Origin of the sequence: Streptomyces sp. ATexAB-D23, from assembly GCF_000373645.1 — a bacterium.
GTDB lineage: Bacteria > Actinomycetota > Actinomycetes > Streptomycetales > Streptomycetaceae > Streptomyces > Streptomyces castrisilvae.
In genome coordinates this window covers 115,344-173,014 of the sequence record NZ_KB892004.1, presented here as the reverse complement: position 1 = coordinate 173,014, position 57,671 = coordinate 115,344, and the positions used below count along the sequence as shown (strand labels likewise).

44 protein-coding genes (2 of these 44 cut by a window edge) are annotated in these 57,671 nt (G+C 73.4%); 21 read left to right on the top strand and 23 right to left on the bottom strand.

Annotation, left to right across the window (positions count from 1 at the left end; all coding sequences use genetic code 11):
* On the bottom strand, positions 1 to 268 hold the 5' end (the start) of the coding sequence (locus B082_RS0106585) for a rhamnogalacturonan lyase (protein ID WP_026249494.1). Its footprint begins 1,622 nt before the window's first position; only the first 268 of its 1,890 coding nucleotides appear in the window; it begins with the start codon at positions 266 to 268; its stop codon lies off the left edge, out of view.
* A 194-nt stretch (positions 269 to 462) separates the two neighbouring features.
* On the opposite strand from B082_RS0106585, the gene B082_RS0106580 reads away from it, so the two are divergent.
* Entirely contained in the window at positions 463 to 2,529 is a 2,067-nt protein-coding gene (locus B082_RS0106580) for a SpoIIE family protein phosphatase (protein WP_018551017.1), read from the top strand.
* Between the two features lie 105 nt (positions 2,530 to 2,634).
* Here B082_RS0106580 and B082_RS0106575 read toward each other — a convergent pair whose 3' ends face one another.
* Together B082_RS0106575 and B082_RS0106570 are read right to left on the bottom strand one after the other, a co-directional pair.
* On the bottom strand, positions 2,635 to 3,273 hold the full coding sequence (locus B082_RS0106575; RefSeq protein WP_018551016.1) for a DUF6629 family protein: 639 nt from the start codon (positions 3,271 to 3,273) through the stop codon (positions 2,635 to 2,637).
* Between the two features lie 85 nt (positions 3,274 to 3,358).
* Complete coding sequence (locus tag B082_RS0106570) at positions 3,359 to 3,658, bottom strand: DUF1876 domain-containing protein (protein WP_018551015.1); 300 nt, start codon at positions 3,656 to 3,658, stop codon at positions 3,359 to 3,361.
* Between the two features lie 246 nt (positions 3,659 to 3,904).
* Here B082_RS0106570 and B082_RS0106565 point away from each other — a divergent pair, with 246 nt between their 5' ends.
* On the top strand, positions 3,905 to 4,738 hold the full coding sequence (locus B082_RS0106565) for a PP2C family protein-serine/threonine phosphatase (RefSeq protein ID WP_018551014.1): 834 nt from the start codon (positions 3,905 to 3,907) through the stop codon (positions 4,736 to 4,738).
* Positions 4,739 to 4,798: 60 nt separating this feature from the next.
* Positions 4,799 to 5,794: an MASE1 domain-containing protein gene (locus B082_RS0106560; protein WP_018551013.1), complete on the top strand. Its 996-nt coding sequence runs from the start codon at positions 4,799 to 4,801 to the stop codon at positions 5,792 to 5,794.
* 9 nt (positions 5,795 to 5,803) lie between these two features.
* Here B082_RS0106560 and B082_RS0106555 read toward each other — a convergent pair whose 3' ends face one another.
* Positions 5,804 to 7,063: an FAD-binding protein gene (locus B082_RS0106555; RefSeq protein ID WP_018551012.1), complete on the bottom strand. Its 1,260-nt coding sequence runs from the start codon at positions 7,061 to 7,063 to the stop codon at positions 5,804 to 5,806.
* A gap of 425 nt (positions 7,064 to 7,488) precedes the next feature.
* Here B082_RS0106555 and B082_RS0106550 point away from each other — a divergent pair, with 425 nt between their 5' ends.
* Complete coding sequence (locus B082_RS0106550) at positions 7,489 to 8,988, top strand: exopolysaccharide biosynthesis polyprenyl glycosylphosphotransferase (RefSeq protein WP_018551011.1); 1,500 nt, start codon at positions 7,489 to 7,491, stop codon at positions 8,986 to 8,988.
* An 81-nt stretch (positions 8,989 to 9,069) separates the two neighbouring features.
* Here the strand turns inward: B082_RS0106550 and B082_RS0106545 are convergent, their stop codons facing one another.
* Positions 9,070 to 10,047 carry a GDP-L-fucose synthase family protein gene (locus tag B082_RS0106545; protein ID WP_018551010.1) on the bottom strand — a complete coding sequence of 326 codons (978 nt, stop codon included), beginning with the start codon at positions 10,045 to 10,047 and terminating at the stop codon, positions 9,070 to 9,072.
* Positions 10,048 to 10,159: 112 nt separating this feature from the next.
* Between B082_RS0106545 and gmd the strand changes: the two genes are divergently transcribed.
* The 4 genes from gmd (at position 10,160) to B082_RS0106525 (ending at position 15,150) form a co-directional block, all read left to right on the top strand.
* Positions 10,160 to 11,173, top strand: coding sequence for a GDP-mannose 4,6-dehydratase (gene gmd, locus B082_RS0106540; protein ID WP_018551009.1), 1,014 nt, complete (start codon positions 10,160 to 10,162; stop codon positions 11,171 to 11,173).
* A gap of 199 nt (positions 11,174 to 11,372) precedes the next feature.
* The gene (locus B082_RS0106535; RefSeq protein WP_037709562.1) at positions 11,373 to 13,625 is read left to right on the top strand and encodes a LamG-like jellyroll fold domain-containing protein; all 2,253 of its coding nucleotides are present in this window, start codon (positions 11,373 to 11,375) and stop codon (positions 13,623 to 13,625) included.
* The gene (locus B082_RS0106530; protein WP_018551007.1) at positions 13,625 to 14,326 is read left to right on the top strand and encodes a hypothetical protein; all 702 of its coding nucleotides are present in this window, start codon (positions 13,625 to 13,627) and stop codon (positions 14,324 to 14,326) included. Before B082_RS0106535 ends, B082_RS0106530 begins: the two co-directional genes overlap by 1 nt.
* Positions 14,323 to 15,150, top strand: coding sequence for a glycosyltransferase family 2 protein (locus tag B082_RS0106525; RefSeq protein WP_018551006.1), 828 nt, complete (start codon positions 14,323 to 14,325; stop codon positions 15,148 to 15,150). The genes B082_RS0106530 and B082_RS0106525 overlap by 4 nt, the downstream gene beginning before the upstream one ends.
* Here the strand turns inward: B082_RS0106525 and B082_RS0106520 are convergent.
* A complete protein-coding gene (locus tag B082_RS0106520; RefSeq protein ID WP_018551005.1) occupies positions 15,122 to 16,315 on the bottom strand; it encodes a glycosyltransferase in 1,194 nt (397 codons plus the stop codon). The genes B082_RS0106525 and B082_RS0106520 overlap by 29 nt on opposite strands.
* Positions 16,316 to 16,431: 116 nt before the next feature.
* Here B082_RS0106520 and B082_RS0106515 point away from each other — a divergent pair, with 116 nt between their 5' ends.
* Positions 16,432 to 17,943, top strand: a complete 1,512-nt coding sequence (locus B082_RS0106515) for a hypothetical protein (RefSeq protein WP_018551004.1) — start codon at positions 16,432 to 16,434, stop codon at positions 17,941 to 17,943.
* Here the strand turns inward: B082_RS0106515 and B082_RS0106510 are convergent.
* The 3 genes from B082_RS0106510 to B082_RS0106500 are packed head-to-tail and all read right to left on the bottom strand — an operon-like array spanning position 17,909 to position 22,139.
* A complete protein-coding gene (locus tag B082_RS0106510; RefSeq protein ID WP_018551003.1) occupies positions 17,909 to 19,156 on the bottom strand; it encodes a hypothetical protein in 1,248 nt (415 codons plus the stop codon). The genes B082_RS0106515 and B082_RS0106510 overlap by 35 nt on opposite strands.
* A complete protein-coding gene (locus B082_RS0106505; RefSeq protein ID WP_018551002.1) occupies positions 19,153 to 20,880 on the bottom strand; it encodes a hypothetical protein in 1,728 nt (575 codons plus the stop codon). The genes B082_RS0106510 and B082_RS0106505 overlap by 4 nt, the downstream gene beginning before the upstream one ends.
* Positions 20,877 to 22,139: a glycosyltransferase gene (locus B082_RS0106500; protein WP_026249492.1), complete on the bottom strand. Its 1,263-nt coding sequence runs from the start codon at positions 22,137 to 22,139 to the stop codon at positions 20,877 to 20,879. Before B082_RS0106500 ends, B082_RS0106505 begins: the two co-directional genes overlap by 4 nt.
* Positions 22,140 to 22,351: 212 nt before the next feature.
* On the opposite strand from B082_RS0106500, the gene B082_RS0106495 reads away from it, so the two are divergent.
* Entirely contained in the window at positions 22,352 to 22,798 is a 447-nt protein-coding gene (locus tag B082_RS0106495; RefSeq protein ID WP_018551000.1) for an adenylyltransferase/cytidyltransferase family protein, read from the top strand.
* On the opposite strand, the gene B082_RS0106490 is transcribed toward B082_RS0106495, so the two are convergent.
* Both B082_RS0106490 and B082_RS0106485 read right to left on the bottom strand, forming a co-directional pair.
* Entirely contained in the window at positions 22,767 to 23,498 is a 732-nt protein-coding gene (locus tag B082_RS0106490) for a CDP-alcohol phosphatidyltransferase family protein (protein ID WP_026249491.1), read from the bottom strand. The two genes, B082_RS0106495 and B082_RS0106490, sit on opposite strands and share 32 nt — an antisense overlap.
* Positions 23,499 to 23,651: 153 nt before the next feature.
* A complete protein-coding gene (locus tag B082_RS0106485; RefSeq protein ID WP_018550998.1) occupies positions 23,652 to 24,356 on the bottom strand; it encodes a ribonuclease H family protein in 705 nt (234 codons plus the stop codon).
* A 148-nt stretch (positions 24,357 to 24,504) separates the two neighbouring features.
* Between B082_RS0106485 and B082_RS39425 the strand changes: the two genes are divergently transcribed.
* A complete protein-coding gene (locus B082_RS39425) occupies positions 24,505 to 24,666 on the top strand; it encodes a DUF6381 family protein (protein WP_018550997.1) in 162 nt (53 codons plus the stop codon).
* A gap of 150 nt (positions 24,667 to 24,816) precedes the next feature.
* Positions 24,817 to 25,551, top strand: coding sequence for an SDR family NAD(P)-dependent oxidoreductase (locus B082_RS0106475; RefSeq protein WP_018550996.1), 735 nt, complete (start codon positions 24,817 to 24,819; stop codon positions 25,549 to 25,551).
* Positions 25,552 to 25,576: 25 nt separating this feature from the next.
* Here B082_RS0106475 and B082_RS0106470 read toward each other — a convergent pair whose 3' ends face one another.
* Positions 25,577 to 26,446, bottom strand: a complete 870-nt coding sequence (locus B082_RS0106470; RefSeq protein WP_018550995.1) for a UbiA family prenyltransferase — start codon at positions 26,444 to 26,446, stop codon at positions 25,577 to 25,579.
* Between the two features lie 119 nt (positions 26,447 to 26,565).
* Here B082_RS0106470 and B082_RS0106465 point away from each other — a divergent pair, with 119 nt between their 5' ends.
* From B082_RS0106465 to ligD, 6 genes are all read left to right on the top strand, one after another.
* Positions 26,566 to 27,621, top strand: coding sequence for a type III polyketide synthase (locus tag B082_RS0106465; RefSeq protein WP_018550994.1), 1,056 nt, complete (start codon positions 26,566 to 26,568; stop codon positions 27,619 to 27,621).
* A gap of 12 nt (positions 27,622 to 27,633) precedes the next feature.
* The gene (locus B082_RS0106460; protein ID WP_018550993.1) at positions 27,634 to 28,161 is read left to right on the top strand and encodes an isoprenylcysteine carboxyl methyltransferase family protein; all 528 of its coding nucleotides are present in this window, start codon (positions 27,634 to 27,636) and stop codon (positions 28,159 to 28,161) included.
* Positions 28,158 to 29,171: an NAD(P)/FAD-dependent oxidoreductase gene (locus B082_RS0106455; protein ID WP_018550992.1), complete on the top strand. Its 1,014-nt coding sequence runs from the start codon at positions 28,158 to 28,160 to the stop codon at positions 29,169 to 29,171. The genes B082_RS0106460 and B082_RS0106455 overlap by 4 nt, the downstream gene beginning before the upstream one ends.
* Positions 29,172 to 29,217: 46 nt before the next feature.
* A complete protein-coding gene (locus B082_RS0106450; RefSeq protein ID WP_018550991.1) occupies positions 29,218 to 29,850 on the top strand; it encodes a class I SAM-dependent methyltransferase in 633 nt (210 codons plus the stop codon).
* Positions 29,851 to 30,006: 156 nt separating this feature from the next.
* A complete protein-coding gene (locus tag B082_RS0106445) occupies positions 30,007 to 30,264 on the top strand; it encodes a hypothetical protein (RefSeq protein ID WP_026249490.1) in 258 nt (85 codons plus the stop codon).
* Between the two features lie 80 nt (positions 30,265 to 30,344).
* A complete protein-coding gene (gene ligD, locus B082_RS0106440; protein ID WP_018550989.1) occupies positions 30,345 to 31,313 on the top strand; it encodes a non-homologous end-joining DNA ligase in 969 nt (322 codons plus the stop codon).
* Positions 31,314 to 31,324: 11 nt separating this feature from the next.
* Here the strand turns inward: ligD and B082_RS0106435 are convergent, their stop codons facing one another.
* The gene (locus B082_RS0106435) at positions 31,325 to 32,080 is read right to left on the bottom strand and encodes an IclR family transcriptional regulator (RefSeq protein ID WP_018550988.1); all 756 of its coding nucleotides are present in this window, start codon (positions 32,078 to 32,080) and stop codon (positions 31,325 to 31,327) included.
* A 253-nt stretch (positions 32,081 to 32,333) separates the two neighbouring features.
* Between B082_RS0106435 and B082_RS0106430 the strand changes: the two genes are divergently transcribed.
* Positions 32,334 to 35,708, top strand: coding sequence for a pyruvate carboxylase (locus B082_RS0106430; RefSeq protein ID WP_018550987.1), 3,375 nt, complete (start codon positions 32,334 to 32,336; stop codon positions 35,706 to 35,708).
* Positions 35,709 to 35,812: 104 nt separating this feature from the next.
* Positions 35,813 to 36,661 carry an acetylglutamate kinase gene (gene argB, locus B082_RS0106425; RefSeq protein WP_018550986.1) on the top strand — a complete coding sequence of 283 codons (849 nt, stop codon included), beginning with the start codon at positions 35,813 to 35,815 and terminating at the stop codon, positions 36,659 to 36,661.
* 52 nt (positions 36,662 to 36,713) lie between these two features.
* On the opposite strand, the gene B082_RS0106420 is transcribed toward argB, so the two are convergent.
* Both B082_RS0106420 and B082_RS0106415 read right to left on the bottom strand, forming a co-directional pair.
* Positions 36,714 to 37,241, bottom strand: coding sequence for a GNAT family N-acetyltransferase (locus B082_RS0106420; RefSeq protein WP_018550985.1), 528 nt, complete (start codon positions 37,239 to 37,241; stop codon positions 36,714 to 36,716).
* Between the two features lie 77 nt (positions 37,242 to 37,318).
* Positions 37,319 to 37,531 (bottom strand): MbtH family protein, encoded by a 213-nt coding sequence (locus B082_RS0106415; RefSeq protein ID WP_018550984.1) that lies wholly within the window; start codon positions 37,529 to 37,531, stop codon positions 37,319 to 37,321.
* A 149-nt stretch (positions 37,532 to 37,680) separates the two neighbouring features.
* Between B082_RS0106415 and B082_RS0106410 the strand changes: the two genes are divergently transcribed.
* Entirely contained in the window at positions 37,681 to 38,811 is a 1,131-nt protein-coding gene (locus tag B082_RS0106410) for an alpha/beta hydrolase-fold protein (RefSeq protein ID WP_018550983.1), read from the top strand.
* Positions 38,812 to 38,818: 7 nt separating this feature from the next.
* Here the strand turns inward: B082_RS0106410 and B082_RS0106405 are convergent, their stop codons facing one another.
* The 8 genes from B082_RS0106405 to B082_RS0106370 form a co-directional block, all read right to left on the bottom strand.
* On the bottom strand, positions 38,819 to 40,519 hold the full coding sequence (locus B082_RS0106405) for an ABC transporter ATP-binding protein (protein WP_018550982.1): 1,701 nt from the start codon (positions 40,517 to 40,519) through the stop codon (positions 38,819 to 38,821).
* Positions 40,506 to 51,437 (bottom strand): non-ribosomal peptide synthetase, encoded by a 10,932-nt coding sequence (locus B082_RS0106400; protein WP_018550981.1) that lies wholly within the window; start codon positions 51,435 to 51,437, stop codon positions 40,506 to 40,508. Before B082_RS0106400 ends, B082_RS0106405 begins: the two co-directional genes overlap by 14 nt.
* A gap of 58 nt (positions 51,438 to 51,495) precedes the next feature.
* Positions 51,496 to 53,286: an ABC transporter ATP-binding protein gene (locus tag B082_RS0106395; RefSeq protein WP_018550980.1), complete on the bottom strand. Its 1,791-nt coding sequence runs from the start codon at positions 53,284 to 53,286 to the stop codon at positions 51,496 to 51,498.
* A 43-nt stretch (positions 53,287 to 53,329) separates the two neighbouring features.
* Positions 53,330 to 54,388 carry an iron-siderophore ABC transporter substrate-binding protein gene (locus B082_RS0106390; RefSeq protein WP_026249488.1) on the bottom strand — a complete coding sequence of 353 codons (1,059 nt, stop codon included), beginning with the start codon at positions 54,386 to 54,388 and terminating at the stop codon, positions 53,330 to 53,332.
* Between the two features lie 93 nt (positions 54,389 to 54,481).
* On the bottom strand, positions 54,482 to 55,345 hold the full coding sequence (locus tag B082_RS0106385) for an ABC transporter ATP-binding protein (RefSeq protein ID WP_018550978.1): 864 nt from the start codon (positions 55,343 to 55,345) through the stop codon (positions 54,482 to 54,484).
* A 38-nt stretch (positions 55,346 to 55,383) separates the two neighbouring features.
* Positions 55,384 to 56,445, bottom strand: coding sequence for a FecCD family ABC transporter permease (locus B082_RS0106380; protein WP_018550977.1), 1,062 nt, complete (start codon positions 56,443 to 56,445; stop codon positions 55,384 to 55,386).
* Positions 56,442 to 57,500: a FecCD family ABC transporter permease gene (locus B082_RS0106375; RefSeq protein WP_026249487.1), complete on the bottom strand. Its 1,059-nt coding sequence runs from the start codon at positions 57,498 to 57,500 to the stop codon at positions 56,442 to 56,444. Before B082_RS0106375 ends, B082_RS0106380 begins: the two co-directional genes overlap by 4 nt.
* An 84-nt stretch (positions 57,501 to 57,584) precedes the next feature.
* Positions 57,585 to 57,671: the 3' portion of a lysine N(6)-hydroxylase/L-ornithine N(5)-oxygenase family protein gene (locus B082_RS0106370; RefSeq protein WP_026249486.1), read on the bottom strand. 1,266 nt of this gene lie beyond the right edge of the window; only the last 87 of its 1,353 coding nucleotides appear in the window; its start codon lies beyond the right edge, outside the window — the gene reads right to left on this strand; its stop codon occupies positions 57,585 to 57,587.

Here is a 57,671-nt window from a genome sequence, read left to right as displayed (position 1 = left end):
CCTTGGTGCCGGCGCGGTAGACGTTGAAGGCGACGGAGTCGGCGTCGGTGGCGAGCCAGCGCCAGCTGATCAGGTTGCCGCCTTCGGTGTGGACGCTGACGACCCCTCGGTCCAGCGCCTCCGCCTGGCGTGCGGTGGCGGCGTGCGAGGTCTGGCCGGTGACGACCAGGGCCGTCGTGGCGAGCAGGCCCGCGGTGACGGCGCCGAGCACGGCGCGGGTCCGGGTGGGACGGCGTCTGCGGATGGTTCGGGGATGACCGAGTGCCACGGTACGTGCCTTCCGGAGTGGGGACGGGTGGGCTACCTCTCAGTGGCCGCCGGTCCGGGAAAGGTTGCCGCCTCCCCCGCGGCCGGCGCTCACCCGTTCGGCGCTCCTCGGTGGCGGGCCGGGTCCGGGGTCCCGCAGGCTGTCCGTCAGAGCTGCCGCTCGGCAGGGGTGGCGGATCCCGTTGGGGGTGCGACGTGTCGGACACCGGTACAACGGCCCCCGGGCCGGACTCGGACGACGGCATGGCGGGGGCGCTCCTGGACACGCTCTTCAGCCAGTCCGCGGTCGGCCTGCACGTCCTGGACACGGACCTGCGGGTGGTGCGGGTCAACGCCCTGACGGAGGCGGCGAACCCCGAGCGGATCGTGGGCCTGCACTTCACCGAGGCGTACCACATGGACAATCCGGAGGCGTCCGAACGGATGCTGCGCCGGGTCCTGAAGACCGGAACACCCGTGCTCGACTATGTCGCCCAGGGGCGCCTCGCGCAGTCCTCCGGCCCCTCCCGCGTCCTGACGGTCACCCTGCACCGCCTGGACGCCTCCGACGGGCGGCCGATCGGGGTGCTGGCGGCCGTGGTCGACGTCGATGAACGGGAGAAGGCACACGTCCGGGCGGACGTGCTCGCGGCCGTGCGCCGGGGGGTGGGCCACTCCCTCGATGTGGCGGCGACCTGCGAGGGGCTCGTCGCGGCTCTGGTGCCCGACTTCGCCGATCTCGCCGTGGTCGAGGTGGTCGACGAGGTACTGCGCGGGGCCGATCCGCCGCTCGGCCCGCTGCGCCGGGACGTCCCGCTGCGCCGGGCCGCCGTGCGGGGGACGGGGACGAACCCGGACAGCGTGGTCGGCGAGTTGCGCCGGCTGCCCGAGGCCACCCCGTTCGCCCTCGCCGTCACCGATCTGCGGCCCCGGCTCGTCGAGCTGGGCCCGGACACCCCGTGGCTGGAGGCGGACCCGGCCACCCGGCGCAGGATCGAGGAGACCGGGGCGCATTCCCTGATCGTGGCCCCGCTGAAGCTGCACGGCGCCGTGCTCGGCCTGCTGAGCCTGTACCGGCACCAGGGCCATCCGTACGACGAGCGCGACCTCACCCTCGCGCTGACGGCGGCCGCCCACGCCGCGCTGAGCATCGAGAACGCGCTGCGCTACGCCCGCGAGCACGTGATCGCCTCGACCGTCCAGCGCCGGCTGCTCCCCCAGCACGACGGCGCCCGGGTCGCCATCGAGACCGCGCACGTCCTGCTGCCCGGACGCAACAGCGGCTGCTGGTTCGACACCATCGCGCTCTCCGGCGCGCGGACCGCGCTGATCATCGGCAACGTGGCCGGGCACGGGCTCCAGACCGCCATCACCATGGGTCAGTTGCGCACCGTCATCCACGCGCTGGCGGGTCTCGACCTGGAGCCCGACGAGGTGCTGGCCCGGCTCAACGACACGGCAGACCGGCTGGTGGAGGAGCGCAGGTCGCTGCCGCCCGGCGACTCGCTGCACCACCAGCCGCTGACGGCGACCTGCCTGTACGCGGTCTACGACCCGTTCACCCGGGTCTGCACGGTGGCGCGGGCCGGGCATCCCGCCCCGGTCGTCGTCGCACCCGACGGCCGGCCGCTCGCGCTCGACGTCCCGGAGGGGCCCGCGATCTTCTCCGAGGACAGCGCCCCCTTCGCGACCGGCTCGGTCCTGTTGGACGAGGGCAGCGTGCTGGCGTTCCTCACGGGGTCGCTGCTGGCCGGGGAGCGGTCGGTGGAGCGGGTCCACGACGCGCTGGCGTTCCCGGACCGCCCGCTGCGGGAGCTGTGCGACGCCATCGTGTACAACCTGCCGGCCGGGCCCGATCCGGAGGGGGCGGCGCTGCTGCTCGCCCGGACCGGGGTGGTGCCGCCGGACCGGGTGGCGACCTGGGAGCTGGCCCACGACCGGACCACACCGGCCGTCGCCCGCACCCTGGTCCGGGACCGGCTGGAGGGCTGGGACCTGGACGAGGACACCATCGAGGCGACCGAACTGATCGTGAGCGAACTGATCACCAACGCCGTCCGCTACGGCACACCGCCGCTGCAACTGCGGGTCATGCTGGACCGCACCCTGACCTGCGAGGTCCACGACACCAGCCCGGTGGCCCCGCATCTGCGCCACGCGCGGACGGTCGACGAGGGCGGGCGCGGCCTGTTCATCGTCTCGCAGCTCGCCAACCACTGGGGCACCCGCTACAGCACCGACGGCAAGGCCCTGTGGACCGAGCAGGAGATCCCGGCGGACTAGGTGTATTGCCCTGTCCGGCGGATCTTCGCGGGCCGCGGTCCCGCCCACTTCATGACCGCCGCGGGCGACAAGCGTACGGCGGGGGCTGACCGGTCCGTACCGGTCTCAGCCGCCCGCCGCCGGCCGCGGCCCGGCCGCTCGGGGCCGGGCGGACCAGCCGAGCAGGACCACCGAGCACACGGCGGCGAACGCGCACCAGGTGGAAATGAACTCCAGCCGCCACAGCGCCGCGCACACCGCCGCCCCGCCCGCGACGAGCACGCCGAGCAGGACCAGCCCGCGGTCGCCGGACAGGAGCAGGGAGCCGATGGTGGCCAGGAGGTAGCCCGCCACCAGCAGAGGCGGATGCGGCAGGTCCAGCGCGTAGCCGAGGGTGTGGCCGCGCACCTGCGCGGTCACCGTCCGGGTCGCCAGGGCGTACGCGAGGAACGCGCTCGTCGCCGCCCCGGACGCCAGGGGGACGGCGAGGCGCCGCCGCGCGTGGGCCGGGGCGGCGCACAGCACGCCGAGCGGCACCCACAGCGGCAGCAGCGGCAGGGCGATGACCGCCCAGGCGACGGTGGCGGGGCCGCTGCCGCCGTCCGCGTGCCAGACCGCGGACTCGATGATCTGGTGTGCGCCGAGGAGCAGGGGCAGGGCCGCCAGCGGCAGATCCCGGGCCCGTCGTGCCCGCGCCACGCAGGCCACCCCGATCGCGGCCACCGCGCCACCGGCGACCAGGTCGGCGGTCGCGCTCCAGCACATGGGGCCACCCGGGGTCGTCTCCGCCGGCCGGCACCACGCCCGCCGTCTCCGCGTTCACGGTACGGGAACTCCCGGCCCACGGGGGTCAGGGCGAGGCGTCCGACCAGGCGTAGGGCGGTTGTGCGGGCTCGTCCGTGCGGCCCGCGCCGGCCTGGCCCAGCGCACGGTCGGCCACGCTCATCAGCTGACCGGCGACGTCGTGCATCGCGCGGCTGGCCGCGACCTCGTCACCGATGGTGGGCACGTCCGGATCCTGCGGGCTGCAACGGGCGATCCCCTGGCCGGTGAGTTTCGCCGACCCCGTGTCCAGCACCGCTTCCGCCCTGGTCGTCCCGTCCTGCTCGGACAGCTCGACACGCACCGTCCATTCCAGCGTGCGGTTCATCGCATACCTCCCGGCCCGCGCCGGCCGGCGGGCGCGGGCCGCCGCACGGGTCCACTTCCAGCATCCACCCAACCGGCCGCCGCTGCCCGCCCGCCGCCTCGGACTGCGCGCGGTCCCCCGCCGAAATAGGATGCGGACAGCGACGACCGCGAAAGACGGCCGCCCGTGCCGTCGGCCCCGGCCCGTCCGCCCCGACGACGGCCTCGGGGTGCGGATCACTCACACCGAGCCCCTGGGGAGCGGCCCATGAACCGGCGGCATCCGTTCCGGTCGGCCAGCTCCGATGAGCTGCTCACCACCCTCCAGGACCTCACCTCCCGGGCCCGCCGCGAGGTGGAGCTGCACCAGGCTCGGGTGGAGCTCGCGGAGGCGCTGCAACGCGAGATGCTGCCGCCCGCCCTGCCCTCGCTGCCCGGTCTGCGCACCGCCGCCCGGTACACACCCGCGCGCAACGGGCTGGACATCGGCGGCGACTGGTACGACGGGTTCGTGCTCCCCGACGGTTCACTCGCCTTCGCGATCGGCGACGTACAGGGCCATGACGTCGAGGCGGCCGCCTTCATGGGCCAGATCCGTATCGCGATGCGCGCCCTCGCGGTGGCGGCGGCCGATCCCGGCGAGGTCGTGCGGCGCACCAACGACCTGCTGCTCGCGGCGGACTCCAGTCTGCTCGCCACCTGCACCTTCGTCCGTCTCGACCCGGGCACCCGGGAGTTGCAGAGCGCACGGGCCGGTCATGTGGCGTCGGTGTGGGCCACCGCGGACGGCCGGGGCGGGGTCACCGACGACGAGGGCGGGCTGCCGCTGGGGGTCCAGCCCGGCGAGGAGTATCCGGTCACCACCCGCCGGCTCGCGTCGGACGGCGCCTTCGTGCTCCTGACCGACGGAGTGGTGGAGGGTCCGGCGTACCCCCTGGACGAGGGGCTGGACGAGGTCGTGGAGCTGGTGCGCGCCCGGGTGGGTGAGGACGCGGACGTACTGGCCGACGCGGTCCTGGGCTCCGCCGAGCGCACCGGGCACGAGGACGACGCCGCGGTGCTCGTGCTGCGGCACGAGGCTGTCGCGGCCGCCCCGGGATGAGCGGGCCTCCCGTGCGTGTCACACCGCCGTCCGCCTCGGGGCCGGTGTCTCATGAGGAACGTGATCCGCAGTGAGAAGACCCGCCGGTATGCCCTGGCGGCCCTGCGTGTCCTGGCGGTCGCGGCCGTCTACTACGGATCGGCCCGGGTGGGGCTGCTGCGGCAGGTGACCGTGCACGGCGCGATGGTCACGCCGCTGTGGCCGCCGACCGGCATCTCCGTGAGCTGCCTGCTCTGGCTGGGGCCGCGTATCTGGCCGGGGATCGCGCTCGGCGCGCTGCTCGTCGTCGGCGAACTCGGCGGGGCGGTGACGCCGTCCTCCGTCGCCGTGGTGGCGGGCAGCACGCTCGCACCGCTGTGCGCGTACCTGCTGCTGCGCCGGGCCGGCTTCCGCAAGGAGCTGGACCGGCTGCGCGACGGGGTGGTCCTGGTCTTCCTCGGGGCGATGGCCGGCATGGTGATCAGCCCCACGGCGGGGACCTCGATGCTCGTGGTGGACGGGGAGCTGCCCGCCGGCGACTTCTGGTCGGTCTGGGCCGCCTGGTGGGCCGGTGACGTCATGGGGGTGCTCGTCGTCACGCCCCTCCTGCTGGTGCTGTGCCGGGCGCGGATGCCGCGGTTCCCGGACCGCTGGGCCGAGGCCGGGGCGCTGGCGGTCGTCGCGGTCGTGGGGACGGCGGTGGCCACCCACAGCTCGCTGTCGATGCTCTACCTGGTGTTCCCGATCGTCGTCTGGGCCGCCCTGCGCTTCCAGCTCGCGGGCAGTGCGCCCTGTGCCCTGCTGGTGTCCGTGCTGGCGATCGTGGCGGGGACGGACCGCGTCGGTCCGTTCGCGGGCCACACCATCGTGGAGGTCATGATCAACCTCACCGTTCTGAACGGGGCCGTCGCCCTCACCTCGCTCCTGCTGGCCGCGATCGTCGCCGAGCAGCGGCACATCAGGCTCCGGATCGAGCGCGCCTGCGAGGAGCTGGCCGAAGTGGTGGACCAGCTCGCGCCCGGCAGGTCGGCGGCTGCCTGGCCGTCCCGGGCGAAGGACGAGCGCGACAGCCGCTGAGTGTGCGGGTCAGCCCGGGAAGTGCCGGTCCAGGAAGTCGTTGCGGAAGGTTCCGGACGGGTCGTGGCGGGCCATCAGCTCCTCGAAGTCCCCGTAGCGCGGGTACAGCGTGCGCAGGACCCCGGGGGCCGTGCCGAAGACCTTGCCCCAGTGCGGGCGGGCGCCGAAGGGCGCGAGGGCGTCCTCGATCCCGGCGAGCACCGGTGCGACGGCCGCCGCGTCGGGCACCCAGGTGAAGTGGAACGCCACCGAGTCCCGGCCGTACGCGGGGCTCAGCCACAGGTCGTCGCCCGCGACGCCGCGGATCTCGGAGATCTGGAGCACCGGCGCGATCCGCTCCCTGAGCCGGGCCAGGGCCTCGTACGCGGCGGCCGCGTCCCGGCGGGCCACGAAGTACTCCGACTGCAGCTCGTCGCCGTTGCTCGGGGTGAACTCCAGCCGGAAGTGCGGCAGCCGGCGGTGCCACGGTCCTGGTACGCCCTGCTGGCGGGTGCAGTTCCCGGCCGGGACGCCGGGGATCGGGTGCCGGGAACCGTCGGCGAGCCGGGCTCCGAGCCACTCGGCCGGCATCGGCCGCGGCCCCTCGTCCCCCACCCGCTGCTTCAGCCACACCTGGCCGACCGGTCCCGGGCTCCAGTCGGTGAAGACACTCACGCTGTAGGCGGCCGCCATCACCTCGTCGAAGCCCTCGGTCAGGGCCGCCTCGGGCAGGTCCTCGTACACCCACTGCTGGACGTCGAAGGCGGGCACGACGTCCAGTTCCAGAGCGGTCACCACACCCAGCGCGCCCAGGGACACCACCGCTCCGGCGAAGTCCGGCTCCCCGCGGCGCAGGGTCCGTGTCCCGCCGTCGGCCGTCACCAGGTCCAGGGCACGGACACAGCCCGCGAGCGAGCGGTTGCCCACACCCGAGCCGTGTGTCCCGGTCGCGCAGGCTCCGGCGGCCGAGATGTGGGGCAGCGAGCCCAGGTTGTGCAGGGCGAAGCCGCGTTCGTGCAGTTCGGCGGCGAACTCGCCGAAGCGCAGTCCCGCGCTCAGCCGGACCGTCCGCCGGGCCGGGTCGATGTCGACGACGCGCGGAAGCCCCGCGACCGAGACGAGGTCCCCGGCGGTGTCGGCGACCGCGTTGAAGGAGTGCCGGGTTCCCAGGGCGCGTACCGCGTCGGACGCGGCCACCGTCTCGCGCAGTTCGACGACCGACCGCGGTGTGCACAGCCGCCTCGCGCCGAAGGTGATGTTGCCGGCCCAGTTCATCTCCGCGGGGGTCACCGTGCGTCCCTCTTCCACTCGTGGCCGGGCAGGTGCTCCCGGACACCGCATTCTCCCAGATAGCACCGCGCCCACCGGAAGCGAGCGGGCCATATACCGTGCCCGCGACCGCGCAACCACGTACCGTAGCTGGCACAGCCGCGGCACATATCCGCACACCGGCCGATTGGAGCACTCCCGCATACCAACAGATGCGCACAGAACCTGAGATCAGGTACGGAACGGGACAGGTCCGGGATCACCGTGACTGTCTGAACTTCACCGGAACTCCAGCGAAATGCCATGTGTGTGGATATCGTGCACCGAGCGAGGGCGCATCCGTCTGTCCACAGGATCGACGGATGCGCCCCGTTTGTGACGATGCAACTGTGACTGGGGGGTTCATGGGGCATGTCGAGCTACCCGAATCCGGCATATCGAGAACCGTGGGACTGGCGGGAGCGCCGCGTCCGCGGACCGCTTCCGGCCCGGCGCGCGGCCGGGGCTTCGACCGGCCGGAGCAGGTCCCGGCCGTTTCGCGCGGACGTGGCCCCCGGGCGCCCCGCACCGGTCCCGGCCGGCTGCTGCCCCTGGTCGTCTGCGTCGAGCTACTGGGCCTGGGGTTACCCGGCTGGCTCGTCCTGCGTGCCGACGGACAGCCGAAGGCCCTGGCCGGCGCGGTCGCGGCCACCGTGGTGTGGTGCGGGGTCCGGGCCGGGCGGGGACGGTACGCGTTACGGTCCCCGGGCCGTCCGCCGGGGGCGCTGACCACGCCCGGCGACTGGTTGCTGCTCATCGGCCTGCTGGCGGTGCTCTGGACGGTGTTCGACGCGTCCATCGATCCGGCGGCGGCCGTCGTGGCGCTGATCCCCGGCCTTCTGACGGCGGCGGCCGCCTCCTGGGCGCGCAGGCTCACCTGGCCGGGACGGCGGAGAACGGTGCGCCGGGTGCTGGTGGTGGGCGAGGCCGCGGGGGTGGACCGGGCGGTGGGGGTGCTCACCTCCCGGGAGGACCACGGCTATCGCGTCGTGGCGGCCCTGCCGGTGGGCGCGGCGACGCTGAGCTGCGAGGCCCCGGTGCCGGGGCGGCTCGCACCGGCCCCCGCCGACGACGACGTCTCCACGGTGCTGGGCGCGGCCTTCGCCCACGAGGCGGACCTGGCGCTGGTGGTCCCTGGCCCGCAGTTCGCCGAGGAGCGATTACGCCGGCTGTCCTGGGGGCTGCACGACGGCGGGCTGGAGCTGTCCGTGCTCTCGCACCTCTCGGAGACGGCGGCGGACCGGGTCCGCCCGTCCTCGGCCGCCGGGCTGACCCTCCTGCACATCGTGCCGCCGCTGCGCCGGGGGCTCCAGCCGGCCCTGAAGGCGGCGGTGGACCGGGCCGGCGCGGTGTGCGGTCTGGTCGTGCTGGCCCCGCTGCTGGTGCTGGTCGCGGCGGCGGTCCGGGTCACGTCTAAGGGGCCGGTCTTCCACCGGCAGATCCGTCAGGGGCAGCACAACCGCCCGTTCACCATGTGGAAGTTCCGCACGATGGTGGCGGACGCCGAGCAGCACAAGGCCCGGCTGGCCGCGGTGAACGAGAACGACGGCCCGATGTTCAAGATGCGCGTCGATCCCCGGGTCACCCGTCTCGGCCGGCTGCTGCGCCGCTCGTCACTCGACGAGCTGCCCCAGCTCATCAACGTACTCAAGGGTGACATGTCCCTGGTCGGCCCGCGTCCGCCGCTACCGGACGAGGTGTCCCGCTACGACGAGCGCGAGCTGAGACGGCTCGCGGTGAAACCCGGGCTGACCGGCCTGTGGCAGGTCAGCGGCCGGTCCGACCTGTCCTGGCAGGAGACCGTATCGCTCGACCTCTGGTACGTCGACAACTGGTCGGTGGCCACGGACATGGGGCTCATGGCCCGTACGCTGCGCGCCGTCACCGACGGCCGCGGGGCGTACTGAGGGCGGGGGCCGATGCGCGTCGGAGGAAGGGGCCGGGTGGTCCGCCCGTCGGGGACGGGCCGCCCGGCCACGGTCCGGGGGCTACGCTCCCCGCTGCCGGAGCCACCAGGAGTAGGTGCCCGCGATGCCCTCGCGCAGCGCGATCCGCGGCTCGAAGCCGAGCGCGGCCAGCCGGGACACGTCCAGGAGCTTGCGCGGGGTGCCGTCCGGCTTCGCCGTGTCCCAGACGACCTCGCCCTGATACGACGTCATATCGGCTACCACGGAGGCCAGTTCGCGGATCGTCAGGTCCTCGCCGGAGCCGACGTTGACGGGGGCGTCCTCGTCGTAGCGCTCCAGCAGCAGGACGCAGGCGGCGGCCAGGTCGTCGACGTGCAGGAATTCGCGGCGGGGGTTCCCGGAGCCCCAGAGCGTGACGGCCGGGGCGCCGCGGTGCCGGGCCTCGTGGAAGCGGCGTATCAGGGCGGGCAGGACGTGCGAGGTCTCCAGGTCGAAGCTGTCGCCCGGACCGTAGAGATTGGTCGGCATGGCACTGATGTAGGAGGCGCCGTACTGGTGGCGGTAGGACTGGATCTGCACGATGCCGGCGATCTTCGCGAGGGCGTACGCCTCATTGGTCGGCTCCAGCGGGCCGGTGAGCAGGGCGCTCTCGGGGATCGGCTGCGGGGCCAGCTTCGGGTAGATGCAGGACGAGCCGAGGAAGAGCAGCCGCTCGGTACCCGCCGCGTGCGCGCCCGCGATCACGCTCAGCTGGATGCGCAGGTTGTCCTCGATGAACTGCACGGGATACGTGCTGTTGGCCATGATCCCGCCGACCCGGGCGGCGGCGAGCACGACGGCGTCCGGGTGTGTCCGGCGCAGAAAGGCGGCGGTCCGCTCGGCGTCCCGCAGATCGAGGCGGTCACGGCCACACGTGATCACGTCATGACCTTCGGCGGTGAGGCGTCGGGCCACCGCGGAACCCACCAGACCGCGGTGGCCGGCGACGAACACACGGGCGCCCGGACGTAACAGGGACGGGACGGGTTCCTGAGGAGGGCCGGGGAGATCAGTCGTCATGTTTTCGGATTGTGCCAGCAGCCGGGACACGCGGTGCCGGTTTGCCGCAGATCGCTCAGACATCGAAATTTCGTGACCAACTGCCCCTCGGGCGACCAGAGAAGGGGGAAACGTGGCGAAGACCGCGCTCATCACCGGCGTGACCGGACAGGACGGTTCGTACCTGTCGGAGCTGCTGCTCCAGAAGGGATACACGGTCCACGGCCTGATCCGCCGCTCGTCGAGCTTCAACACCGAGCGGATCGACCACATCTACCAGGGCCCGGAGCAGGAGGACCGGTCCTTCGTGCTGCACCACGCCGATCTCGCCGACGGGGTCGCGCTGGTGAACCTGCTGCGGGACATCCGGCCCGACGAGGTCTACAACCTGGGGGCGCAGTCGCATGTGCGGGTCTCCTTCGACGCCCCGCTGTACACGGGCGACGTCACCGGGCTCGGCACGATCCGGCTGCTGGAGGCGGTACGGGCCAGCGGCATCGACACCCGTGTCTACCAGGCCTCGTCCTCGGAGATGTTCGGCGCGAACCCGCCGCCGCAGAACGAGCTGACGCCGTTCCACCCGCGCAGCCCGTACAGCGTCGCCAAGGTCTACTCGTACTGGGCGACAGTCAACTACCGCGAGGCGTACGGGATGTTCGCGGTGAACGGGATTCTGTTCAACCATGAGTCGCCGCGCCGCGGGGAGACCTTCGTGACCCGGAAGATCACCCGTGGGGTGGCCCGGATCAAGGCGGGCCTGCAGAGCAGGCTGCACCTGGGAAACCTGGACGCGGTGCGCGACTGGGGTTACGCCCCCGAGTACGTGGACGCGATGTGGCGGATGCTCCAGTGCGACACCCCGGACGACTACGTGGTGGCCACCGGTGAGGGGGTCAGCGTCCGGCAGTTCCTGGAGTACGCCTTCGCACACGCGGGCCTCGACTGGCGCGAACACGTGCGCTACGACGCGAAGTACGAGCGCCCCAGCGAGGTCGACGCGCTCATCGGGGACGCGTCCAAGGCCGCACGGCTGCTGGGCTGGAAGCCGGCCGTGCGGGCGCGGGAGCTGGCCAGGATCATGGTCGACGCCGACGTCCGCCAGCTGGCCGACCAGCTCGCCGGGGCCGCCGTGCGGGTGGACCGGTGAGACGCCCCGGGCGTCGCACAGGCGCCCGCTCCCGGCCGTCGCTCCCCGCGACGGGCCGGGCAACGGACTCCGGCGCACACCCCCGCCCCACCGGAAACGTGGTGGGACCGGACGCGCCGGTACGGGGCGGGCCCCTGGGCCCCGCCCCCTCAGCAACCGCGGCCCACCGGCCGCAGCTCGTTCTCACCTTCGGAGCTGAATGATGAACGCAACCACGGGGCGCCGACGCGGCCGGGTGCGGGCCGCGGCCGCGGCGCTCGGCCTGCTCGCCGGGGCCCTGAGCGCCGCCGCCGCGGGCAACTCACCCGCCGCCGCACTCACCCCGCCCATCTCGATCACCGCGGACGACCTGTCCACCTGGCAGACCAACGGCATCGTCTGGGCGATGGCCGCGTCCGACGACGGTGTGGTCTACACGGGCGGCACCTTCTCCACCGTACGGCCGCCGGGCGCCGCCTCCGGCACGTCCGAGCAGCCGGCGGTGAACTTCGCCGCGTTCGACGCCGCGACCGGGGCGCCCACCGGCTGCTCCCTGTCGTTCACGCTCTCCTCCGGGACGGCGACCGTGCGCTCGCTCGCTCTGTCGCCCGACGGCAAAACCCTGTACGCGGGCGGCCAGTTCGGGGCGGTGAGCGGTGTCGGGGTGAGCAATATCGCCGCCATCGACACCGCCACCTGCACCCCGCGCCAGAACTTCAAGGTCGCCGTCTCGGCCACCGTGCGGGCGCTCGCGGTGACCGACGACACGGTGTATCTCGGGGGTGACTTCAACTCCGTCGCGGGGCAGACCCGCAACAAGTTCGCCGCCGTCACGACCGGCGCCGCGCTGAAGCCGTGGACGGCCAACGCCGACGAGGCCGGCCGGGCCGTCGAGGTCACCCCGGACGGCCGGCATGTGGTGATCGGCGGGGACTTCTTCACCGTGAACAAGACCGCCTCGCACGCGCTGGCGGTGGTGGACGCGACCACGGGCGCGCTGACCAGGAGCTACCCGGGCTTCATCCCGAACGCCTCCACCGTGCAGGACCTCACCAGCGACGCCAAGCAGTTCTACACCGCCAACGAGGGCACGGGCGGCGGGGTGTTCGACGGACGGATCGCACTCGACCTCACCACCTTCGACCAGGTGTGGCGCGACACCTGCCTGGGCGCGACACAGGCCCTGCTCGTCCACAACGGGGTGCTGTACAGCGGCAGTCACGCCCACGACTGCGCGTCCATGGGCGAGTTCCCCGACCAGCCGCGCAAGCATCTGCTGGCCCAGTCGGTGGACGACCCGAAGCTGCTGCCGTGGTTCCCCGACACCAACGACGGGATCGGCGAGCCGGTCGGTCCGCGCGTGATGGCGCAGACGGACAAGGGCGGCCACCACTACCTGTGGGTGGGCGGCGAGTTCACCACGGTCAACAGCAAGGCGCAGCAGGCGCTGACCCGGTTCGCCGACGGGCCCGACACAGGCGCGCCCTGGGTGCCCAACGTCAGCGTCTCCACGGTCGCCCCGAACAAGGTGGACGTGAACTGGCAGACCAGCTTCGACACCGACGACGGGACCCTCACGTACCGGATCTACAAGGACGGGGCGACCACCCCCGTCCACACGACGACGGGCTACTCCGTGTTCTGGGACCGTCCGCAGCTGCGGTGGACGGACACCGACGTCGCGCCCGGTGAGACGCACACCTACCGGATCACCGCGAGCGACGGCATCAACACCAGCGCCAAGTCCCCCGCGGTGAGCGCGACCGTGGCCTCCGAGGCCGAGAGCTATCCGGCCAGGGTGCTCTCCGACGGAGCGGCCCTGTACTGGCGCTACGACGAAGGCACGTCCACGTTCGCCGCCGACACGGGCGCGCGGCTCGACAACGGCTTCCTGCGCAACGCTCCCTCCTACCGGCAGACCCCGGCGGCGGTGTCCGGGCCCTCGACCGCCATCGGGTTCAACGGCAGCACCCAGTACGCGTACAGCAACCGGAGCCGGTCCGACACCGCGAAGTTCTCCGTGGAGACCTGGATCAAGACGACCACGACCCGGGGAGGGAAGATCATCGGCTTCGGGACCAACACCATGGAACTGAGCGGCAAGTACGACAAGCATGTGTACATGCTCAACAACGGGCGTCTGGCCTTCGGCACCCACAAGGGCGGCGGCGGTGGCCAGACCGTCACCACGACCGGGGCGTACAACAACGGCGCCTGGCACCATGTCGTCGCCACCCAGGGTTCCGGCGGCATGGCCCTGTACGTGGACGGACAGCTGCGCGCCTCGAACGCGCAGTACACCACGAACGAGAGCTACACAGGCTACTGGCGGGTGGGCGGGGACAACCTCGCGACCTGGCCGAACCGTCCGACGAGCAACTTCTTCGCCGGCCAGATCGACGAGACCGCCGTGTATCCGGCCGCACTGACCGCAGCCCAGGTCAGTGCCCACTACGCGCTGAGGACGGGCTGATGAGGAACCCGTTCGCGGCCTGCGCCGTCGCCGTGCTCACGGCGGCGGCGCTGGCCGCCTGCGGCTCGTCCTCCTCCGGCGCGGACTCGAAGGGGGTGCCGGAAGCCGGCCCCGCGGCGCCCTCCGAGCCCGTGGCCGGTTCCGAGGCGGGTTCCCAGGGCTCCACGCCGGCCGGGCCGCGGGCCTCCCGCGGCAGCGAGCCGCCCAAGATCCCCAGCGACCGGCTGACGCCGGCCACCGGCACGTTCACGAAGAAGCAGAAGGAGTATCTGACCGACCGGGTGCCCGTGGGCACGGACCCGGCGGCGGTGCTCCAGACCGGGCAGGAGACCTGCGACCGGCTGGCCTACCTCGTCAAGGTGGACCCGGACCTCGCGGCCGGCGCCGTCGTGGCGGGCGAGGTCTCCGGAGCGCAACCCGCGGCCGCCCACCTGTGCACCCGGCACCAGGAGCTGGTGGAGCGGGCCGCTCACGGGTACGCCGACGGCACCCACCGGGGCAAGGAACTGCGGCCCGGCCGCTACCGCGACGTCTCCCCCACCGCGAGCTGCACCTGGGAGGTCACCGGGCCCGGGGGCAAGGACCTGGCATCCGGCTCGTCCGCCGGCGGGAAGCGGAGCACGATCACCCTCCCGGAGGCGGCCGTCGCCTTCACCTCCACAGGCTGCTACGCCTGGCTGCCCGAAGGGGACAACGGATGAACAAGCTGCCCATAGCCGTGGCCATCCCCACCAAGAACGAGGGGCTCAACATCGCGGAGGCGGTGGGGTCGGTCATCGACCACTTCGAGGCGGTCGTCGTCGTCGACTCGCACAGCGGTGACGACACGGCGAAGACGGCCGCGGAGTGCGGCGCCGAGGTCGTCCTCTACACCTGGGACGGCGGCCACCCCCGGAAGAAGCAGTGGTGCCTGGACCATGTGCGGACGGACCTGGACTGGATCCTGCTGCTCGACGGGGACGAGCGGCTCAGCCCCGGGCTGCTGGCCGAGCTGCGGGAGATCTTCGCCGATCCGGACAGACCGAAACCGGCGGCGTACGACATCCCGCTCGGGTACTGGTTCTCGGGGAAGCGGCTGCGGCACGGCTACACCATCCGCAAACGCTCACTGACCGACCGCACCCGCTGCCACTACCCGGAGGTGGGCGATCTGGACGCGCCCGGGATCGGTGAGGTGGAGGGGCACTACCAGCCGGTCGCGCAGAGCACGGCGGCCCTGCGCCACCCGATCGAGCACCAGGACCTGGACCCGGTGACCGCCTGGTTCGAGCGGCACAACCGGTACTCGGACTGGGAGGCGTGGCTGGAACACCATCCGGAGGTCAAGGAACAGGTGCGCCGGGCCAAGTCCCGGCAGGGGCAGCTGTTCCACAAGGCGCCGTTCAAACCACTGGTGTCGTTCCTGTACATGTATGTGTACCGGCGGGGCTTCCTCGACGGGCGGGCGGGCTTCGACTTCGCCCTGGCGATGAGCTTCTACCGGTGGCAGATCGCGCTCAAGTCACGGGAGAGGCCGACCGGTTGAGGGGGCGCCCGGCCCTTCGGCGGACCACGTCCTCATAGGTCCGCCGGAGGGTGTCCGTCACCACCCCGATGGTGAAGTGCTCGTTGACCAGCTCCCAGGCGGCCCGTCCGGCCCGCGCGTTGGCCTCGGGCTCCAGCAGTTCCAGGACGGCGCGCGCGACCTTGCGGGCGTTGCCCTCGTCCTCGCCGACCCGGCTGTCGATCACCCGGCCGGCCCCGGCCCGCGCCACATCGGGGCCCAGCCCGCAGGTACGGGTGATGACCGCCGGGGTGCCGACGGACATCGCTTCGAGCACGGAGACGCCGAGGGGTTCCTCGATCGACGGCAACACGTACACATCGGCCTCCCGTCCCGCCGCCAGCACCTCCTCGTGGCCGAGCGGTCCGACGTGGTCCAGCGCGTCCAGGACGCCGAGTCGCCGGGCCAGTTCGAGGGTGGCGGGCAGGGCGCCGGTGTCCGGGCCGGCCAGGACGAAGCGGGCGTCCGGGTGCTCGGCGAGGACGGTGGGCATCGCGGCGACGAAGTCCTGCGGGCGCTTGCGCTCCTGGATCCGGGCGAGGAAGAGCACGGTCAGCGGGCGCCCCTGCTCGCGGGCGGGCTTGAACTCCTGCGGGCGCACCCCGTTGACCAGGCGTACGGTCCGGGTGAGCGCCACGGGGGCGGCGACGGCGTTGACGTCGATCCGCTCGGCCTCGGTGAGGTGGAGCACCGCGTCGGCGCCGCGCAGGACCCTGCGCACGCCCAGCAGATCGGTCAGCTGGGCGACCCGCTTCTCGGTGGGGTCCACCATGCCGTGGGTCTGCACGACGAGGGGTGTGCCGGAGGCCAGGGCGAGCAGGGCGGCGGGCAGCGTCACCAGATCGCGCATCAGGTGGACGTGGACGAGGTCGGCGCCGCGCGTCATGCGGCGCGCGGTCCTCAGCAGGGCGCCGGAGGTGATGCCGCTGACCTCGAACATCGGCAGCAGGTGGCGGGCGCGGAAGAGATGGACGGGCACCCCCTCCACCTCGTCGGGCAGCGGGCCTTCGAATCCGTCGCCCAGGGCCATGATCCGGGCGTCGTCGCCACCGGCGCGCTGGACCTTGGAGAGGTTCAGGGCCACCCGGGTCGGACCGCCGAACGCGTGGTCCGGGGTGTGCAGCGTGACGATGTGCAGGATCTTCACCAGGGTCCCCCTCGCCCTCGTCCGACCCCGCACAGACTAGTCGTCACATCTCCTCAAGTGTGGTGATTCGTTAAGGTGTTGCCCGGCGGCACACCTGCTCGACGAACGGGGAACCCATGGCGTCCGTGCACGAGGGGCCGCCGGCCGCGCCGGTACGACAGGGCGGTCCGCGTCCTCCCGTCGAGCCGCCCGCCGCGCCACTGTCCTGGGCGATGCTCTCGCGGGCGCTGGCCCTGCCACTGATCCTGGCTCTGGTGTGCTTCCTGCCCGCGCTGATCGCCGCCCAGCCCGGCACCGGGGTGCGGGACACCGCGTACTGGCTCCAGCTCGTCCTGACGTGCTACTCCGGCGCCCGGCTCGCCACGATGATCCTCTCCACCCGCCGCCGGCTGCTCCAGGGCGTCTTCTGGATGTTCGTGTACATCGCGATGGGGGTGGCGCCCTTCGCCCAGGCGGTGATCGGGCAGACGCCGACGCCGCTGGTCGGGCCGCGCGCCGACCTGATGACGGCGGTGGCGCTGGTCCTCGTGGGGTGTGCCGCCTTCGACCTGGGCGCGCTGCTGGCGTCCCGGCGCCCGCTGCGCCGGCGGACCGCGCCGCGCGCCGGCGGTGGCGCCGGGGCCATCGCGCATCCGGCGCGGCTGCGGCTGCTCGTACTGGTCGCGTTCGCGGCGAGCGGGTACTACGTGCTGAAGCTCGGCGGGCCCGCCGTCTTCTTCTCCAGCAGGCAGGAGATCAGCGCCTCGGTCGCCGAGAGCGGGGTGGCGGCGGGCGGGTCCCAGGTGGGCTCGGCGTTCCTGAAGGGCTTCGGCACGGTGCCCGCCCTGCTGGCGCTGCTGTTCTACACCCGTCGTCTGGTGACCTCGCGCCGGGCGCGGCGCTCGCCGTCCACCGTGCTGGTCTGGTGCGCCCTCGCGCTCGTCAACCTGGTCGTGAACAACCCGGTCTCCAACGCCCGTTACTGGTTCCTGACGGTGCTGATCTCACTGCTGTTCACGGCGTTCCCGAGCAGTGCGGCGATGTACCGGTCGGTGCTGGCGCTGGGGGTGGCCGGCGCGCTGGTGCTGTTCCCGTACGCGGACCGGTTCCGTTACGACGACGAGGGGTACCGGCCGGTCCAGTCCTCGTCGGTCTTCGAGCCGCTGGCCACCAAGGACTACGACCAGACGGTCATGTTCGCCAACACCATCTCCTGGGTCGGCACCCGTGGGCACACCTACGGCCGGCAGCTCGCCGGCTCCGCCTTCTTCTTCGTGCCCCGGGCGGCGTGGAGCGGCAAGCCGCAGGACACGGGGGTGCGCGTCGGGCAGTGGATGGGGATGAACATGACCAACCTCTCGGCGCCGCTGTGGACGGAGCTGTGGGTGGACTTCGGGGCGGCCGGGGTGATCGGCGGTCTGGCGCTGACGGGGTACGGGGCGGCGCGCACCGACCGCCGTTACGCGCGGGCGGTCTCCCGGGACGGGCCGGGACCGGGCAGTGTGCTGGCGGTCGCGGCGCCGCTGATCGCCGGTTACACCTTCATCCTCCTGCGCGGCCCGCTGTTGCAGGCGGCGGGCAAACTGGCCATCGCGGCGCTGTGCCTGGCGCTGGTCACGAGTTTCCGGCCGGGGCGGCGCCCGCGCTGACGGGCGCCGCGGTCCGAGCGCCCTCGCGGGCCAGCCGGGCCACCCGGGTCCAGGTGGCGACCGCCTTGCACACGGACCCCAGACACAGGCCCCAGGCGGCGCCCAGCACCCCGCCCAGCAGGTAGCCGCCGGTGAGGAAGGCGACCGCGGCGAGCGAGAAGACGACCTGGATGGCGAGCGTGGTGCGGGGGTCGAGGAGCCTGAGGGCGAGCAGCCCGCAGGTGCCGACGGCCATCGCCGCGTACTGGCTGCCGGTGGCCGGGAGCAGCGCCGCGGCGGTGGGCCAGGTCGCGCCGAGCAGATGGCGGCCGACGGAACCGGGCAGCAGGGCGAGTACGGTCGCCCAGGCGCCCGCGGTCAGGGCCAGGGCGACGGCCAGGGCGGCGGTGGCGCGCACCCGGAGCCGGTCGGTGTCGAGCCGTCCCAGGAGCGGGGGGCCGAAGCCGGTGGCGGAGGTGAACAGCACGTTGAGCGGGCCGAAGAGGGTGGTGGCGCCGCGCAGGGCACCGACGACGAGCGGGTTGCCGACCGCTCCGAGGCCGAGCACGGAGAGCTGGGAGGTGGCGTTGCCCACGCCGAACTCGACGACGAACCGGCGGCCGAGGTGCCCCTTGCGCAGCAGTGGCCTCAGTGACACGGGGCTCCCGGCGGTCCTGCGGTGCAGTGCGGCCGCCGACAGCAGGAGCGCGGGCAGCGCGGAGAGCCCCCACACGGCGACCAGCCGGGCGGCCGGTGCCCCGTGCGGCTGGACGGCCAGCGCGCCGATGACGCAGACGAGCCGGAGGGTGTCGGCGGCCAGGGCGAGGTGCTGGGCGTGCAGGGTGGCGAAGACGTAGCGGGCGGTGTCCTGCCCGAGGACGACGGGCAGCACGAGTCCCAGGGCCATCAGGGCCTGTGCGGTGGCGCCCGGTAGCAGGGCGCAGACGGCGGCGAGCGGCCAGCCGATGGCGGTGGCGGCGAGCAGGGTGAATCCGGCGGCGGACCGGCAGGCGCCGCGGGTCTCCTCGCCGTCCCCCCGGCGCAGGACGAGTGGCTGGCCGGTGTAGGCGCCGGACACGCCGAGGAAGACGGTGAAGACGAGGTAGACGGCGGAGAAGCGGGCGAAGCCGGAGACGGTGGAGAGCCGGGCGGCGACCACGAGGACCAGGATGTTGGTGAGGGCCGCCACCCCCTGGTCCGCGACCGAGCAGGCGATCGCGGTGCGGGCCCTCATCTGCGTCCCGCGGCGCTGTTGCGGCCGCCGCCGCGTCCGGGGCCGCCGTCCAGGGCGCGCAGGCCCATCGTCTCGGCGGGGTCGCCGGTGCGGCCCGACGGGTCGGGCTCCCCGTACCGCCTCCGGTCGGCGTGGTCCTGCCCGGCCGGCTGCCCGGCCCGGCGTACGGCGGCCTTGCTGCGGGCCCGCCGTACCGGCCGGCCGTATCCGGGGTGGAGCAGGGTGCCGAGTACCGAGCCGCCCGCGGCGCCGATGACCTCGCGGATGCGTTCCAGGTCGCTGCGGTGCACCTCGCGCGGCCGGCAGACGACCACGACGTCTTCGACGCGGTCGACGAGCGCGACGGCGTCGGCGTACGAGAGGACGGGCGGGGCGAGCACGATGACGACGGCCCCGGGTCTGCCTCCCTCGGCGAGGATGCGGGTGACGGGTGTGGAGGTCAGGGCGCGCGGCACGTTGTCGGTGCGGCGGCCGGCGACCAGGGTGAAGGCGCCAGAGCCCGGCACGTCCACGTTGGCCCGGCTGTCGGCGGGCCAGTTGTGGTTCTCCTGTCCCGTGGCCCAGCGCGGCCCGGGGCCGGGGGCGGTGGCCAGTTCGCCGGCCAGGGACGGGGTCCGCAGATCGGCCTCGACCAGCAGGACGTCCCGGCCCATCTCGGCGAAGGCGGCGGCCAGATTGACGGCGGCGGCCTTGGCGGTGTCGTTGTCGCCGCGGGGCGTGGTGACCAGGAGGCGGCGGCGTTCGGCGAAGGAGGTGTCGTACGCGAGCCGGAAGGCGACCGCCCGGTACTCCTCGGCGAGCCTGCTGCCGGGGCGCCCGATCGCGAGCAGGGTGCGGGCCGCCCCGCGTTCCCTGGGCAGGGTGCCGAGCAGCGGGGCCCCGAGCGAGCGGACGAGTTCCCTGGTGGAGCGGACCGCCGGGTCGAAGACGAGGCGCACCCAGGACATCAGCAGGCCGAGGGCGAGTCCGACGACGGCGCCGAGTCCGAGCAGCAGGGGGAGTCCGGCCCCGGTGGGGTGCGTCGGGGCGACGGGCTTCTTGTTGAGGTAGCCGGGTGTGGTGTCCAGGGCGCGCAGTTCGGAGATCTTCTGGTTGAGCGCGGAGATGGCGACGATGAGGTTGGCGCGTGCGCTGGTGACGTCGTCGCCCCCGGTGCCGGTCTCCTGCGCGGCGAGCCGGTCGCGCTGCTCGGTGAGCGGTTTGAGCTGGGCGCGGTAGCCGTCGATCATGTTGTCGATGCTGTCCTCGGTGCGCTCCCTGCGGATCTCCAGGTAGGCTTCGGCGAGCGCCTCGGCCCTGGCCCTGGCCTGCTCGGGGGTGCGGGCGGTGTAGGCGAACTTGAGGACGAGGGTGTTGGGCGGGTTGGTGACCTGGAGCCCGGAGAGCAGCTCCCCGACCTCCACGGTGTCGCCCAGCTTGGTGAGGGTGCCGGCCGCCACCGTGCCGACGGCGTCGCTGACAGCGGTCTGGCGTTCGGAGCCGATGTTGATGCCCTTGTCGGCGGAGGCGCCGGCGGCGAAGGGGTCGGAGGTGGCGGAGCGCACGGAGACCTCGCCGGTCGCGGCATAGGTGTCCTCGCCGCCCAGGCCGAGCCAGGCACTGCCGAGGAGGCCCACGAGCACACCGATGACGAGGAGGGTCCGGTAGCGCAGGAGCTGGCGGAACTGGTCCCTGAGCAGCGCGGGTTCGTCCTGGTCGTCGAGCGCGCGGATGGGGTGGGTCACGGGCGTGGTCTCCCTCGGTCGTCCTGAAGGGCCTCGGTGAGCAGGGCGTCGAAGCGGGCGAGTGCGGCCTCCCGGCCGAGGTGGCGTGCCACGTACCGCGGTCCGTGGGCGCCGAGTTCGTCGGCCTCGGCGGGTGACTCGACGAGCTTGCGGACGGCGCCGAGCACCGCGGCCGGGTCCTCGGGGGCGACGAGGAGGCCGGCCCCGGAGCGGCGCACCTCCTGGGCGGTGCCGCCCCCGTCGGCGACGGAGGCGACGACGGGGCGTCCCGAGACGAAGTAGGAGGTCAGCTTGGAGGGCACGCTCATGTCGAGCACCGAGGCGCGCTGGGTGACGGCGAGGACGTCGGCGGCGGCCAGGATGTCCGTGAACTCCTCGGCGTCGGCGGGCGGGAGGAAGTCGAGGTTGGGGAGCCCGGCCGCGCGGGCCCACAGGGCGTCGCGCTGGTTGCCGTCGCCCATCAGGACGATGCGGATCTCCGGGGCGAGCCGGGCGGCGTCGACCAGGACCTCCAGGCCCTGTTTGAGGCCCATGTTGCCGGAGTGCAGGACGACGGGCGTCCCCTCGCGCCAGCCGAGCCGGGCCCTGGTGGCGGCCCGGTCGGCCGAAGGCGCCCGCACATGGCTCCAGTTGGGGACGACGCGGATGCGCCCGGGGTCGACCCCGTAGGCGGTGACACGGGGGACGAAGCTCTCGTGGATGACGCCGACGAGGGTGGCGGCGCCCAGGGCGTACCGCTCGGCCCGGGAGGCGAGGGCCGCCGCCCGGCCGCCGCCCCGGATGCCGCTCTGGGCGGCGGCAGCGCCCATCAGGTCCTGGACGACGGGGAGGTAGGGCACCCGGTGGCGACGGGCGAGCCGGGCGCCGATGACACCGCCTGCGAGGCTCGGCATCTGGGAGATCACCGCGTCGGGCCGCTGCCTGGGCGGTGCGGCAAGGCCGTGCGCGAGGACGCTCGCCTCGAACGCGGCCCGGCGTAACGCGCTCTGCCGGGGCGGCACGTAGTGGCGGCGCCGGTGCACGGTGACGCCCGCGCGGTGCTCCTCGGTCCGCCACACCCCCCGGTAGGGCTCCTCGGTGCGCCAGGACGGGTAGTGCGGCATGCCCGTCAGCACATGGGTGTCGGCGCCGCGCGCGGCCCAGTGCTCGGCGAGCTGGGCGGCGTACGGGCCGATGCCGGTCAGTTCCGGCGCGTAGTTGGTGGAGACCACCAGCAGGCGGCGGTGCTCCAACGGTCTGCGGTGCTCTTCGTCTGCCACCGGACGTCCGCCCTTCCCCCCGGAGCCACGTGTGTTCCACCGAGGAACAGCCCCAAAAGCGAGCTTATCCGTTCACGAGATGAGCAAGTGGTCTCCCCAGTAAGGTCGTTGCACCATCAACACCGATACCGAAATCCCACCGGACCGGATGCCATGTCCGGAAACCTTCCGGTGGGCAGCGGACGTCACGTCCGCGTGGGGGGAGAGAACGGATGGTGCACAGGGTCGGCTACGCGCCGGGGGTCTACGACCTGTTCCACGTGGGTCACCTCAATATCCTCCGGCATGCCCGCAGTCAGTGCGACTACCTGGTGGCGGGGGTCGTGTCGGACGAGATGGCCGTGCTCGCCAAGGGACACCGGCCGGTGATCCCGCTGCCGGAGCGGCTGGAGATCGTACGGAGCGTGCGGTACGTGGACGCGGCGTTCGTCGAGACCGTCCCGGACAAGGTCGAGACGTGGCAGCAGGTCAGGTTCGACGTCATCTTCAAGGGGGACGACTGGCGGGACACGGACAAGGGCAGACGGCTCGAACGCGACTTCGCCGAGGTGGGCGTGGAGGTCGTCTACTTCCCGTACACCGTGCACACGTCCAGCACCCAGCTGCGCCGGGCGCTGGACACCCTGGTCAGTACGCCCGGAGCGCTCTCAGCTCCCTGAACCACTTGCCGAGGAACAGCGCGAGGAACACCGCGTGCACGGCGGCGAGCACGGCGTATCCGGTCCGGAAGGCCGTCTCGTCGCCGAGCAGCAGGAACACCAGGCAGAACACCCCGTAGTCGGCGGGCAGCAGGGCCACCGCCCGCAGCCGGGAGGCCGGCGCGGAGCCGTCCGGGCCCTTGGGTCCGCCCCGGGCCGCCGCCCTGCCGAGCTGCTCGCGCAGGAGACCGGCGCAGAAGGTCAGCACGGCGACGAACAGGAAGCCGAGCGGCAGCAGCAGCCAGCCGTCGGAGGGCAGCGCGAAGCAGCGGTGGAACGAGATCAGTACGGCGGTGTGGACGAGGATCATCTTGGCGCAGTCCACGACGTGGTCCAGCCATTCGCCGTCGGGCCCGCCGCGCCCCGTCAGCCGGGCGAGCTGCCCGTCGGCCGAGTCCAGGGCGAAGCCCACGGCGAGCCCCAGGTAGACCAGCACACCCGTCCACGGACCCGGGCGGGCCAGCGCCACACCGGCCAGGGCCGCGAAGGTGAACGCCGCGCTGACGAGCGTGACCTGATTGGGCGTCAACCCCAGCCTGAACGCGGCGGCGGCGAAGATCCGCCCGGCGGGCCGGTTGACGTACCGCGAGTAGAGCGAAACCCCCTTGGCCGGCTTCTGCGCCCCGCGCAGCCCCCGCAGCACCGTCGACATGCTTTCCATCCGCCCCCCAGCGTGTCGGCGTTCCCCACCGCAGCCGCATCATGGCACGGCCCGGCCCCCGCGCGGGCGGGTTCGCCCCACCCGGCGTGTGTACGGGGGGAGTTGGCCCCCGCCCGCCGCGCGCACCGGGCCTCCCCGGCGTGCGGCGGGCGGTCAGGCGGAGGCGGTCCGGCACTCCGGGTGGCCCCAGCCGTGGTCGTTCTTCGCGATCATGTCCTTGGCGGCGTACGGCTTTCCGCAGTGGCAGCGGCCGGCGAACTTGGCGCGGATGGTGGCACCCGCGCGCCCCGCGCTCCCGGCCTTCTTCGCCGTGCTCCCGGTCCGCTTCACCGCGGCACCGGTCCGCCGGCCCTCGGTGGCGCGGGAGGGCGCGGGGACGGGCGTGGCCGAGCCGTGCGAGGTGCCGGCGGCGCACTGACCGACGGCCGCTTCGCTGGCGGCCTGGTCGGCGATCGCGTTCAGCGGGTCGCCGTCCACCTGGTGGGCGGGCACGTAGACGAACCGCACGGTCCGCTCGCCGAGGAGTTCGTCGATGCGGGTCACCAGCTCGCGGTTGGCCACGGGCTTTCCGGCCGAGGTCTTCCAGCCGTTGCGCTTCCAGCCGGGCAGCCACTTGGTGACGGCGTTCATCGCGTACTGCGAGTCCATCCGCACTTCGAGCGGCGCGGCCGTGCCGACCGACTCCAGCAGTTCCCGCAGGGCGGTGAGCTCGGCGACGTTGTTCGTGGCGGTGCCGAGCGGCCCCGCCTCCCACCGCTGCGGTACGCCCTCGGCGTCGGCCACCACATAGGCCCAGGCCGCGGGCCCCGGATTACCCTTCGACGCCCCGTCACACGCGGCGATCATGCGCTCGTTCATACCCCCGATCATGCCAGCGCCGGGACCCGGCTCCGCCACCCTCCCCCACCTGCGCCCATCACGGCGCGTGACGCTTCGTCGTGCGTTGCCCACGGTGCGCTGCTTCTCTGAAGGTGCCCGCTCTTCCCCACCGTCCCGAGGAGTGACGATGAGCGCCGCACGAGACAACGAGCGCGCCCGGCACATGGCCGAGGCCGCCGAGCGCACCAGCGACCCGGAGCAGCGTCGCCGGCTCCAGGAGAAGGCCCGGAAGCTGCGGGAGCGGGGCGAGCAGCAGGACGGCCGGGAGAACAGCGGCCTCCCCGTGTAGCGGCACCGCGCACAGACCGGTGGACTGTCACTCTTCCATGAGTGGGTGGCAGTCCACCGCCGCGTTCCCGGGGCGGCCCGGCCCCCTGGCCGGGGGCTTGATCATCCCGCCTACGATGGCCGCACGACGGCGCGAAGCGAGGAGCCTGCCATGAACAGCCAGCGTGTCACCGTGGTCACCGGCGGCAGCCGCGGCATCGGTGCGGCGGTCTGCGTACGACTGGCGGACGAGGGCCACGACATCGCCCTGGCCTACCACTGCGACTCCGCGGCCGCCGAGTCCGTCGCCGACGCGGTGCGCGCGAGCGGCCGGCGCTGCGTGACGGTCCGGACGGACACCGCCGACGAGGCGGACGTCGACCGGCTCTTCGACACGGCCGCCGCCGAGCTGGGCCCGGTCACCGGCCTGGTCAACAACGCGGGCGTGAGCGGCCCGGTGGGCCCGCTCGCCGACGCCGACGCGGCGGGGATGCGGCGCGCCCTGGAGGTCAACGTCCTCGGCTACCTGCTCTGCGCGCGGCGTGCGGTGCGCGACATGACGCGCACGGGCGGCGGGGCGATCGTGAACGTGTCCTCGGCCGCCGCCACCTTGGGCAGCCCAGGCGAGTACGTGCACTACGCCGCCGCCAAGGGGGCCGTCGACACGATGACCGTCGGACTGTCCAAGGAGACCGGCCCGGCGGGCATCCGCGTCAACGCGGTGGCGCCCGGAGTGATCCGCACCGAATTCCACGCGGACCCCGAGCGCCCCGACAAGCTCGGCCCCGGCATTCCCCTGGGCCGCCCCGGACAGCCCGAGGAGATCGCGGGCGCCGTCGCCTGGCTGCTCTCGGACGACGCGTCGTACGCGACGGGAACGGTCCTGCGCGTGGCGGGCGGACGCTGACCGGTCGCGGTCGCGTGAAGCCCCCTCACGCCCGGCCCGACCCCCGCGCCGCCAGGAGCGCCACGTCGGCCAGTGCGATGAGGGCGGCGGCGGCCAGGGGAGCCTTGCGGTGGTGGCGGGCGAGGAGGAGGCCTGCCAGGAGTGTCGGGAGTGCCACGACGAGTGTCAGTGTGCCCGCGGGGCCGGGTGGGCCCGGTGGGGCGAGGGCGAGGGTCACCGATGCCGCCAGGAGGGGCACGGGGAGCAGGAGGCGGGTGGCGGTGGGGCCGAGGCGCTGCGGCAGTCCGCGTACGCCGCCGCGCAGGTCGTCCCCGATGTCGGGGAGGACGTCGGCCAGGTGGGCGGCCACCCCGAGCAGGGCTCCGGCGGTCACCAGCCACCAGGCGGGCCCCGGGCCGCCGGGCACGGTCAGCGCGGCCAGGGCCGGCAGGGCGGCGAAGCCGATCGCGTACGGCAGCCAGGACAGGACCGTGGCCTTCAGCTTCAGGTTGTAGGACCAGGCGGCGGCCACCGCCGCCAGGTGCACGGTTCCGGCGAGCGGGCCGCAGGCCAGGGAGAGGGGGACGCACAGCAGGGCCGCGGTGAACGCCGCCGACCACACCGTCCGCCGGCTCACCGATCCGTCGGCCACCGGTTTGCCGCCGCGGCCGGCCGCGGCGTCCCGCCGGGCATCGTGCGCGTCGTTGCACCACCCCACCGACAGCTGGCCGCTCAGCACCGCCGCGACGAGCAGGGCGGTGCGGGCGCCGTCCAGACCCGCCCCCGCGCCCAGGACCGCCGCGATCACGGTCACCGCGGCCGCCGGGCCCGGATGGCACGAGCGGGCCAGCGCGAGCGTGCGCGGGAACGGCCACGCGGGCGCGGCGCAGGAGCGCGGGGGGTCGGGGGTGCCCATGCCGTGATCGTAGGCACCGGGAGCCGCCGGAGGGTGCCACCCGCACGGGTTGTTTGCGGTGGTTTGCCCACCTCTCGGGGCAGGGATGAGCGCATGACGCCTCCTCAGCGGGACCCCGGATGACCCGGATCGCAGCCGTGCACGGCACTCTCGCCCCGTACCGCCACACCCAGCGGGAGGTCACCGACATGGTGGCCCGTACCTGTCTGCCCCCCGGTGCCGACCGGCGTGTCCTGGACCGGCTGCACGCGAACGCGCGGGTGCGGACCCGGAACATGGTGCTGCCCCTGGAGCGGTACGGGGAGCTGGACGGCTTCGGGGACGCCAATGACGTGTTCATCGGCGCGGCGGTGGACCTGGGCGCCGACGCGCTGCGCGGGGCGCTGCGGACGGCCGGGCTGCGTCCCGAGGACGTGGACCTGCTGATGTTCACGTCCGTGACGGGGGTGGCGGCACCCTCCGTGGACGCCCGGCTGGTGGGGCGGCTCGGGCTGCGCCCCGATGTGAAGCGGCTGCCGGTGTTCGGGCTCGGCTGTGTGGCCGGGGCGGCCGGGGTGGCCCGGCTGCACGACTACCTCCTCGGCCGGCCCGAGGACGTCGCGGTCCTGCTCTCGGTCGAACTGTGCTCGCTCACCTTCCAGCGGCGGGACGCGACGCCCGCGAACCTGGTGGCGACCGCCCTGTTCGGTGACGGGGCGGCGGCCGTGGTCGCACTCGGCGCGGGCCGGGGCCCCGGCGACGGGCCGGAGGTGGTGGCCACGCGCAGCCGGATGTATCCGGACACCGAGCACGTGATGGGCTGGGACATCCGCGATTCGGGTTTCAAGGTGCTGCTCGACCCCGGTGTGCCCGACGTGGTGCGCCGCTATCTGGCGGACGATGTGCGTGGCTTCCTCGCGGAGCACGGGCTCAAGCCGAAGGATGTGGCGCACTGGGTGTGCCACCCGGGCGGGCCGAAGGTCCTGGAGGCCGTGTCCGATGTCCTCTCGCTCCCGGAGGGGGCACTCGACGTCACCTGGCGGTCGCTGGCCGAGGTGGGCAACCTGTCCTCCTCCTCGGTGCTGCACGTGCTGCGCGACACGCTGGAGCAGCGCCGGCCCGAGCGTGGTTCGCCGGGTCTGCTGATGGCGATGGGCCCGGGATTCTGCTGCGAACTGGTGCTGCTGCGCTGGTAGGTCGGAGGACTCATGATCTGGTACGCCGCGCTGGTGCTGGCCGTGGCCGGTGAGCGCGTCGCCGAACTCGCCCTCGCGGTGCGCCACACCCGCTGGGCGCGGACCAGGGGCGGTGTGGAGTCGGGGCGGGGCCACTATCCGGCGATGGTCGCCCTGCACACGGCGCTGCTGGCGGGCTGCCTGGTGGAGGCGGGGGTGGCGGGCAGGCCGTTCGTTCCGCTGCTCGGCTGGGCGATGGTGGCGGTGGTCCTGGCCGCGCAGGCGCTGCGCTGGTGGTGCGTCCGTACGCTCGGGCCCCGCTGGAACACCCGGGTCGTCGTCGTGCCCGGCCTGCCGCTGGTGACGGGCGGACCGTACCGTCTGCTGCGCCACCCCAATTACGTGGCCGTCGCCGCTGAGGGAGTCGCCCTGCCCCTGGTCCACGGCGCGTGGGTGACGGCCGTGGTGTTCACGGTGCTCAACGCCCTGCTGATGGCCGTGCGGGTGCGGTGCGAGGAGGCCGCGCTCGCCTCCGTGACCCCGGCGGGCGCACCGGCATGATCGACCTGCTGGTCGCGGGCGGCGGCCCGGCGGGGCTGGCGGCGGCGATCCGGGCCGCCGGGCTCGGCATGGAGACGGTGGTCGTGGAGCCGAGGACCGCTCCCATCGACAAGGCGTGCGGTGAGGGCATCATGCCGAGCGGTGTGGCGGCGCTGAAGGCCCTGGGTGTCCCGGTGGCCGGGCATCCGTTGCACGGCATCCGGTATGTGGAGGGGGCCCGCAGCGCCCTCGCGCCCTTCCGTGGCGGGACGGGGCTGGGGGTCCGGCGCACCGCGCTGCACGCCGCGCTGCACCTGCGGGCCCTGGAGCTGGGCGTCCGGATCGTCGCGGGCAAGGTCGCCGGGGTACGGCAGGAAGGGGACCGGGTGGAGGCGGCCGGCCTGACGGCCCGCTGGCTGATCGCCGCCGACGGGCTGCACTCGCCGCTGCGCCGGGAGCTGGGCCTCGACGGGCCCGCGGCGCCGGTCCGCCGGTACGGGCTGCGCCGGCACTACCGCATCGCCCCGTGGACCGGGTTCGTGGAGGTCCACTGGTCCCGGCACGGCGAGGCGTACGTGACGCCGCTCGGGGACGGTTCGGTGGGGGTGGCCGTGCTCAGCCGCGAGCGGCTGCCGTACGCGGGGCATCTGGCCGCCTTCCCCCGCCTGGCCGCCTCCCTGCGCGGCCGGGAGGCAGGTCCCGTACGGGGTGCCGGGCCGCTGCGGCGGCGGGCGCGGGCGCGGCGGGCCGGCCGGGTGCTGCTGGTCGGGGACGCGGCGGGGTATCTGGACGCGCTGACCGGTGAGGGCGTCGCGCTGGCCGTGGCGACGGCCGCCGCCGCGGTGGAGGCGCTCGCCGCCGGCCGGCCGCAGGCCTACCCCGCACGCTGGCAGCGGCTGACCCTGCGCCATCGGTTGCTGACGGCGGGGCTGCTGGCGGCGGCCCGGCGGCCCGCCACGGCCCGGCTGATCGTGCCGGGCGCCCACCTCGCGCCGCGCGTTTTCGGTGCGGCGGTACACGCGTTGCAGTAGAAGTAGGAGAGCGCCGGAGCAGTACCGGAGCAGGAAGGGATGGGCCATGTCAGCGGGAGAACCTCGCACCGCGGCGGCGGTGTTCGACGCGCTCGGTACCGAATACGAGGAGGCGTTCGCCGGCTCGGCCGCGCACCGCGCCTCGCTGGAGCGGTTGCTGGAGGTCCTGCCTCCGCACAGCCGGGTGCTCGACATCGGCAGCGGCACGGGCCGGCCGACCGCCCAGACGCTCGCCGAGGCCGGCCACACGGTGCTGGGTGTCGATGTGTCGCCGGTCATGGTGGACATCGCGGCCCGGCAGGTGCCGGCCGCCGAGTTCCGCTGCGCCGACGTCCGGGAACTCCCGCTGGAGGAAGGCGCTTTCGACGCGGTGTGCGTGTACTTCGCCCTCTTGCAGATGTCGCGCGAGGAGCAGGCGGAGGTCTTCCGGCTGGCCGGGCGGGTGCTGCGGCCCGGGGGCCATCTGGCCGTGGCGACGGTGCCGCTGGACGTGGAGGGGGTCAGCGGGACGTTCATGGGCCAGCCGGTGGAGGTGACCAGCTTCGGCGAGAACGAGTTCACGACGATGGTGGAGGGGGCCGGCTTCACGGTCCTGTCCCGGGAGAGCAGCATGTTCGTCCCGGCCCTCCCGGCGGCCGTCCCCGAACCCCAGATGTTCCTGCTCGCCCGGCGGCGCTGAGGGGGCGCCGGTCGCCGGGGCCGCCCGGGGGCCGCAGAGGTGCCGTCGGGCGCCGACCGGCCCACAATGAGTTGTCCGACGTGCCGTGGGTACCCGCTCGCGCGAGGCGACCGATGCCCCGCCGCCCGCCCGCGGGGACAACGACGGAGGATCTTCATGACCGACCGCAGAGCAGAGGGACCCGTCCACTCCGGTGCGTCTCCGAGCCCGCCTCCGGTGCCCGCCGACATGCCCGACCAGCAGGTCCAGGAGGGCGAGGACCCGATGGACGTGCCGCCGCCGCCCTCCGCGGACCCCGACAAGGACGACGCGCACGGGGCGCCCGACCCGGACGAGTCCGGTTCGGGCCGGGGCACACCGCGCAACGCCGGGGTGCACCCCGAACACCCGGTGCCGGACGAGTCCCCGGGCTGAGCCGTGTCCGGTGCGCGGCGGGGCGGTGCCGGGCGCGTCCCGGACTGCGAAGATCCGCCGGGCGTTCGATCATGGAGGCTATGGCCCCCCACCCCCCGGACGCAGCCGGGGCGCCCCCGTCGATCGCACCGATGCTGGCCGTTCCCGGTCCCCTGCCCGTGCCCGACACGGGGTGGGCGTTCGAGGCCAAGTGGGACGGTGCCCGCTGCGTCGTCTCCACCCCGGGCGACGGCACGCTCCGGCTGACCTCCCGGGCTCACAACGACGTCACGCCCACCTATCCGGAGCTGCATGCCCTGGGCGACGTGCTACGGGGGCACAGCGCGGTCCTGGACGGCGAGATCGTGGCCCTGGACTCGTCGGGGCGGTCCGACTTCGGGCTGCTCCAGCGCCGGATGGGCATCATGAACGCGCGCCGCGCCGCCCGGCTGGCGCTGGACTTCCCCGCGCACCTGGTGGTGTTCGACGTGATGTTCCTCGACGGCCGCCCGCTGTCGGCCCTGGCCTACGAGGAGCGCCGCGCGGCGCTGTCCGCCCTGCTGTCCGCCGGTCCGCACTGGTCGGTGCCGTCCTATGTGCACGGGCACGGCGCCAAGGCGTGGGAGACCGTCGTGCGCGGGGGCCTGGAGGGTGTGGTCGCCAAGCGGCTGTCCTCGCCGTACATGCCGGGTGTCCGTTCACCCGACTGGCGCAAGACGAAGCGGGTCGAGACGCATGATGTGGTCATCGGCGGCTGGACCCAGCGGAACGGGGCGCCCGCGGGTGTCCCGGGGGCGGTGCTGGTCGGTGTGGACGACCCGGCCGGTCTGCGGTACGCGGGCTCCGTCGGGTCGGGGATGTCCGACCGGGAGCTGGCGGAGCTGAGGTCGTACCTGGAGGTGATCGGCCGCCCGGGATCCCCGTTCACCGGCCCGGTCGATGTGGCCGGAGCGCACTGGGTGGAGCCGCGGCTGGTCGCTGAGGTCAGCGCCTCGCAGTGGACCGCCGCCGGCCGCCTGCGTCATCCGGTGTGGCAGCGGCTGCGGCCGGATCTGACCCGGCTGGGGTGAGCGCGGCCCGCTCAGCCGGGCAGCGAGAGGTCCCTGGACACCCGCAGGGCGGCCGCCAGCAGGCCCTCCCGGACGCGGGTGGTCCGGTACATCCGGTCCGACCGGAACGAGATGCCGAGGGAGCCGACCTGCTCGCCGTTGTAGACCGGCACCGCCACGCAGGTGGTGCCGCGCACGTACTCCTCGCGGTCCATGACGACCGGGGCGGGTGAGCCGTCGAGCTGCGCGATCAGCTCGTCCCGGTGCGTGATGGTCCGGGGTGTGAGGCCGGTCAGGGCGTGCCGGGAGAAGTAGTCGGCGCGCGCTTCCTCGTCCAGTTCGCGCAGCACGCTCTTGCCGAGGGCCGTGGCGTGTCCGGCCTCCTCGACCCCCACCCAGAGGTCCACGCGGGGGGTCCGCGCGCTGTCCGCGATCTCCATGACCCGGATCTCGCCGTCCTCGTACAGGGTGAGGTAGGAGGCGGCCGAGAGTTCGTCGCGCAGGGCACTGAGGACGGGCCGGACGCGCCCGGGGAGATCCTCGGCGCCCTGTCCGGCCGGGGGCCCGGAGGCGGTGCCGGCGAGGGCGTACGTGTGGTCGTCCCGCTCTGTCAGATAGCCGTCCCGCACCAGCACGGGCAGCAGCGCGCCGGCTTCGGCCGGGGCGATTCCCGCCTCCCGGGCCAGCTGCTCCCCGGTGGCGTCGCCCTCGTGTTCTCCGGCGGCCTCCAGGAGCCGCAGTGCGCGCCGGACGGCGGCGACGGGCTCGGAGCCGGCGTGGTCGGCCATGCCCCCAGCATGGCCCCGGTCCCCGGTGGCCGCACCCGGGCAAGGTTTCCGGGACGTGACACAGGCCATCTTCTGTGCCCGCGATCTCCGGGGAAGTCTCGGGTACGGTGACGAACACTTCGGTCCCGGAGAGTCACGGAGCCCCTCGCCGCCGCCTCGCGGCCCCGCGACGCGGCTTCGCCTGCCCGAGCCGGACCGCCCGTGCTTCCGTCCCTCCTGACGCCACTCGCTCGTGACACGACTGGGGAGTTTGATGTTCGACAAGGTATTGGTCGCCAACCGCGGTGAGATCGCCATCCGCGCGTTCCGCGCGGCGTTCGAGCTCGGCGTCTCCACCGTGGCCGTGTTCCCGTACGAGGACCGCAACTCCCTGCACCGGGCCAAGGCCGACGAGGCCTACCGGATCGGGGAGCCGGGGCACCCGGTGCGGGCGTACCTGTCGGTGGACGAGGTGGTCGAGGCCGCGCGCAGGGCGGGGGCGGACGCGATCTACCCGGGTTACGGCTTCCTGTCGGAGAACCCGGACCTGGCGGCGGCGTGCTCGGCGGCCGGGATCACCTTCGTGGGGCCTCCGGCGTCGGTGCTGAACCTGACGGGCAACAAGTCCCGTGCGGTGGCGGCGGCCCGGGAGGCCGGTGTTCCGGTGCTGAAGTCGTCCGAGCCGTCCGAGGACGTGGACGTTCTCGTCGCGGCCTCCGAGGACATCGGCTTTCCCGTCTTCGTCAAGGCGGTCGCCGGTGGCGGCGGGCGCGGCATGCGCCGGGTGGCCGAGCCGGCGGAGCTGCGCGAGGCGATCGACGCGGCGATGCGCGAGGCGCGGTCCGCCTTCGGTGACGCGACGGTCTTCCTGGAACAGGCGGTGATCAACCCGCGCCACATCGAGGTGCAGATCCTCGCCGACGCCGAGGGCAACGTCGTACACCTCTACGAGCGGGACTGTTCGCTCCAGCGCCGCCACCAGAAGGTGGTGGAGATCGCGCCCGCCCCGAATCTGGACCCGGCCCTGCGCGAGCGGATCTGCGCGGACGCCGTCGCCTTCGCCCGGCACATCGGGTACGTCAACGCGGGCACCGTCGAATTCCTCGTCGACGAGCGCGGCAACCACGTGTTCATCGAGATGAATCCGCGCATCCAGGTCGAGCACACGGTGACCGAGCAGGTCACCGGGCGCGACCTGGTGATCGCGCAGCTGCGGATCGCCGCCGGCCTGACACTGCCCCAACTGCACCTCTCCCAGGAAGACATCACGCTCAACGGCACCGCGATGCAGTGCCGGATCACGACGGAGGACCCGGCCAACGGGTTCCGTCCGGACACCGGCACGATCTCCGCCTACCGCTCCCCCGGCGGCCCCGGCGTCCGGCTGGACGGCGGCACGGTCCACACGGGTGCGGAGGTGTCCGCCCACTTCGACTCGATGCTGGTCAAGCTCACCTGCCACGGCCACGACTTCGCCAACGCGGCCCGCCGGGCACGCCGGGCGATCGCCGAGTTCCGCATCCGCGGGGTGGCGACCAACCTGCCGTTCCTGGGGGCCGTGCTCGACCACCCGGACTTCCGGGCGGGGCGCGTCACGACCAGCTTCATCGACACCCATCCCGAGCTGATCCGGGCCCGGCCCTCCGCGGACCGCGGCAGCCGGATGCTCAGCTACCTCGCCGAGACCACGGTCAACCGGCCCTACGGCCCCCGCCCCTCGGTCATCGACCCGGCCGGGAAGCTGCCCGCGCTGCCGCCGGGCACGCCGCCGCCCGGCTCGCGTCAGCGCCTCGCCGAGCTGGGCCCGGAGGCGTTCGCCGCCGAGCTGCGCGCCCAGCCGGCCGTCGCGGTCACCGACACCACGTTCCGCGACGCCCATCAGTCCCTGCTCGCCACCCGGGTGCGCACCCGCGATCTGCTGGCCGTCGCGCCGCATGTCGCGCACACCGTCCCGCAGTTGCTGAGCCTGGAGTGCTGGGGCGGCGCCACCTACGACGTGGCGTTGCGGTTCCTCGCCGAGGACCCGTGGGAGCGGCTGGTCAAGCTCCGTGAGGCGGTGCCCAACATCTGTACGCAGATGCTGCTGCGCGGGCGCAACACCGTCGGGTACACGCCGTACCCGACCGAGGTCACCGAGGCGTTCGTCTCCGAGGCGGCCTCGGCAGGCATGGACATCTTCCGGATCTTCGACGCCCTCAACGACGTGTCGCAGATGCGCCCGGCGATCGACGCGGTACGCGCCACCGGCACCTCGCTCGCCGAGGTGGCCCTGTGCTACACCGCCGATCTGTCCGACCCCGGCGAGACGCTGTACACGCTGGACTACTACCTTCGGCTCGCGGAGCAGATCGTGGAGGCGGGCGCGCATGTGCTCGCCATCAAGGACATGGCCGGGCTGCTGCGCCCGCCCGCCGCGCGCACCCTGGTCACCGCGTTGCGCGAGCGGTTCGACCTGCCGGTCCACCTGCACACACATGACACGGCCGGCGGTCAGCTGGGCACGCTGATCGCCGCGATCGACGCGGGGGTGGACGCGGTGGACGCGGCCGTCGCGTCGATGGCCGGCACCACCAGCCAGCCCCCGCTGTCCGCGCTGGTGGCCGCCACCGATCACACGGAGCGCGCGACGGGCCTCTCGCTCCAGGCGGTCGGCGACCTGGAGCCGTACTGGGAGGCGACCCGCAAGGTGTACGCCCCCTTCGAGTCGGGGCTCGCGTCTCCGACCGGCCGGATCTACCACCACGAGATCCCGGGCGGCCAGCTGTCCAACCTGCGCCAGCAGGCCATCGCGCTGGGCCTCGGCGACCGCTTCGAGCTCATCGAGGACTGCTACGCCGCGGCCGACCGCATGCTGGGCCGGCTGGTGAAGGTGACGCCGTCGTCGAAGGTGGTCGGTGACCTGGCGCTGCACCTGGTGGGCGCGGGTGTCGAGGCCTCTGACTTCGAGTCGGACCCGGGCAGGTTCGACGTGCCGGACTCGGTGATCGGCTTCCTCCGCGGTGAGCTGGGCGACCCGCCCGGCGGCTGGCCCGAGCCGTTCCGCACCAGGGCCCTGCAGGGCCGCCCCGAGAGGGCGCAGACGCCGTACCTGTCGGACGAGGACCGCGAGGCGCTGCGCGAGACGCCGCGCGCGACCCTGAACCGGCTGCTGTTCCCCGGCCCGACCAAGGAGTTCAACGCCCACCGGGAGGCGTACGGCGACACCTCGGTGCTGCCGACACCGGACTTCCTGTACGGGCTGGAGACGGAGACCGAGCACACCGTCACGCTCGACCGCGGGGTCACGCTGCTGATCGAGCTGGAGGCCGTGTCCGAACCGGACGAGCGCGGTTTCCGCAGCGTACTGGCCACGCTCAACGGCCAGTTGCGTCCGGTGTCGGTGCGGGACAGGTCGGTGGCGACCGAGGTGAAGGCGGCGGAGAAGGCGGACCGCGCCGACGCCGGTCATGTCGCGGCGCCGTTCGCCGGGGTGGTCACGCTCCAGGTGGAGGAGGGCGCTTCGGTGTCGGCGGGTCAGACCGTGGCCACCATCGAGGCGATGAAGATGGAGGCCTCGATCACCGCCCAGTCCGCCGGGGTGGTGCGGCGCCTCGCCATCGGCCGGGTCCAGCAGGTCGAGGCGGGCGACCTGCTCATCGAGATCGGCTGATCCTTCGCCGGGTTCCCCCCGGCCCGGCCCGCCGGGGGGCGACAGCTCCCCCGGCGGGCCTTTTCACCACCAACGCCGAGCCAATTAAGGTTAGGCTAAGCTAAATGGAAGAGGATCTGAGTCCGGCCGTCGTCATCAAGTTCGGCGGCAACGCCATGGTCGACGCGAGCCTGCAACAGGCGTTCGCCCAGGATGTCGTGGAGTTGTGGCGCGAGGGTCTGCGCCCGGTCGTCGTGCACGGGGGCGGCCCGCAGATCAGCGCGATGCTCGACCGCCTCGGCCTGGAGAGCCGTTTCGAGGCGGGTCTGCGGGTGACCACGGCGGAGACCATGGACGTCGTGCGCATGGTGCTCTCCGGCCGGGTCCAGCGCGAACTGGTGGGTCACATCAACAGCCACGGCCCCTACGCGGTGGGCATGACCGGCGAGGACGCGCACACGTTGACGGCCGTACGGCGGCCCGCCTGGGTGGACGGTGTGCCGGTCGACATCGGCCAGGTCGGGGACATCGTGGAGGTGAACCCGGACATGGTGCGCACCCTTCTGACGCGTGGCCACATACCGGTGGTCTCCCCCGTGGCGAGGGGTGCCGACGGGCAGGTCTACAACGTCAACGCCGATCTCGCCGCGTCCGCCCTGGCCGTGGCGCTCGGGGCCGAGCGGCTGGTGATCCTCACGGACGTGGCCGGGCTGTACGCCGACTGGCCGCGCAGCACCGAGGTGATCGGGCGGCTGACGGCGGACGCGCTGGACGGGCTGCTGCCGGATCTGGCGAGCGGGATGCTGCCCAAGATGGAGGGCTGCCTGCGGGCCGTGCGGGGCGGGGTGGGCCGGGCGGACATCCTCGACGGCCGGGTGCCGCACGCGGTGCTGCGGGGCGTCCTGGGCGACAACGGCGCCGGCACGACCGTGGTCCCCGGCACCTCGGCGGACCACGTCACGAGCACGGTCTGACGCGAACGGCGCCGGGCCGGACGCTCACGCGCGTCCGGCCCGGCGCCCCCGCTCACAGCATGCGGGCGAGAATCAGCGCGTTGCGCCGGGGGTCCAGGGACTCCGCCCAGGGGCGCGGGGCCTGACGTACCGTCACGGGCGTGAAGCCGTACCGGCGAAACAGCCGGCCGTCCCCGGTGGTCGCGGTGAACAGGGCGCCGAGCGACCGGGTGCGCGCCAGGGCCAGCGCGGTCCGCAGGAGCGCCGCCCCCACGCCGCGCCCCTGCCGGTGCCCGGCCACGCAGAAGTTGTACAGGACGCCCGTGGGAGCGGGCTCCCCCGCCGGCCCGTCCGCGTACACCCGCAGGCCCACACAGCCCTCCAGACCGCCGCCGGGACCGGCCGCGACGAGGAATTCCGCCGCGCGGGCGGCATACAGGGCGTCCGGCCGCTCGCGCAGCTGCCCCGACCGCGCGAAGGGCCGGGAGAGTTCCGCGAGCCCGGCGGCGTCACCGGCTCCGGCCGTACGGATACGGAGTGCCGGCGCGCGGGCCGCCGGCGGGCAGGGTGGCGGGAGGGGGCTCGGCGTGGCCGTGGTCAAGGCTGTCCTTCCTCGGTTCCACGAAAACAGGAGCGCTCCGGCGGGCCGTCCCGCCGGAGCGCGTCGGGAACGGGAGGTCAGGCGTCCATCATCGCCGCGAGCGAACGGGGCCGCAGATCGGTCCAGTTGGCCTCGACGTAGGCGAGGCACACCTCGCGCGTGTTCTCATCGAAGGCGACCGTCCAGCCCCCGGGCACCTCGGCGAAGGACGGCCACAGGGAGTGCTGGCCCTCGTCGTTCACCAGGACCAGGAAACGGCCTTCGGGGTCGTCGAACGGGTTGGTGCTCATACGGGCGGTACCTCCTCGGGCCAACGGGCCGGTGACGGCCGCGTCGAGAGTGCGCGTCAGTTCGTCAGGAGAAAAATAGCTTAGGTTAGGCTCGCCTAATAAATCGTGAGCTTAGCCTCTCCCTTTCCCTCAGCACAAGGAGACCCCTCATGCCTCCCGGTGACCGAACGGACCCGGTCATGACAGGCCTCGCGGCCGGCACGACAGGCCCCTTCGCCGGATTCGGACTGCCCGGCGAGCCCGGCACCGACGCGTTCTGGGCGGCGGCCCGGAGCCCGGTTGCCCGGCGCGCCGAGGGCGGCGGCTGGGTGACGCTGTTCCTCCGGCGCGGCTCCCCGGCCGACATCGCCTTCGAGAGCTGGTCGCAGCCGGTGCCCCTGTGCCGGTGGGGTGCCACGGACTGCTGGTACGCGGAGGTGCCGATGCCCGCCCGTCTGCGGGTGACCTACCGGTTCATCACGGACGAGGGGGCGCACGCGGACCCGCTCAATCCGTCCGCAGCCGGGGGCGACCGCTCGATCGCCGCCACCCCGGACGCCCCGGCGCAGCCGTACTGGCCCCTCGTCGGCGCGGACGACATCCTGCCGGTGCCGGCCACCCGGCTGCGCTGGACGTCCGCGCGGCTCGGCGGACGCCGCACCGTGCGGGTCCACCCGGTGGGCGGCGGCGGGCCCGTGGTGCTGCTCCTCGACGGGGACGACTGGCTGTACCTGCACCCCGCCATGACGGCGTTCGAGGCGGCCGTCGCGGGCGGCGCCATGGAACCGGTCACGCTCGTCTTCCTGCCGGCCAAGGACCGGGCGGGCGAGTTCGCGTGGCGGCCCGAGCTGTGGGAGGCGGTCCGGGACGAACTCCTGCCGCTGGTCGCGGGGTGCGGGGAGCCCGCGGACCCGGACCGGCTGGTGGTCGCCGGGCAGAGCCTCGGCGGGCTGAGCGCCCTGTACGCCGCCCTGGAGTTCCCCGACCTGGTGTCGCGGGTGGCCTGCCAGTCGGGGTCGTTCTGGTGGACCCCCGGCCTCGCGCACCGCACGGATCCGCTGGACGGCCCGGCGGGCGGCGCCGCCGCCGCCCGGCTGCGGGAGGGCGCCGGCCTCCAGGGCCTGCGGATCGCCTTCGACGTGGGCGAGCACGAGACGCGGATGCTCCCCCACTGCGAGGTGGTCGAGGCCCTGACCGAGCGGGCCGGTGCGACCGTACGGGTGTCGCGGTCCGCGTCCGGCCACGACCGTGCGGGCTGGCGGCACGCCCTGCTGCGGGACGTCGCCTGGGCCCTGGCCTGAGGTCATGTCATCTGGCCACCGCCAGGCAGTACGCCTCGTCGGTGGCCAGCAGGTTGCGGTGGGTGTCCTCGGCCGTGATGACGCCGTCGTCCAGCACGAGGACCCGGTCGGCGGCGTCCAGGACGGCCGGGCTGCTGGTGATCACCACGGTGGTACGGCCCCGGCGGAGCTTCGCGATGTTGCGCGCGATGAGCTGCTCGGTCACCGCGTCCACGGCGGTGGTCGGGTTGTGCAGCACCAGGACGTCCGTATCGGCCGCGAGGGCGCGCGCCAGGGAGAGTCGCTGGCGCTGTCCCCCGGAGAGGTTGGCCCCGCGGTCGCGGATCGGGTAGTCGAGCCCCTCGCGGTGGAGGGCGACGACATCGGTCAGCATGGACGCCTCGACGGCCTCGGGGACCGTGCGGCTGGTGCCCGACGGGTCGATGTTGGTCCGCAGGGTGCCGGCGAAGATCTCCCCGTCGTACGGGTTCACCAGCAGGTGCTCCCGGATCGCCTCGACCGACAGCTCCGCGAGGTCCTGCCCGCCGACCCGCACCACTCCCTCGTACGCCCCGGGCGGGACGCGTACGGCGAGGATCGCCGCGAAGTCGGCCGCCGCGCGCGGCTGGTAGGCGGTGACGGCCACGAACTCCCCCGCGGCCACCTCGAACTTCAGCCGGCGCAGCTCCCCGTACCGGACGCAGTCGATCTCCAGCGGTCCGCCCGGGTCCGGACGTCCGGACCCGGGGGTGCCGACCGGCGGGGCGGAGAGGACCAGCGCCATGCGCTCGGCCGAAGCACGCGCCATCATCACGTACTTGGGCATCTCGGAGAACATCTTGAGCGGCTCCATGATGAACTGCGCGAGGCCGACCGCCATGACGAGTTCCCCGATGTTGATCCGGCCGGCGAAGGCCAGGTATCCGGCGGTCAGGGTGACGGCGGTGGCCAGGCCCGCGTTGAGGGCGAGCGCGGTGCCCGCGTACACCCCGTTGACGCGGGCGACGGTGACCGACTGCTGCTTCGCCTCGGCGCTGACGCGGCGGTAGGAGCGGAACGCGGCGTGGTTGCCGCCGAAGCCGTGCAGCGGGCGCAGGCCGGTGATCAGGTCGGCGACCTTGGCTCCGGCCCGCGCCACCCGGGCCTGCTGTTCCTGGGTACTGGCGCCGATCCGTCGGGACATCACGCTCAGCACCGACAGGATCGCGACGGTGCCCACGATCACCAGCAGTCCGAGCCGCAGGTCGGCCAGGCCGAGTGCGACGGCGGCGACCAGGACCGCGACCATCGAGCTGATCAGCAGCGGCACCACCTCGATGATGTCGGCGCTCTGGTCGGCGTCCTCGGTGGCGATGGTCAGCACCTCGCCCGACTTCAGGTCGACGTCACGGGCCACCGGCTGGAGGCCGCAGGCCGCGACCCGCACCCGCCAGCGGTGTGCCTCGGTGGTGTTGGCCTTCTGCAGGGCGCGCATCCCGAACCGCCAGGACAGCGAGACCGTCGTGATGATCACGGCCAGGGCGCCGATCGACACCCCGAGCGAACCGAGGCTGCGGTGTTGCAGGGTGTGCTCGACGATCAGGCCGAGCGCGATGGGGAAGGCGGTCTCACCGGCCTGGTACAGGCCCATGAGGACGGTGCCCCGGGCCATGGCTCCGACGTTGCGGCGCAGGGCGGTGCGCAGGATGTCGGCGCCCCGGAGGGGCCGCTGGGTGTCAGGAGTGTTCATCGAGGTGGCCGGCAATCGCTTCGGGGGTTCGCAGGGTGAGCAGGTCTCGGATGGTGATCACTGGACCGTACTCCCGTCTCAGCAGCCCGGTCAGCCGGACCGCCAGCATGGAGTGACCGCCGAGGGACACGAAGTCGCTGACCGCGCTCACCTCGTCGTCGTCCAGGTCCAGCGCCTCGGCGAAGAACTCGCACACCGTGATCTCCGTGCTGGTCTCCGGTGCGCGCTCCCCCGCCCCGGTCAGCACGCCCAGGGGCTTGGGCTCGGGCAGCGCCCCGGTGTCGGCCTTGCCGTTGACGGTCAGCGGGATGCTGTCGACCTCGGCGTAGTGCGAGGGGCGCAGGAAGTCGGGGAGCGCGGCGCCCACTTCGGCGGCGACCGTGGCCAGGCCGGCGCCGTCCAGCACGAGGTAGGCGGCCAGCCGGTACGCCCCGTCGGCCTGGGGGTCGCGCTGGGCGACCGCGGCGGCGAACCGTACCGCCGGGTGCGCGGCGAACGCGGCCTCGACCTCACCGGGTTCGACCCGGTGGCCGCGGATCTTGACCTGCTGGTCGGTGCGGCCCAGGTACGCCATATTCCCGTCCGGCCGCCGCACCACCAGGTCCCCGGTCCGGTACATCCGCTCGCCGGGCGCACCGAAGGGGCGGGCGACGAACCGGTGGGAGGTCTGGGCGGGCTGCCCGAGGTAGCCGCGGGCGATGCCGATGCCCGAGACGTACAGCTCGCCGGGGACGTTGTCGGGCAGCGGGCGCAGCCACGGGTCCAGGACGTACACCTCGGTGTTGTCGATGGCCACGCCCACGACCGGGTCCTGGCACTCGAAGGTGCCGACGCCGAGTGTGTTGATGGTGTACTCGGTGGGCCCGTAGAGGTTGTAGCCGGCCGTCCCCTCCGTCTCCGTGAGCCGCTGCCACAGCCCCGGGGTGACGGCCTCACCGCCCAGCAGCACCAGGGCCGGGCGCCGCTCCGGGTTGTCGAGCAGCCCCTCCGCCACCAGTTGCTGGGCGTAGGTCGGGGTGACGTTGACGACGTCGATGCCGTGCGCGAGGCAGTACGCGACCAGCCGGGGCGCGTCGCGGCGCAGTTCCTCGTCACAGATGTGCACCTCGTGGCCGTCGGCCAGCCACAGCAGTTCCTCCCACGACATGTCGAACGCGAAGGACACGGTGTGCGCGATCCGGAAGGTGCGGTGGCCGTGCTCCGCGAGGACCGGTTCGAAGATCCGCCGCTGGTGGTTGACGAGCATGTTGGTGAGCCCTGCGTACTCGGTCACGACGCCCTTGGGCCGGCCGGTCGAGCCGGAGGTGTAGATCGTGTACGCGGGGTGCCGCAGGCGGCCGGGGTCGTCGGGCGCGAACGTGGTGTACGGCTCGGCAGCCGGCAACGGGCGGTCCAGCTCGATCAGTTCACCGGTCAGCCGGGGCGAGACGGCGCTCACGGTGAGGATCACCTCCGGCCGGGCGTCCGCGACGATGGCCGCGATCCGTTCGTCGGGATGGTCCAGCTCCAGCGGCACGTAGGCGGCTCCGGCGCGCAGCACGGCGAAGAGCGCCACGATCGAGTCGAGGGAGCGGGGGACGGCGATGCCCACGGCCGTCTCCGGTCCGATGCCGCGCCCGGCGAGCACCCCGGCCACCGCGCGGCTGCGGTCGCGCAGTTCGCCGAAGGTCAGGGCCGAGCCGTCGGCGACGAGGGCGACGCGCTCGGGATGGCGGTCCGCGGCCCGGTCGAAGCGGTCGACGACGGTGTCCGTGCCGATATCCGTGCGGGCGGCGGGTTCGGGCGGCGGTTCGAGGCCGGGCAGAGCGCCCAGCGGTCCCGTGGCCCCGGCCAGGTCCCGCAGCACCCGCAGGTAGCCGTCGAGGAGGCGGCGGGCGCCGGCGGGGTCGTCGTCGCGGTGTTCCAGCTTGACGGTGAGCCGCTCGCCGGGCGTGACGACCCAGGTGAACGGGTAGTGCGTCGAGTCGTCGGCCGCGACCGATGTGATGCCGTGGGTGGCGTTCATCTCGGCGAGTGCGTCCAGGTCCAGGAAGTTCTGGAGCACGAAGAGGTTGTCGAACAGGGTGTCGTGGCCGGCGGCCCGCTGGATCTCGCCGAGCCCGAGGTGCTCGTGGTCCATCGCCTCGACCCGGGCGGCCTGGACGGCCGCGAGGTACTCCGCGGCGGTGTCGTGCGGCCGGGCGCGGGTCCACATGGGCACGGTGTTGAGGAGCACGCCGACGACGCCGGCGAGGCCCTCGCCCTCGCGTCCGGAGACGGTCACGCCGAACACGGCGTCGCCGCGGCCGGTGTGGGCGCCGAGCAGCAGGCCGAACGCCCCGGTGAGCACGGTGTTGAGCGTGACACCGTGCACCCGCGCGGCTTCGCGCAGCCGCTCGGACTCATCGGCGGACAGCGTGTGCACGAGCGCGCGCGGCAGGGCCTCGGTCTGTGCGGGCCGGGGTCCGGCGAGCAGCGTCGGGCCGGTGAGGCCGCTCAGGTGCTCCGCCCAGAAGCGTTCCGACGCGGCGGGGTCCCTGGCCGCGAGGGTGCGGGCGTAGTCCTCGAATCCGGGCGTGCGCGGCGTCGGGTCGTCCAGTCGCTCCCCCGCCACGACGGCCCGGTAGGCGTCGAACAGGTCCCGCAGCAGGATCTCGCGGGACCAGCCGTCCCACAGCAGCAGGTGGTAGCTGAGCAGCAGGCCGTCGCGGTCGCCGGGCAGCCGCACGACGGTCAGCCGGATCAGCGGCGGCTCGCCGGGGTCGAAGCCGGTGTCGCGGTCCCGGGCGCGCAGCGCGTCGGCTTCGGCGTCCGTCGCCAGGTGGACGGTGCGGACACCGACCCGGGTGCCGGCCTTCAGGATCTGGACCGGGTTGCCGTCGTCGTCGGTGGTGAACCCGGCCCCGGCGACGGGGTGCCGGGCGATGACGTACGCCATGGCCTCGGCGAGTGCGTTGGTGTCGAGGCGCCGGTCGAAGGTGAAGTAGCTCTGCGCGACATAGTGCCCGGCGGTGCCGGCCAGCTGGGCCTGGAAGTACAGGCCGCGCTGGAGGGGGGTGACCGGGGCCGTGCGCTCGGCGGTCGCGGCGGTGTCCGCGATGTGTTCGAGCGCGGCCCGCCAGTGCCCGGTGAGGGCGTCGGGGACGCCGTCGGCGAGGGTGAACGCGGCGTGCAGGCTGCCGGTGGCCGCGTCGGTCCAGGCGTTGACCTCGACGGCGTACGGGCTGTCGCCCTCGCCGCCGGTGAGGTGCGGGACGTCGGACTCGCCGCCCCGGCCGAGGTAGTTGAACAGGACCTGTGGGCGGGCGGTCAGCAGGGGGGCCGTCTGCGGGTTGAGGTACCTGAGCCGGCCGTAGGCGACGTGCCCGGATTCGTCGGGCTGGCGTGCCGCCACTTCGCGGGCCGCCACGACGGGGTCGGTGTGGGCGGTGAGCCGGACGGGCGCGATGGAGGTGAACCAGCCGACGGTACGGGTGTAGTCGTGGTGGTCGGCCGCCGGCACCCGGCCGTGCCGCTCCAGGTCGATCGCGAGATCGGTGGGCTCGGGCTGGATGTGCGTCAGGGCGGTGCGCAGGGCGCCGCACAGCAGCTCGGTGAGGCCGATACCGAGCGCGGCGGGTGCGGTGCGCGTCACCCGGTCGCTCACTTCGGGGGCCAGGACGACGGTGGTCCCGCGCAGCTTCCCCGGTTCGGAGCCGGGCAGCGGCGCGGGCGCTTCGAGCACCGTGATCCAGTCGCCCAGGCTCCCGGTCGTGCGGGCGGCCCGAGCGGTGAGCGCGTCGGCGTACTCGGCGTAGGGGGTGGTCTCGGGTGCGAGGGGTTCCCCGCGCAGGGCCGTGGCCAGGTCGTCGAGGACGATCAGCCAGGACACGGCGTCGACCGCGAGGTGGTGCGCGGTGACCACGAGGGTCCGGGTGGCCGGCAGCCAGGTGAACGCGACGACGTCGCCGGACTCGGGGTCCAGGCGCCCGGCCGCCCCTTCGGCGGCGGCCGTGGGGTCGTCGCTGTCCGACGGTGTGACGGTGACCTCGTGGAAGGGTTCGGTGCGCGGGGTCCAGACGCCGTGGGTGGTGTCCAGCCGCAGCCGCAGGGCGGGGTGTGCGGCCACGAGGGCGTTCGCGGCGCGTTCGGCGTCGGAGAGGGTGGTGCCCTCGGCCGTCGCCAGAGCCCTGGCCTGGGCGAACCGGGCGAGCGAGCCGCCCAGTTCACGTCGGCGCAGCATGATGGGCGTCGGCGCGAACGGGCCGTCCTCGTGGCGTTCCCGCTGCGGTGCGACAGTCCGGGGCGCACGCGAGCGCAGCTCCTCGACGATGGCGCGCGGGGTCTTGAACAGGAACACGTCCCGGGGCGCGATGGCCAGACCGGATGCCCTGGCCCGGTTGATCACGGTGATCGCGACGATGCTGTCGCCGCCGGCCATGAAGAAGTCGGTGTCCTCGTCCACGGCGGTGCCCGGCAGCGCCTCGGCGAAGATCGCGGTCAGCCCGTCGAGCGCGGAGTCCCCCGCCGCCACGGAGGCCTCGTCCTGACATGTCGCCGCAACCGGGGCCTCCTCCTGACGTGCGGCGGCGTGCGCCGCCAGCGCCTTGCGGTCCAGTTTGCCGTTGACCGTGAGGGGCAGCGCGCCGACCGTCAGCACCTGGCCGGGCACCATGTGCGCGGGCAGCTTCTCGCGGAGCAGCGCGGCGAGGCCGGCGGGGGCCCGGCCCACGACGTGTGCGACGAGGTGGTCACCGCCGTCGGACGGGGTGACGGCCACGTCGACCACACCGTCGAGCTCCCTGACCGCCGCCTCGACCTCGCCGAGTTCGATGCGGAAGCCCTTGAGCTGGACCTGGTCGTCGGCGCGACCGGCGAACTCCAGCTCCCCGTCGAGGGTGCGGCGGGCCAGGTCGCCCGTGTGGTACATCCGGGAGCCGTCGTTCGCGAAGGGGTCGGCGACGAACCGTCCGGCGGTGAGACCGGGCCGGCCCAGGTAGCCGAGGGACACCTGTTCGCCGGCCACGTAGATGGCGCCGACCCGTCCCGGCGGCACCGGCCGGAGCCGGTCGTCCAGCAGGTAGGTGGTCAGGCCGGGGACGGGGCCGCCGATCGGGCTGACGCCGGCGGTGAGGTCCTCGTCGGTGAGCACCCGGTGGGTGACGTGGACGGTGGTCTCGGTGATGCCGTACATGTTGACCAGCTCGGGCGACGCGGTGCCGTACCGCTCCACCCACCCGCGCAGCCGCACGGGGTCGAGGGCCTCGCCGCCGAAGATGATCCGGCGCAGCGCGGTGGCGCGCTGCCCGGCGTGCCGGTCGGCCTCGATGAACTGGTAGAAGGCCGACGGAGTCTGGTTGAGCACGGTCACCCCGCGCTCGCGGACCAGCCGGTGGAAGTCCACCGGGGAGCGGGTCAGCCCGTAGTCCGGCACCAGCAGCTCACCGCCGTGTACCAGCGCGCCCCACAGCTCCCAGACGGCGAAGTCGAAGGAGTACGAGTGGAACTGCACCCACACGTCGTCGGGCCCGAACCCCATGGCGGGCCGGGTGTTCGCCAGCAGCGCCACCACACCCGAGTGCGGGACGACGACACCCTTGGGCCGGCCGGTCGATCCGGAGGTGTAGATGACGTAAGCGGGATCGTGCGGGGCGGGCCCGGCCGGATTCGCGGGCGGCTCGCCCGTCGGTGCCGGCTCGTCGCCGAGCACGAGGACCCGGGCCGGTACGCCTGCCCGGTCCAGCAGGGCGGTGAAGCGTTCCCGCTCGCCGGGCAGGACCAGGAGGGCCTGCGGGGCGGCGTCGGTGAGGATGTACTCCAGCCGTTCGTCCGGGTGGGCGAGGTCCAGCGGCACGTAGGCCCCGCCGGCCGAGACGACGGCGACGAGGGCGGTGACCTGCTCCAGGGAACGCGGGAGGGCGACGGCGACACGGCGGCCCGGACCGATGCCCGCCGCCCGCAGGGTCGCGGCCAGCCGGTCCTTCGCGGTGGCCAGTTCGCCGTACGTCAGGGAGGCGGTGGCGCCGTCCAGACCGCAGCGGGTGACGGCGACGGCCGCCGGGTCGCGGTGGGCGGCGGCGTCGAACAGGGCGCCCAGAGTGGCCTGTCCGAGCGGCGCGGGATGCGCGGTGTCCTCGGCGGTCAGCTCGTCGGCCGGGGCGCCGGGCCGGGTGAGGAGGCCGGTGAGGGCGCGGGTGAACGTGTCCAGGATCCGCCGGGCGCTCTCCTCCCGCAGGAGCGCGCCGTCGTGGATCAGGTTGAAGCGGGGCCGGCCCTCCGGTGTGCGCTCCACGACCAGCGTCAGCGGGTAGTGCGGGGCGCCCTCGTTGACGATGCCGGTGATGACCAGTTCGTCGCCTGGCCCGCGCAGGCCGGCCACATCCGTCGCGACGTCGAAGACCACCAGGGTGTCGAAGCGCGCGCCGGGGCCCGCCTGCTTGCCGATCCTCGCCAGTGAGACGTGCTGGTGCGCCAGCACCGCGCTCTGGTGTTCCCGGACGGAGTCGAGCAGCTCACCGGCCGTGCTGCCGGCTTCCCAACGGGCGCGTACCGCAATGGTGTTGATGAACAGGCCCACCATGTCGGCGATGCCGGGCACATCGGCGTCGCGGCCCGAGACGGTGGAGCCGAACACGATGTCCCTGCCGTGCAGCAGCCCGCCCAGCGTCACCGCCCAGGCGCTGTGCACGGCCGCGCTCAGCGGCACACCGGCCCGGCGCGCGGCGGCGTCGATGTCGAACTCGGGCTCCACTGCGATGTCGGCGAACCGGTCGGACGGGGTGTGGCCCTCGGCGACCAGTGAGGGTCCTGGCAGTCCGGCGAGCTGCTCGCCCCAGACCCGGTCGCTCTCCGCGTCGTCGCGTGCGGCGAGCAGGCGTACGTAGTCGGGGAAGCCGCCCGCCCGGTACGCGGCGCCGGGCCGGTGGTACTCGGCCAGCAGGGCGCGGAGCATCGGCGGCACGGACCAGCCGTCGGCGATGATGTGGTGCACGGTCTGCACCAGCACGGTACGGCCGGGGCCGCCGCGCACGAGCGTGTACCGCATGAGCGGTCCGGCGGCCAGGTCGAATCCGGCGCGGCGGTCCCGTTCGGCGAGGTCGCGCAGCTCGTCGTCGGTGATGCCGGGCCGGTCCAGGACGGTGAAGGGGGCCTCGGCGCCGTTCCGCAGGACGGAGACGACCCGGCCGTCGGCGAGGGCCACGAACCGGGCGGCCAGGTTGGGGTACAGGGTGAGCAGCCGGGTGGCGGCCGTCTTCAGCCGCCCGGTGTCCACCTCGCCTTCCAGGGTGAGGAGTTGCTGCTCGACGTAGCTGCCCGCCGAGTCGTCGTCGAAGACCGAGTGGAAGTACAGGCCCTCCTGCAACGGGGTCAGCGGCAGGATGTCCCGCAGCCCGGGTCCGTCCAGGGCGTCCACGTCGGCCTGGGTGAGCGGGACGGGGGCGAAGTCGCTGGGCGAGTGCCCGCCCCCGTCGAGCGCGGCGAGCGCGGTCAGGGCGTCCTGGAAGTAGCCGCCGAGGGTGTCGATGTCCTCGTCGGTGAACATGCCGTCGGGCCAGGAGACGGTGGTGACGAGGTGGTGCGCGCCGTCCGTGCCGGGTTCGGCGATCGCGTTGAACTCCAGGGCCCGGGGCAGTCGCATCCTCGGGTCGCGCTTCTCGCCCAGCCGGCCGGTGGTGCCGGCGAGCTGCCAGTGGCCGCCGGTGCCCGCGTCGAACCGGCCCAGGTAGTTGAACAGCACCTGGGGTGCGGGCGCGGGTCGCAGGGTGCCGTGCAGGTGGCGCAGGACGCCGTAGGACAGGCCGTTGCCCGGGACCCGGGCGAGGTCCTCCTTCACCGCCTTGAGCGCGGCGGCCAGGCCCTCGGGGGTGGTGAGGCCCGCGGTCGGGCCGGGGTCGACGGTGACCGGGAAGAGGGTGGTGAACCAGCCCACGGTCCGCGACAGGTCGGGCTCGAATCCCGCGGCGTCCGCGACCGCCTGCCCTTCGCGGCCGTGGCCTTCGAGTTCGATGTGGGCGTACGTCTGGTCCTGCCCGAGGTCGCGCCGCCACCGGGCGAGTGCGACCGCGAGCGCGGTGAGCAGGACGTCGTTGACACCCGCGTGGAACCTCGCGGGGATCTCGCCGAGCAGGGCGGCGGTGGTGCGGGGGCCGGCCGTGAAGGTCCGCGCGCGTTCCCGCGCGACGGTGTCGTCCCCGGCCAGGGGGCGGCGGCCCAGGGGCAGGTCGGGGCCCGGCAGGGGGCGCAGGTAGTGGTCCAGGTCGGCGTCGAAGGTGTCGCGGCCGAGCAGTTCGGCCCATCGGCGCAGCGATGTTCCCTCGCGGGGCAGGTGGACCGGTGTGCCCGAGGTGAACTGCTGCCAGGCGGTGGCGAGGTCGTCCATCAGGACGCGCCAGGAGACGCCGTCGACGACCAGGTGGTGGGCGACGAGGACCAGTTGCCGTGCCTCGCGGCGCCGGACGGCGCGCAGCATCACACCGTTGTCCGGGTCGAGCCCGGCGGTGGCGAGGGCGATACAGGCGTCGAGCGCTTCCCCGCTCTCCTGCCAGGCGGCGACGGCACCGTCCGCCTCGGGTATGTGGAAGCCCCAGTGCTCGCCCCGCACCAGTCGGGCGCGCAGCATGTCGTGCCGGCGGAGCACCTCGGTGAGGATTTCGTCCAGTGCGTCGTCGGTCAGCTCCGCCGGGGTGTTCAGCACCACGGACTGCACGAATCCGTCGATCGCGTCCGTGGTCTCGCCGAGCCACCGCACGATGGGTGTTCCGGGGACGGGTCCGGTCGCCTCGTCGTCCTCCCGGGCGGTGGAGAGGTCCTCGCGGCCGGCGACCGCCGCCAGTTCGCCGAGGACGCTGTGGGTGAAGATCTGGCGTGCCGTGACATGGAGATCGGCCTTGCGCAGGGCGCTCAGCAGGGATATCGCCAGGATGCTGTCGCCGCCGAGCCGGAAGAAGTCCTGGTCGACGCCGACCGTGTCCAGCCGCAGCACCTCTGCCACCGCCGCGCACACGGCGCGTTCCTCGTCGGTGACGGGCGCGGTGACCGGCCCGGGGGTGAGCACCGGTTCGGGCAGCGCGGCCCGGTCGGTCTTGCCGTTCGCGGTGAGCGGGAAGGCGTCCAGCACGACGGTGTGGGCGGGCACCATGTACTCCACCATGTGCGCCTCGGCCCACGTCCTGACGTCGTCCGGCGTCAGCGCCTCGCTGCCGGCGGCGGGGATCACGTACGCCACCAGGTAGGTGCCTCCCGCCGTGTTCTTCCGGGCGACGACGCAGGTGCTGCGGACACGCGGGTGCTCGGCGAGCGATGCCTCCACGTCCTCGATCTCCAGCCGCATGCCGCGGATCTTGACCTGGTTGTCGGCGCGGCCGAGGAAGTCCAGCGAGCCGTCCGGGGTGAACCGGGCGAGGTCGCCGGTCCGGTAGAGCCGGGAGCCGTCCCGGGCGAAGGGGTTGGCCACGAACCGGGACGCGGTCAGCCCGGGGGCGTTGACGTAGCCGCGGCCCAGGAGCAGTCCGCCCGCGTACAGTTCGCCGCCGACCCCGGTGGGCACCGGACGCAGTTCACCGTCCAGTACGTAGAGCCGGGTGTTGGGGTTGGCCCTGCCGATGGAGGTCGACAGGCGCTCCGCCTCGCCCCGGTAGACGATGTGGGAGACCCCGATCGTCGTCTCGGCGGGGCCGTAGCCGTGGTACAGGGGGATGTCGAGGCGGGTGCGGAAGCGCTCGTACAGCTCGGGGGTCAGTACCTCGCCGCCGCACCAGACGTGCCGCAGGCTGTCCAGCCGTCCCGATTCGCCGGTCATCTCCAGCAGTACGTCGAGCATGGAGGAGACCAGGTAGGTGAAGGTGACCCGGTGTTCGGCGATGACGCTCAGCAGGTGGTGCGGGTCGCGCTCGCCGCCCGGCCGCAGGACCACCAGCCGGGCGCCGGTCACCAGCGGCAGGAAGATCTCGTTGACGGAGATGTCGAAGGACAGCGGTGCCTTGAACAGGGACGCGTCGTCGTGGCCGAAACCGAGGATCTCGTGGGCCTGCCACAACAGCCGTTCGCTGATGGACTCGTGACGGATCATCGCGCCCTTGGGGCGCCCGGTCGAGCCGGAGGTGAAGATCACGTAGGCGAGGGCGGCTCCGGGGACAGCGACGTCCGGCGCCTCGGCGGGGTGAGCGGCGAAGGCCCAGGCGTCGAGGTCGACGGCCACGGCTTCCGGCTCGTCCGGGGCGCGCTCGCCCGAGCTGTTGAGCTGGAGGACGATCCGGGCGTCCTCGGCGACGGCGGCCCGCCTCTCCGCGGGCCACAGCGGGTCGAGCGGTACGAACGCGCAGCCCGCCCGGAGCACTCCGAGCAGGGCGATGACCATGTCGGCTGACCGGCCGAGCGAGATGCCGACGACCTGTTCGGCGGTGAGCCCGCGCGCGACGAGGCCGTGGGCCAACTGGCCCGACAGCTCATCGGCTTGACGGTAGGTCAGGGTCCGGTGCTCGTCCACGATCGCTATGGCGTCCGGTCGGGTCCGTGCCTGCTCGCGGAAGAGTTCCATGACCGTGGGGCGGTCCCGGTCCGCTTCGGTGTCGTTCCATCGGGCCAGGTCCGCGATCCGGGCGGCGGCGCCGGACGGGGAGATGGTGCCCAGCGGCCGGTCGGGGAAGTCGGCGAGGTCGTCCAGGGCGAGCTGTGCGCCGGCCCGGTCCACGCCCTCGGGGAGCGAGATGCTCCGGCCGTCCGCGCCGGGCTCCCAGCCGGCGGGCGCCGAGCCGCCGTTGTCGGCCCAGGCCAGCACATCGGCGAAGAGGGTGGCGGGGGTCAGCCCGATCCCCTCCGGGCTCCGGCCGGTCGCCCAGTACGCAAGACCGATGGCGCAGGCTTCGGCGAGGGTCCGGTCGTCGCGGTCCCCGGTCCGCCGCCGCAGGGCTGCCAGACCCTGGAGGGAGAGCCGCACGAGGTGATCGCTCGGTTCCGACATCGAGGACTCCGCTTCTCTTCCGAGGTATTTAGCCGAGCCTAACCTAACTAAGCGTGCCCTAACTTCCTTCTCGCCAAGCCCGCCACAAACGTGCGTACCGGCCCCCCAGAGCGACCAACTCCTGGTGGGAGCCCTGCTCCACGACGCGGCCCGCGTCCAGGACGGCGATCCGGTCCGCCGCCATCGCCTGGGTCAGCCGGTGCGCCACGAACAGCGTCGTGCGTCCCGCGCAGGCCGCCAGAACGGCGCGTTCCAGCTCCGCGGCGCCCTCGCTGCCGGCCTCGGCGGTGGACTCGTCGAGCACCACCACCGGCGAACGGGCCAGCACCAGACGGGCCAGAGCGATCTGGGCCACCTTGGTCACGTCCAGCCGCTCCCCGCCCTCACCAACCGCGGTGTGCAGCCCCTCAGGCAGCCCCTGGACCCATTCCCCGGCGCCGGCCGTCCGCAGGGCGTCCAGCAGTTCGGCGTCGCTCGCCTCCGGCGCGGCCAGCCGCAGATCGTCGGCGAGCGGGCCGGAGAACACATGGGTCTCCTGCGTCAGAATGCTGACCAGGGCCCGCGCGCCCGCCTCGTCCAGGTCCGCGAGATCGGTCGGCCCGATGCGCACCGAACCCGACTGCGGGGTGCCGATCCCGGCGATCAGCGCGGCCAGCGTCGACTTGCCGGCCCCCGTCGCCCCCACCAGCGCCAGGGAGCCGCCCGCCGGAATCGTCAGGCTCACGTCGTACAGGACCGGCTCATCGCTGTCGGGGTAACCGAACGTCAGCCCCCGCACCGTCACGGGATACGGGACGTCCTGGGCCGCCGTCACGGAGGCGTCGCCCACCAGCCGGTCCTCCGCGTCCTCCCCCAGCACCCCGACCAGGCGGGTCAGGCTCGCGCCCGACTTCTGCGCCTCGTCGAAGGTGAACATGATCGCGCCGAGCGGGGTGAACAGCCGGTGGAACATCAGCGGGGCCGCCGACACCTCGCCGAGAGTGGCCGCGTCGCCCTCCAGCAGGGCGTACCCCACCAGCAGGATCAGGACCAGGCCGATGAACTCGGCGCGGTTCTCCCGGCCGACGAACCGGCCGAAGAACCGGAACACCTCGATGCCCAGATCCCGCACCCGCCACGACTCGGCGTCGACCTTCTCGCGGAACGCGTCCTCCAGGCGGTAGGCCCGGACGGTGTCGATTCCGTTCAGGCCGCTGATCAGCGCCTGGGCGCGGTCGGCCTGGGCCGTGCGCTGCTTGCGGTAGAGCGGGGCGGAGCGGGGCAGGTACCAGCGCAGCGCCAGCGCGTACGCCGGCAGCGCCCCGGCGCCCGCCAGGCCGAGCCGCCAGTCCAGGCCGAACATGCCGACGGTCGCGATGGCGACGAGCACGCCCGCCGAGAACACGGTGGGGATCGCGCTCCGGATGCCCCGGGAGAGCACGGCGACGTCGTCGCCCACCCGGGAGAGGACGTCGCCGCGGCCGACCTGCTCCAGCCGCGCGCTCGGCATGCCCAGCACCGCCCGGACCGCGCCTTCCCGCAGGGTGGCCAGCAGACCGGCGCCCAGCCGTCCGATCAGATACGTCGAGGCGGCGGTGGCCGCCGCGCCGAGCAGCGCGGCGGCCACCATCAGCGCCCCGACCCTCACCAGCACCGCACGCGACTCGCCGTCCACGACCCCGTCGACCACCTGGCCGAGCAGCAGCACCGGGAGCACCTGGAGCGCCGCCCCGGCCACGGTGGTGAGGAGGGTCGCGGCCGTCAGCCACGGGACCGCGCGGCAGTGCGCGGCGAGCCAGCGGGTCGCCTCACCGCCCGTCGCCGTACGCAGGGCCGACGGGGAATCGGAGCGGGTGCCGGTGGTGCTCAACCGGACGTCCGGGCGGGCCGGTGGGGGGTGCGGGCGGCTTCGGTCACTTGGCGTCCGCCGCCTTCACGAGCTCGTCGACCGCGTACGGCATGGACAGCAGCGTGCCCTGGGAGATGGCGGCGCCGACGGCCGGGCCCTCGCTGTCCAGCAGGTAGGACACCCGCCCCTCCTTGAACGCCTTGAGGTTGCTGAAGAGTTCGGACTTCTTCAGGGCCTCCTGGTCGGCCTTGTCATTGATGACGAAGATTCGGTCGACGTCGACGAGGTCCATGCGCTCCGGGGACAGCTTGGTGTAGAACTTGCCGCCGGCGATCTTGTCGATCTCCGTGTCGCCCTGGTAGCCGATGCCCGTCAGCAGGCGGCCTCGTACGTCGGTGGTGGTGAAGGGGGCCACCGAGTTGTCGTACCAGGACAGCGCGACGGCGGTCTGCTTCGCGAACTCGGGGTGCGCCTTCGCGGCGGCGTCCAGCTTCTCCTGGATGCCGGCCACCATCTCCTTGCCCTCCTTCTCCTTGCCGAGCGCCTTGGCGATGTGCTCCGCGTTGTCCTGCCACGGCGCGCTGAAGGGTTCCTTCTCGGCCTTGGTGCGGCCCACCGTCGGGGCGATCTTCGACAGCTTGTCGTAGGCGGCCCGGTCGATCTCGGAGTAGACGGCGATGATCAGGTCCGGCCGCAGGGCCGCGATCTTCTCGTAGTTGGGGCCGGCGTCCCCGTTCTTCATGATGACCTCGGGGCGGGCGTCGCCCCACTGGTCCTTCACCCAGGGCCACTGGGTGTTGATGTCGGGGGTCTTGCCCTCGGGGTTGGGGTACTGGTCGACCATGCCGACCGGCTTGATGCCGAACGCCAGGATGTCCTGGTCGTCGGTGTAGCCGACGGAGACGACCCGCTCAGGGGCCTTGGTGATCTTCGTGGATCCGAACGCGTGCTCCACGGTGACGGGGAACACGCCGCCGGCCGAGGCCGCCGGGGCCTTGTCGTCCGTCTTGTCCTGCGAGTCGGAGCCGCAGCCCACGAGGAGGCCGACGCCGAGGGCCGCCGCGGTCACCGCCGCCGCCACCCGCCGCCATGACCTGGTGGGCGTCGTTCTGTCGAGGAGCATCCGAATCCCTTGCTTTCACGCTGTCCGCTGAGGCCCTTCACAAGGGCAGGCAAACCTTACCCCGATCAAGTGAGGCAAGCCTAGCCTTACCGATCAGCTTCCTTGCTTGGAAGCCCAGTTGACCTGTACGTGCGTGCGCCCGATGGGCACGATGAGTGGCCGGTCGCCGACCGGGTCGTCTATCACCATGGCGCGCAGCCCGAACGCCTCCTCCAGCAGCTCGGCCGTGATCACGTCGCGGGGGTGGCCCTGAGCCAGGATCGAGCCCTCGTGCATCACCACGAGGTTGTCGCTGTAGCGCGTGGCGAGGTTGAGGTCGTGCAGCACCATCACCACGGTGCACCCCGACTCGTGGAGGTCGTCCACCAGATCGAGCACATCGATCGCGTGCGCCAGGTCCAGGTAGGTGGTGGGCTCGTCCAGCAGCAGGAGGTCGGTGCCCTGAGCCAGGGTCATGGATATCCACACCCGCTGGCGCTGGCCCCCGGACAGCGAGTCGACGGGCCGGTCGGCGAGATCGGCCACCCCGGTCATGGCGAGCGCCCGCCGCACGATGTCCGCGTCGTCCGATGACCACTGCCGCAGCCAGCTCTGGTGCGGATGGCGCCCCCGGGCGACCAGGTCCGACACCGTCAGTCCCTCGGGCGCGACGGGCGCCTGGGGCAGCAGGCCGAGCTTCTTCGCCACGTCCCTGGTGCGGAGGCCGGCGATGTCCTCGCCGTCCAGCACGACGGCGCCGCCGGCCGGCTTCAGCAGCCGGGTCAGGGTGCGCAGCAGCGTCGATTTCCCGCAGCCGTTGGGCCCGATGACGGTGGTGACCACCCCGGAGGGGATCTCGACGTCGAGGCCGTCGATGACCCTCCGGCCGCCGTAGCCGACCGTGATGCCTCTGGCCGCCAGCCGTGGGACGTCGCCGCCCACCGCCTCGGTCCGGGTGATGGTGCGGTGTGCGGCCACTGGCCCCCCTCTGCTCGGGTTGTCCGACTCGTCTGTCATTACCTGAGGTTCGCCCGCACCAGCAGGTACACCAGGAAGGGTCCGCCGATCGCGGCGGTGACCACACCGACCGGCAGGGCGATGGGCAGAGCCGTGCGGGCGATCAGGTCGGACCCGGTCAGCAGCAGCCCGCCCACCAGGCCGGAGGCCGCCATCGGCGGTGTCGGGTGCCTCGCCAGGCGCATCGCCACCTGCGGGGCGACGAGCGCGACGAAGGGGACGGGGCCCGCCGCGCTCACCGCGGCGGCGGCCAGCAGGACCGCGCACAGCAGCATGACGGCCCGCACCCGGGTGATCCGGACGCCGAGCCCCGCGGCGACCTCGTCACCGAGGTGCAGCGGCTTGAACTGGAAGGCCAGGCAGATCACCACGGCCAGCAGGGCGAGGGTGCACCAGAGCGCCACCCGGACCTCGCCCCAGGACCGGTTGTCCAGGGAACCGACCAGCCAGGCCTGGGCCCGCGCGACATCGCGGATGTCCGCCGACACCAGCAGCCAGGTGGTGATCGCCTGCATCGCGGCGCTCACCGAGATGCCGATGAGGATGAGCCGGAAGCCGTCGATCCCGCGCCGCCAGGCCAGGAAGTACACCAGAAGTCCCGTGCCGAGACCGCCCAGGAGCGCGGCCGCCGACAGGCCCACCGCGTCGGTGACCACCGCCGCGGCCCCGCCGGAGACGGTGACCAGGAAGACGGCGACCGCGCTCGCGCCGCCGGTGATGCCGAGGATGTCGGGGCTGGCCAGCGGATTGCGCGCGACGGACTGGGTGATCGCGCCGGAGACGCCCAGTGCGACGCCGACGACGAGCCCGGCCAGGGCGCGCGGCATCCGCAGGTCCATGATGACGAACTCGTCGACCGGCTCGCCCCGGCCGAGGATCGTGGCGATCACCCGGGACAGACCGATCGGGAAGTCTCCGACGCCGATGGACAGGCAGAACACCAGGAAGGCCGCCGCCGCCAGCAGCAGGGTGACCAGGACGAGCCAGGGCCGCCAGACGAACGAGACCCGGCCGACGCGGACGCCCGCCACCATCGATGGCTTCAACTCCGTGCCGTTCATGCGCTCCTGAACTTTCCGCGCCAGACCAGCGCCGCGAAGAACGGGGCGCCGAGCAGGGAGACGACGACGCCCGCGTCCAGCTCGCCCGGCCGCACCACCAGGCGCCCGACGATGTCGCACACCAGCAGGACGACCGCTCCGAGCAGGCCCGCGTACGGCACCAGCCAGCGGTAGTCGGGCCCGGCCAGATACCGGGCGACGTGGGCCACCATGAGCCCGAGGAACGCGATGGGCCCGCAGGCCGCCGTGGCCGCGCCCGCCAGCAGGGTGATGGCGACGATGCCGGTCGTCCGGCTCAGCGCGATGTTGACACCGAGCCCGCGCGCCACGTCGTCACCGAGGTTGAGGAGGTTCAGCGAGGGCAGCATGACCAGGGCCGACACCAGCCCGACCACGACGAACGCGGTGACGGGCCAGATGACGTCGTAGCCGACCCCGGTCAACGAGCCCGCGTTCCAGAACCTCAGCGCGTTCAGGGACTTCGTGTCGGTGAGCGCCACGGCCGTGGTCATCGCCGCGAGGAAGACGGTGACGCCCTGCCCCGCCAGGGCGAGCGTCAGCGGGTTGCCCGCGCCCCTGCCGATGCTAGAAAGACCGAACACGACGACCCCGGCGACCGCCGCCCCGAGGAAACCGAACCACAGGTACAGGAGCGGGTCGGTGAAGCCGAACACGGCGATCACCGACACCACGGCGAACGAGGCGCCGGCGTTGACCCCCACCAGCCCGGTGTCGGCGATCGGGTTGCGCGTGTACCCCTGGATCAGCGCACCGCCGACGCCGAGCGCGATGCCGGCCACGATGCCGAGCACCGTGCGGGGCAACCGTACGGTCTGCACGATCAGCCGGATCTCGGAGAGCCGCTGGTCGGATTCCGGGGCCGAGAACAGGCCGTGCCACACCTCGGCGGGGGTGAGCGAACGCGCCCCGACCACCAGGGACAGCGCCCCCACGACCAGGACGGCCGCGGCAAGCGCGCCCAGACCCACAACCCGCCTGTGACGGGCCCGAGTCGTGCCCCCGGGCGCGGGGCGCTCCACTGCAGTCGTGCTCATGTCGACGTACGTTATCCCTCTGATCCACCGGGACGGCGGCCGGGCACCGCTCCCCGCAGGGGGTGCCCGGGGCCTTGTCCGGCGCTACGGCCTGCTGCTGGTTCGGTCGGTGACCGGCCGGGCCTCGTCGGGCGCGGACTTGACGCTCCGGTCCAGCACCGAGTCGAGGAT

Bases quoted from the DNA above. Each gene is read 5' to 3' on its own strand.
- B082_RS0106575 (WP_018551016.1), bottom strand. From the start codon at position 3,273: ATGTGCTGGAGCGCGACCGCCGACCTGGTCGCCGGTGGCGCGGTGGCC.
- B082_RS0106570 (WP_018551015.1), bottom strand. From the start codon at position 3,658: ATGAACCGCACGCTGGAATGGACGGTGCGTGTCGAGCTGTCCGAGCAG.
- B082_RS0106565 (WP_018551014.1), top strand. From the start codon at position 3,905: ATGAACCGGCGGCATCCGTTCCGGTCGGCCAGCTCCGATGAGCTGCTC.
- B082_RS0106545 (WP_018551010.1), bottom strand. From the start codon at position 10,047: ATGACGACTGATCTCCCCGGCCCTCCTCAGGAACCCGTCCCGTCCCTG.
- B082_RS0106535 (WP_037709562.1), top strand. From the start codon at position 11,373: ATGATGAACGCAACCACGGGGCGCCGACGCGGCCGGGTGCGGGCCGCG.
- B082_RS0106530 (WP_018551007.1), top strand. From the start codon at position 13,625: ATGAGGAACCCGTTCGCGGCCTGCGCCGTCGCCGTGCTCACGGCGGCG.
- B082_RS0106525 (WP_018551006.1), top strand. From the start codon at position 14,323: ATGAACAAGCTGCCCATAGCCGTGGCCATCCCCACCAAGAACGAGGGG.
- B082_RS0106515 (WP_018551004.1), top strand. From the start codon at position 16,432: ATGGCGTCCGTGCACGAGGGGCCGCCGGCCGCGCCGGTACGACAGGGC.
- B082_RS0106510 (WP_018551003.1), bottom strand. From the start codon at position 19,156: ATGAGGGCCCGCACCGCGATCGCCTGCTCGGTCGCGGACCAGGGGGTG.
- B082_RS0106495 (WP_018551000.1), top strand. From the start codon at position 22,352: ATGGTGCACAGGGTCGGCTACGCGCCGGGGGTCTACGACCTGTTCCAC.
- B082_RS0106490 (WP_026249491.1), bottom strand. From the start codon at position 23,498: ATGGAAAGCATGTCGACGGTGCTGCGGGGGCTGCGCGGGGCGCAGAAG.
- B082_RS0106485 (WP_018550998.1), bottom strand. From the start codon at position 24,356: ATGAACGAGCGCATGATCGCCGCGTGTGACGGGGCGTCGAAGGGTAAT.
- B082_RS39425 (WP_018550997.1), top strand. From the start codon at position 24,505: ATGAGCGCCGCACGAGACAACGAGCGCGCCCGGCACATGGCCGAGGCC.
- B082_RS0106475 (WP_018550996.1), top strand. From the start codon at position 24,817: ATGAACAGCCAGCGTGTCACCGTGGTCACCGGCGGCAGCCGCGGCATC.
- B082_RS0106470 (WP_018550995.1), bottom strand. From the start codon at position 26,446: ATGGGCACCCCCGACCCCCCGCGCTCCTGCGCCGCGCCCGCGTGGCCG.
- B082_RS0106465 (WP_018550994.1), top strand. From the start codon at position 26,566: ATGACCCGGATCGCAGCCGTGCACGGCACTCTCGCCCCGTACCGCCAC.
- B082_RS0106460 (WP_018550993.1), top strand. From the start codon at position 27,634: ATGATCTGGTACGCCGCGCTGGTGCTGGCCGTGGCCGGTGAGCGCGTC.
- B082_RS0106455 (WP_018550992.1), top strand. From the start codon at position 28,158: ATGATCGACCTGCTGGTCGCGGGCGGCGGCCCGGCGGGGCTGGCGGCG.
- B082_RS0106450 (WP_018550991.1), top strand. From the start codon at position 29,218: ATGTCAGCGGGAGAACCTCGCACCGCGGCGGCGGTGTTCGACGCGCTC.
- B082_RS0106445 (WP_026249490.1), top strand. From the start codon at position 30,007: ATGACCGACCGCAGAGCAGAGGGACCCGTCCACTCCGGTGCGTCTCCG.
- ligD (WP_018550989.1), top strand. From the start codon at position 30,345: ATGGCCCCCCACCCCCCGGACGCAGCCGGGGCGCCCCCGTCGATCGCA.
- B082_RS0106435 (WP_018550988.1), bottom strand. From the start codon at position 32,080: ATGGCCGACCACGCCGGCTCCGAGCCCGTCGCCGCCGTCCGGCGCGCA.
- B082_RS0106430 (WP_018550987.1), top strand. From the start codon at position 32,334: ATGTTCGACAAGGTATTGGTCGCCAACCGCGGTGAGATCGCCATCCGC.
- argB (WP_018550986.1), top strand. From the start codon at position 35,813: ATGGAAGAGGATCTGAGTCCGGCCGTCGTCATCAAGTTCGGCGGCAAC.
- B082_RS0106415 (WP_018550984.1), bottom strand. From the start codon at position 37,531: ATGAGCACCAACCCGTTCGACGACCCCGAAGGCCGTTTCCTGGTCCTG.
- B082_RS0106410 (WP_018550983.1), top strand. From the start codon at position 37,681: ATGCCTCCCGGTGACCGAACGGACCCGGTCATGACAGGCCTCGCGGCC.
- B082_RS0106405 (WP_018550982.1), bottom strand. From the start codon at position 40,519: ATGAACACTCCTGACACCCAGCGGCCCCTCCGGGGCGCCGACATCCTG.
- B082_RS0106400 (WP_018550981.1), bottom strand. From the start codon at position 51,437: ATGTCGGAACCGAGCGATCACCTCGTGCGGCTCTCCCTCCAGGGTCTG.
- B082_RS0106390 (WP_026249488.1), bottom strand. From the start codon at position 54,388: ATGCTCCTCGACAGAACGACGCCCACCAGGTCATGGCGGCGGGTGGCG.
- B082_RS0106380 (WP_018550977.1), bottom strand. From the start codon at position 56,445: ATGAACGGCACGGAGTTGAAGCCATCGATGGTGGCGGGCGTCCGCGTC.
- B082_RS0106375 (WP_026249487.1), bottom strand. From the start codon at position 57,500: ATGAGCACGACTGCAGTGGAGCGCCCCGCGCCCGGGGGCACGACTCGG.